Genomic DNA, 56,682 nt, shown 5'->3' with positions numbered 1-56,682 from the left:
GGCACATCGGTCGATTCGATGCCACTGCGCGTACGCCTGTGGACGTGCAGGCAGTGCGGGGTCACTCACGATCGCGACGTGAATGCAGCGAAGAACATTCTGGCCGCCGGGCTGGCGGTGTCGGCCTGTGGAGCCGGTGTAAGACCCAGACGCAGCACTGCGCGCGGGCAATCGGCGACGAAGCAGGAATCCCAATCCGCGAGGGTTGGAGTCCCGTCGAACTCGTTCGGGACGAAGTCAACTGACCATGTTGCCCGACCACGCCCGGTGGGCGGGGGTCTTGGGTCCGGCGCGCCGTCACAGGGTGCACAGTTGCTAGGCCACCGAGTCACTTGACGTGACATGGGCTTTCGCGGGGCCGTCGGCGGTAGCGGTTAGCCTGGAAGTACATCAGTGGGTTGTGTCAGGGAGTTGAGTTGGTAACCGACCACACATCGGGCTTCCCCGCACCGGGCTTCACCGTCGAGGACGTGACCGTCGGTCACTACGCGCACGGGTTCGGCATCGCCGAGGACGGGCGCCCCTTCGCCTTCCGGACCGTGCGCGGCACCATGACCGTCGAGCTCTATCGCCCTGACCTGGAGACAGCCGTGCCCACGCCGGAAGACGTGGTCGCGATCGCCGAAACCCGGCTCACCGATATCGATCTCGAGGACGAGCGCAGCATCATCGCCCTGGTCCGCGATCTCATCCCGCAGGCGATCCCGGTGCCGGCCGCCGCACCCCCCGACGCGACCACGGTGCGCGCACTGCTGGCGCGTTTCGGTGCGGTCATCGACGGCCGCTGAGGCCGCACCGGGGTCCGACACGCCGTGCGTGGCGCAGACCCCAGGCGGCGGCGCATGTGACGCGCCAGTCAGCAACTCGCCGTGCGCATGACAGACTGTGGGCAAATCACCGCAGTTCGAGCACCGAGGATGTTGATGGCTTTTCGACGACCGGCCGTAGCAGTTCTGATTCTCGCCGTCCTCGGCGCCGCGACGGCGGCGTGTGGTGGTTCCGATGACGATGCCTCGGTCGCCGCGGCGCGCTCCTCTGCCTATGCCGCGCTGAGCTCCTCCTCGGTGGCCGCCTCGGCCTCGGCCTCGAACCGGCCGCCCATTCCGACCGCGGCCGCGCTGGACGCGCAGATCAAATCGGCGCTGGATCCGAATCTGCCCGATGCCGATCGCACCGCCCTCATCGAGGACGGGGAGTCGTTCAAGGACGCCATTCCGGATATGTACAAGGCGCTGCAGGACAATCCGCGCGCGGTGTACGGGGTCCGGGATCCGGTCTTCGACAATCACGACGGCACCCTGACCGCGACGCTGAGCCTGGACAAGGACGGCACCGGGTCCAATGTGCGCACGACCGTGGTGCATTTCGTGAACAAGGACGGGCGCTGGAAGATCTCGCGCACCGATCTGTGCGGCATTCTGCGCTCGGCCGATTACCGGACCGCGGCCTGCGGCTGATGCTCGCATCGAACAAGGGCACCACACGGCCGCTGCGCTGGGGGCGTTTCGTGCACCGCAATCGGTACCTGATCTTCGGGCTTTTCGGGCTGGTGGTGCTGGCGTCCGGGTTCTACGGGCGCGATCTGGGCAAACATCTGACCCAGGAGGGCTGGTTCGACGAGAGCAGCCAATCGGTGGCGGCCTCCAAACTCGCCGATTCCACCTTCGGGCGCGATACCGACAGCGATCTGATCGTGCTCTATACCGCCCCGCCCGGCGGCACCGTCGATGACGAGCCGGTGCGCACCGCGGTCACCGCCGAGCTGAATCGGTTGCGCAGCAGCCACTCCGGGCAGATTCTCAAGATCGACTCGTACTGGGACGGCGCGCTCATGGGCCAGTTCGCCGACGCCTCCCGCACCCACGCCTTCGCCAGTATCGGACTGCGCGGCGACGGCGGCACCGACACGGTCAACAACTACATGGCCGTCAAGAACGAATTCCATTCCGGCACACCGGGTTCCGGGCCGGGCGGGACGACCGTGCAGTTGGCGGGCATGCAGCCGGTGGTGGAGGGCATCAATACCGGGATGCAGAACGACATCCACCGCGCGGAGATCATCGCGCTGCCGCTGGTGGCGATCCTGCTGTACTTCGTATTCGGCGGGGTGATCGGCGCGCTGCTGCCGGTGCTCATCGGCGGGATGACGATTCTGGGCACCCAGGGCATCATGCGGATGCTGACCGATCATCTGCAGGTCAATGTGTTCGCCTCGGCCGTGGTCACCTTGGTGAGTCTGGGGCTGGCCATCGATTACGGGTTGTTCGCGGTGACCCGGTTCCGGGAGGAACTGGCCGCCGGGCGCACCGTGGAGGAGGCCACCGCGCGCACCGTCGCCACCGCCGGGCGCACGGTGCTGTTCTCCTCGGCGATCATCGCGGTGAGCCTGGGGGCGCTGTTCATCTACCCGAACGGGGTGCTGCGCTCGGTGCCCCTGGGCGGTATCAGTTCGGTGCTGCTGGCGGCGGTGCTGTCGGTGACGGCGCTGCCGGCGACCTTGAGCATCGTGGGGCGGCGCATCGATCTGTGGGGCTGGCATCGGCTGGCGAGCATTCGCACCGCCGAGCAGATCGATGCCGGATTCTTCTCGCGGCTGGCGGTGTTCGCCATGGCCAAGCCGTGGCGGGTGATCGTGCCGGTGGTGCTGGTGCTGCTGGCGTTGATCCTGCCGTTCCGCCACATTGCCTTCGGCGGGCTCAGCGAACGGTATCTGGCCTCCGACAATGCGGCGCGGGTGGCGCAGCAGGACTTCGACCGCACGTTCCCGCAGTTCCGCACCGACCCGCTCAAACTCGTGGTGGTGGGGGCGAATCCGCAGCAGCTCAGCGATATTCGCTATGAGGCCAACCAGGTCAGCGCGCCGCTGATGACAGGCCCGTTCGATCCGGTCGCGCCGACCAAGGACGCGATCACGGTGCTCGGCAGTGGGCTGGTCGACAAGCAGGACGCCGACAAGGTGATGTCGGCGCTGCGCGCCATACCGCAGCCGCCGGGGGTGCAGGTCATGGTGGGCGGGGTGCCCGCGCTCGAGCGCGACAGCATTCTCGGGCTCCTCCACGGGCTGCCGCTGCTGGCGCTGATCCTGGTGGTGGCGGCAATCGCGTTGATGTACGCGGCATTCCGGTCGCTGATCCTGGCGGTGAAGGCGGTCGCCATGAGCGCGCTGTCGCTGGGGGCGACGCTGGGGGTGCTCACCTGGATCTTCGTGGAGGGTCACGGGTCGGGGCTGTTCGACTTCACGCCGGGACCGCTCATGTTCGCGGTGCTGGTGTTGATCGTGACGGTGCTGTTCGGGTTGTCCACCGACTACGAGGTGTTCCTGCAATCGCGGATGTCCGAGGCGCGTGCCGAGGGCAAATCCGCGGAAGAGGCCATCCGGTACGGGATTGCGCACACGGGCGGCGTAATCACCTCTGCCGCCGCTATTCTCATCGTGGTGACAGGCGCCTTCGGGTTCTCCGATCTGGTGCTGATGAAGTACATCGCCTACGGCATGATCGCGGCACTCCTGTTGGACGCCACGGTGATCCGCATGCTGCTCACTCCGGCTGTTCTGAAATTGGTGTGGCGTTAACGCTTCCCGGCCTGAAGGCCGTGGATTCCACGCTCAGACCGCATCCGAATCGGCCGCCCGAGGGAGGTGATCCGATTGTCTTACATCCTCGACACGTGTGTGGCCGCGCTCTGCCACAGCCAGAATCACTCTGGCAGCGTTCCGATCCCGGTCGTCGGCAAACCCGCAGCGGTGGCATCGGAAGGTTCGTTCGCCGAGTTCGAGCTGCTGCTTGGCTCTCGCGAAACAACTCGAACACGTCATGCTCGTATAGGCGGGCTGAACCAACACCAACCTCCGGCCGGCCCGCGTGCCGCGCTCGATGGTCAGCTGTTGCGGCCGCGGACCGGCAGCACCAATTGCGCACCCGTGTCCGGATGATCGAAGACGTCGACCGGGTGCTGGTAGACGCGGGTCAGCAGCGCCCTGGTGAGCACCTCACGGGGTGGGCCGTCGGCGGCGATGCGGCCTGATTCCAGGACGGCGACGCGGTCGGCGTAGGCGGCCGCGACACCGAGATCATGCAACACGACCACCACGGCGGCACCGGCGCTCGCACGTTCGCGGGCCAGGCGCAGCACCTGTTCCTGATGGCCGAGGTCCAGGGCGGCGGTCGGTTCGTCCAGCAGCAAGGTGGCGGTGTCCTGGGCGAGCACCCGTGCGAGCGCGACGCGGGCGCGTTCACCACCGGACAGGGCCGGGAAGGTGCGCCCCGCAAGGTGTTCCACATCGGTGGCGGCGAGCGCTTCGGCGATGCGCTGTTCATCGTCGTCCTGGCGTGCGGTGCGGGCCCAGGGGGCGCGGCCCATGGCGACGACTTCGCGGGCGGTGAAGGGGAAGCCGACGGTGTGGTTCTGCGGCAGGACCGCGCGGCGGCGTGCCATATCGACCGGGGCCCAGTCGGCGAGAGGTTTGCCGTCGAGTTCGACTGTGCCCTCGCTGGGTTGCAGTTCCCCGGCCAGGGCGTCGAGCAGCGTGGATTTGCCGGCGCCGTTGGGGCCGACGAGGGCAACGATCTGCCCGGCAATGACTTCGAAGTCGACGCCGTCCAGGACGCGGCGGCCGCCATTGCGCTCCAGGGCGACGCCGCGGGCGCACAGGGTGACAGTGCCCGGCTGCGGGGTGAGCGGCAGGGTGTGGTGGCGGGTGAAAGCGCCGGAGAGGCTTCGCAATACGGTGCTCACGCCCAGCCTCCCGAACGGGCGCGGGTGCGCCGCAGCAGCCAGAAGAAGAACGGGCCGCCCACCAGCGAGGTGAGCATTCCCAAGGGCAGATCCGCATTGTGCACCAGGGAACGCGCCCCGATATCGGCGGCGACCAGGGTCACCGCACCGAGGATCGCCGACAGCGGGATGAGCACCCGGTGCCCGGGACCCACCAGCATGCGCACCAGGTGCGGCACGATCAATCCGACGAACAAGATGATGCCGGTGAACGCCACACCCGCGGTGGCGAGGATCGCGACCACGACGATCACATTGCGCCGCAGCCGTTCCACGTCCACACCCAGATGCCGGGACGCCGATTCCCCCAGCGCCAGCAGATCCAATCGCGGCGCCATGAGCACCGCCGCCGCCACCCCGACCAGGGTCAGCGGGGCAACCACGCCCACGGCCTGCCAGGTCGCCCCGTTGAGGCTGCCCATCTGCCAGAACACCAGCTGATCACGCGCCGCCGGGGAGGCACTGAACAGCAGGAACGAAATCAGCCCGCCCGCAAAGGCATTGATGGCCACACCGGTCAGCACCAGCGTCACCACCTCGGTGCGCCCGTTGGATCGCGAGAGCACATACACCAGCAGCGTCGTCAACAATCCGGCCGCGAACGCCCCCGCCGCCACCGACCACGACGCCACGAACGCCCCGCCGACCACGATCACCGCCCCCGCACCGACCGCCGCCCCCGCCGACACCCCGATCACCCCGGGCTCGGCCAGCGGATTGGCGAACACCCCTTGCAGCAGCGCCCCCGCCGTCGCGAGGGCTGCCCCGACGAGCATGGCCAGCACCACCCGCGGAAACCGCACCTCCCACAACGTCACATCCCCCGCAGGATGCTTGGGCATCGGCCCCCAGTCGAGCCCGATCCGATGAAAGAAACTCCCCGCCACCTCCAGCGGCGTCGTCGGCACCTGCCCCACCGCCGCCGAAATCAACGCCAGCACCACCAGCAGCACCAGCGCCCCGGCAACGATCAACGCCGTCCGAGACCGCTTCCCGCCACCGCTACCTGCGGCCGGCTGCGCATCGCCACTGCTACCGGTGCGAGCGCGCTCCGACGAGGCAGCAACCGGATCGGCTGCGTCCGCACCAACCTCCGCGACAGCACCGACTATCGAGATACCCGAATTGCCATCTGGCCGAGGCTGCGAGAACCGCTGCGCGGGAGCAGACTCCGACGCCGAGGCGGACTCACCGTTCTCGCCGATTCCATCGCGCTTCGAAGAACTCGTGGCTGGAGCGGCGGTAGCCGAGCCATGCGGTGCGAACGCCGCTGAGTCGGCACCGCCGGGGCGCGTGGCGGCCGACTTCGAGACCGAGTGCGCAGGAGCAGAATTCGATGTCGAGACGCCCTCGCCGTTCGACGGGGCCGTGACGGGCGACGGGGATGCGGCGGCATCGGCGCGCTTGCCGGACGTCGCGGATGCGGATGTCGCTTCGACTGCGTCCGAGGTCGGCGCGGAGTCGAGGCGGGGAGGATTCGACTGCTCGGCTGCGGGGGAGGCGTAGTGGGGCCCGGTCGGATCCTGCGCGTCGGGGGTGGGGCGGTGGGTCATGCGATCTTGTCGCCGTAGACGGCCTTGGCGAGGGCGGAGATCACGCGGCCGGTGTTGGGGCCGAAGCTGAGCAGGACGGCGTCGGACATGTCGACGACGCGTTTATTGCGGCCGGCGGGGGTTTGGGCGATGCCGGGGATTTTGGCCAGGCCGTCGACACCGCCGACGGAGGCCAGGCCGTCGGACATGACCAGGATGACGTCGGGGGCGGCGGCGATGAGGGCTTCGCTGGTAATGGGGACGAACGGTTCCTTGACGCCGGAGGCGGTGCCGGCGTCGGTGCCGCCGATCGCGGCGACCAGGGAATCGGCACCGGAGCCGGGGCCGGCGATCATGGTGATGGCGGTGCTGCGCAGGTACAGGAACGCCATGCGCAGCTTCGGGTCCTGCTGCGGCACCGTGGCGATGGCGGCGGTGATCTCGTCGTGGGTGCGCTGGCCGAGCTTCTTGCCCGCATCCGGGACGCCGAGGGCGTTCGCGACCGCTTCGATCTGCGGCACGACCGCGTCCATGGTGCGCTGCGGGTCGAAGTAGACGACCGTGATGCCCAGCGCTTTGAGCTGATCACGCATGACCGGCGTGGCACTGGTGGAGTCGGTGAGGAATACCGAAGGGCGCTGTGCCGCAATCGCTTCCACGCTCATGCTGCCCGAGCCGCCCGCCACGTTGGGCACATCCTTCACGGCGGGGAACGCGGCGGAGGTGGAGCGGCCCACCAATTTCGAGCCCAGCCCGAGCGCGTACACCGTCTGGGTGAGGGTGCCGTACCGGTCGACGGCGATGATGCGGCTCGCATCGGTGACGGTCACATCACCGCCCTCGAAGGAGTGCACCGTCACCGGCAGCACCGGGGTGGGCTCGGGTCCGATCGGGACCGGGTTGGTATCGGGCATTGCCGCGGTGGCGGGCCCGCGCCGGCCCGCCGCCGCCGACCCGCTGCTGCTGGTGCACGCGGTGGCGCCGATGAGTACGGTCGCCCCGAGCAGCACCAGCAGTGTGCGCAGGACGACGCCGGATCGGGCACTCACGGAACACCTCATGCAGGTAAGGCTAGCCAGGGCTCATTCGGTCCGTGCACTGACGTCGCCGAGTGCGGCGGTGATGGCCCGCGGCAGCTCCAGGGTTTCCGCGGCCAGGACCCCGGTGAGCTGCCCGATATCGCGGGCCCCGACCACCATGCTCGCCACGCCCGGTTGATCGCGAATCCAGGCCAGCGCCACCGCCAGCGGTGAGGTGCCCAGGCCGTCGGCGGCGGTCACCACCGCATCGACCACCCGCACCGCGCGGTCGTCGAGGCCGGCATTGATCTCCGCGGCGGTCGCCTCGTCCGCGCCGCGCGAATCGGCGGGCACCCCGTCGCGGTACTTGCCGGTGAGGATGCCGCCGGCCAGCGGTGCGGTGGCGATGATGCCGAGCCCGTGATGCTGTGCGGCAGGCACGAATTCGTGTTCGACCCCGCGCGCCAGCAGCGAGTAGGGGGTTTGCGCGGCGGTCAGTGGCGCGGCCGCGGCGAGGGTCGCCAGCTGCCAGCCGTCGTAACCGCGCACTCCGGCGTAGCGCACGCGCCCGGTGCGCACCGCGTATTCCAGTGTGCCCGCGACCTCTTCGAGCGGGGTGTGCGGATCCCAGGCCGCGACGGTCCACAGATCCAGATGATCGGCGCCCAGCAGCGCCAGCGTCTGATCGAGCTGGCGCATCATGGTGCGCCGCGAGGCATCCACGCTCCAGCGCACCGGGGCGGGCCCGGCGGCCGGATCCGAGCGCACCGGCCGCTGCCCCGAGCACACACTCAGCACCAGATCATCGCGCCCGATCTCGCGCACCAATGGTCCGAGGATGCGTTGTGCCGCACCATCGCAATAGGCGGGTGAGGTGTCCACGAGAGTGCCGCCCGCTTCGGCGAAGGCCACCAATTGCGCGGCCGCGTCGTCGGTATCGGTCTCTCTGCCCCAGGTGTGGGTGGCCAGGCCGAGGCGGGAGACTCGAAGTCCGCTGCGCCCCACCGTCCGCTGTTCCATCACCGCGCTTGCACTTTCGTCACACGCGTCAGCCTAAGGGCACATGTCCCCGCAACCCCGCTATGCCTCGCGCGGCACGTCGGATGATCGCGGTGAGCGCGGCCCGGCCTGTAGGGTCGCGGCGAGTTTGCGTACGGGTGCGCCAATTGCGTACCGGCAGCCGATGATTCGGAACTGGAGTGTGAGTGGGCGAGTCGATGACGTGGGTGCAGGCCCTGATTCTGGGTCTGGTGCAGGGCCTGACGGAGTTTCTGCCGATTTCGTCCTCGGCGCACATGCGCATCGTGTCGGCGGTGTTCTTCGGCGATGATGCGGGCGCGTCGTTCACCGCGGTCACGCAGCTGGGCACCGAGGCGGCGGTGCTGGTGTATTTCGCCAAGGACATCTGGCGAATCCTGGTGGCGTGGTGCACGACCGTGTGGTGGCGGCTGACCGCTTACCACCCCCCACAGCTGCCGTTGCACGAGCAGCCGACCACCCATCTGCCGGTCTACACCGAGGACGGAGCGATCGAATTCATCCTCGATGAGGACGAGCAGCGCGAGCTGGACTACCGGGTGGGCTGGTATGTGATCATTGCCACCGTCCCGATCGGCGTGCTGGGTTTTCTGCTCAAGGACCAGATCCGTACCGGCGCACGCAATTTGTGGCTGATCTCCACCATGTTGATCGTGTTCGCGCTGGTGATCGCGGTCGCGGAGTACTACGGCAGCAAGCGCCGCCCGATCGAGGAACTGACCACCCGCGACGGACTGATCATGGGTTTCGCGCAGTGCCTGGCACTCATCCCGGGCGTGTCGCGTTCGGGCGCCACGTCCTCGGCGGGGTTGTTCCTGGGCCTGACGCGCGGCGCGGCCGTGCGGTTCTCGTTTCTGCTGGCGATTCCGGCGGTGGTGGCCTCGGGCCTGTTCAGCCTGCCGGATGCTTTCGAACCCGCCGGTGAGGGCCTCAACGCCTCGGGCACCCAGATTCTGGTGGCGACGATCGTCTCGTTCGTGGTCGGTTATGCCTCGGTGGCGTGGTTGTTGCGCTTCGTCACCAAGCACTCGCTGGACTGGTTCGTGGGCTACCGCATCGTGCTGGGGCTGGCGGTCATGGCGCTGCTGATGACCGGCGTCGTGTCCGCGACCTAGCAAGTAGGCTGTCCCGGTGACGGTGATCCTGTTGCGGCACGGCGTCTCCACGTCGAACACTGCCCGCACCCTGGCCGGCCGCAGCGCGGGCGTCGATCTGACCGACCGCGGCCGCGAGCAGGCCCAGATGGTCGCGGGGCGGCTCGCAGCCCTGCCGATCGAGCACATCGTGACCTCGCCGCTGCTGCGCTGTCAGCGCACCGTCGCCCCGCTCGCGGACAAGCTCGGTATCGAAGCAGAACCCGATGAGCGACTGCTCGAGGTCGATTACGGCGACTGGACCGGGCGGGCGCTGAGCGAGCTGGTCAGCGAGCCGCTGTGGAAGATCGTGCAGCAGCACGCGTCGGCGGCGGTGTTCCCCTCCGGAGAAGGTTTGGCGCAGGTGCAGTTCCGGGCCGTGTCCGCTGTGCGCGAACACGACCGCCTCCTGGCAGAGAAACACGGTACTGATGTGTTGTGGGTGGCGTGCACCCACGGAGATGTCATCAAGTCGTTGCTGGCGGATGCGTTCGGCATCCACCTGGACGGTTTCCAGCGCATCGTGGTCGAGCCGGCCTCGATCAGCGTGGTCCGCTACAGTCCGACCGCTCCGTACGTGTGGCGGTTGAACGACACCGGCACGGATCTGTCGACACTGGCGGCGATTTCGCCGCACACCGGTGGTGAATCGAGATCCGGACCGGTACCCGGCGGCGAAACGGGCACTACGGGTAGTGGCGATAATGGGGTTACGGAGCGCCCCGAGTCTTAGTGGTGAGTGAGCTTTCAGGAGGTGCCATGGGCCGAGCAATCCATATTTTCCGCACCCCCGATCGTTTCATCGCCGGCACTGTCGGCGAGCCCGGCGACCGCGCTTTCTACCTGCAGGCCGTGCAGGATCCGCGCGTGGTGAGCGTGTTGCTGGAGAAGCAGCAGGTGAAGGTGCTGGCCGATCGGATGGGTCTGCTGCTGGACGAGGTGGCGCGCCGCTTCGGCACCCCGGTGCCGCCGCAGGCGGCCGCTGTCAGCGATATCGCACCGCTGGTCACACCCATCGAATCCGAATTCCGGGTCGGCACCATGGGTTTGGGCTGGGACGCGGATGCGGGCGCGGTGGTGGTGGAGCTGCTGGCCATCACCGAAACCGAGGTCGACGAATCGGTGGTGCTCGATGACACCGAGGAGGGCCCCGACGCGGTGCGGGTTTTCCTGACCCCGATCCAGGCGCGCGAATTCGCCTTGCGTTCCACGCGGGTGATCGAGGCGGGCCGTCCGCCGTGTCCGCTGTGCGGGGAACCGCTCTCGCCCATCGGCCATATGTGTGTACGCACCAACGGGTACAAGCGTGGCGATATCTTCGGCGCCACCACCGAGCTAGAGGACTGAATCTTGACCGACCACCCGCTGCGCACCGCCGATCTGACGGTGATCGGGCAGGTCACCACCGCCAGCAATGTGACGCTGGTGTGCGAGACCGACCCGGCCGGGACCGACGGCGCGGCCGTGCGCGTGGTGTACAAACCGGTGCGCGGGGAACGGCCGCTGTGGGACTTCCCCGACGGCACCCTCGCCCAGCGTGAGGTCGCCTCGTATCTGGTGTCGGAAGCCTTGGGCTGGGGCGTGATTCCCGAGACCGTGCTGCGGGACGGGCCCTACGGGCCGGGCATGGTGCAGCGCTGGATCGACAGCATCGAGGACGGTCCGGAACTGGTGGATCTGGTGGCGGCCGGCGAGATCCCCGGCGGATACCGGGAGGTGCTGCGCGCCCTGGATCCCTCCGGGCATCCGGTGTCGCTGGTGCATGCCGATGATCCGCGACTGCTGCGCATGGCGGTGCTGGACGTGCTGATCAACAATGCCGACCGCAAGGGCGGTCATGTGCTCTCCGGGGACGACGGGCGCGTGTACGGGGTCGATCACGGCATCTGCCTCAATACCGCACCGAAGCTGCGCACGGTGCTGTGGGGGTGGGCGGGGGAGACCCTCGCCGACGAATTGCTCACCGACATCACGGTTTTGGTGAAAGCGATCCCCGGGGAGCTGGGCGGGCGGCTCTCGGAGTTGATCACCGACGCCGAAGTGGAGGCGCTCGCGGCGCGCGGGCAGGGGCTGCTCGAGCATCCGGTGCTGCCGCAACCGACCGGGCAGCGTCCGATCCCCTGGCCCGCGTTCTGACGGCCCGCGTTCTGATCCGGTGGTCTCGAATCCGGCTGCGTCGAATCCGGCGTGTTAATCCGAAAACGTTGCTTGCATTATGATTTCAACCATTGACGTGCGCTATCGCCGCATTGAGGTGCAGGTCGGCCCTATCGCCCCACGGTGGTGCGAGGTACCGGTGACCGGGGGCGGACGCCCCCGGCGCCGATCACACCGTTAACCTCGATTCATGCAGTCCTGGTCCGATACCGCAGTCCCGACCGTCCCCGGATCCGGACCCGCGTTACGTTTGTTCGACACCGCCGACCGGCAGGTGCGCCCGGTGACCCCGGGTAAGACCGCGACAATGTACGTCTGCGGCATCACCCCCTACGACGCCACCCACCTCGGGCACGCCGCCACCTACCTGACCTTCGATCTGGTCAATCGCCTGTGGCGCGATGCCGGGCACGAGGTGCACTACGTGCAGAACGTCACCGATGTCGACGATCCGCTGTTCGAGCGCGCCGACCGCGACGGCATCGACTGGCGTGATCTGGGCACCCGGGAGATCAACCTGTTCCGTGAGGATATGCAGGCGCTGCGTGTGGTGCCGCCCGCGCAGTACGTCGGCGCGATCGAATCGGTGCAGGAGGTGGTCGAACTGGTCGACAAACTCCTGGCGTCGGGGGCCGCGTATGTGGTCGACGATGCGCAGTATCCCGATGTCTACTTCCGCCACGACGCCACCGAGCAGTTCGGCTACGAGTCCGGCTACGACCGGGTGACGATGGACCGCCTGTTCTCCGAACGCGGCGGCGATCCGCAGCGCGCGGGCAAACGCGATCCCATCGACGCGCTGCTGTGGCGGGCCGAGCGCCCGGGCGAGCCGTCCTGGCCGGCCCCCTTCGGCGCGGGCCGTCCCGGCTGGCATGTCGAGTGTGCGGCGATCGCGCTGAACCGCGTGGGCACCGAATTCGATGTCCAGGGCGGCGGCAGCGATCTGATCTACCCGCACCACGAGTACTCCGCCGCCCACGCCGAAGCCCTGGTCAAGGGCCGTCGCTTCGCCCGCCACTACGTGCATGCCGGGCTGATCGGCCTCGACGGCGAGAAAATGTCCAAGTCCCGCGGCAACCTGGTGTTCGTCTCCACGTTGCGCCGCTCCGGCACCGACCCCTCCGCCATCCGGCTGGGCCTGTTCTCCGGCCACTACCGTCAGGACCGCGAATGGTCCGATGCGGTCCTGACCGAAGCCCTCTCCCGCCTGGACCGCTGGCGCACCGCCGCCGCCCTCCCCTCGGGCCCGGCCGCCGATGACACCATCGCCCGCCTGCGCCAGCACCTGGCCGACGACCTCGACACCCCCAAAGCGATTGCCGCCGTGGACAGCTGGACCCAGCACGCCCTCGAATACGGCGGCCCGGACGCTGCTGCCCCCGGCCTGATCCGCGACGGGGTCGATGCTCTGCTGGGCATCACCCTGTAGCGGAGGTCCACTGGATCCATTCGAACACAACACATCTCATCGAAGGCCACGCGACGCCGGGCGTCGATGGCGTGACGGGGCCTTCGGCTCCTCCCGTACGAGTGGCGTTGCGCAGGAACAGCGGTAGCCGGCGGCGGCTGATCGGACGGATCGGCTGCGCAACAGCCTCAGCGGCCACACCGGGCGGCCTGAGCGGTCAACGATCGGCGCGGAGCGGCAAATATTGCCGCCCCACATCGTTTTGTGACCGCTCAGGCCGGACCGCGCACACCTGCGACACTCGTGGCGAACAGGGCCAATGGCCGCCGCCGATCGACGATCCCGCATGCCCGACAACAAGATTGCGGGTCGCCAGGGCGCCGACCGGGCAGTTGTCTGCGCCCACTCCCGCTCACGGCGTGTTGACGATACGGTGAGGCTTTGATGCTCTCATCCTCAATGAGGAGGTTCGACGGTGACTGCGGTACCCGGGTTCGATAAATTCCGTGCTGTGCGCAAGCAGCTGCGTGCGGGCGGTGATCTGCTGGGGGCGGTGCGCCGGGATCCGCGGATCGTGCGTGATCTGGTCGCCGGGTTCACCGGGCGGGCCGCTGAGGACGTGCCGGTCGATCTGGGGGAGCATGTTCCGCCCGCCGGGTTGGGTGAGTTCACCCGCAGCGCGCACGCCCAGCAGGGTGTGGACAGTGATGCGGCGGCGACGCTGGCGTATCTGCTGGATTTGCAGCACATTCCGCAGTGGATCACCTTCCATGCCGGCTGGCGGGGTGAGGCGCCCGGGCAGGCCGAGGCGGGGCAGCAGTTCGCTCAGGTCGCGAAATTCATGGGCATTCCCGCTGATCTGCGGTGGACGGTCGCCGAGGTCGGCGAGAGCGGGTTGCAGTTGCGCGGTACCGGGCCACAGGGGTTGACCCTGGGTCTGTGGATCACGGTGGCGGCGCGGGGGTCCGGGGCGATGGTGTACCTGGATGCGGGGTTGGCCGGGCAGCCGATCGACGGTCCGCTCGGGGCGACGGTGGCGCGCAGTCTCGGTGATTCGCTGCGTGATTCGCTCACCGCGCTGCCCGCGCATATCGCCGATTCCCCCGCCACCTCGCGGTCGTCGCGGAAGGCGGTGCGGCACAAGGCTTCCGGTGTGGTGCTCGCGCCGACCACGCCGGTGCTGGTGGGTGTGGGCCAGGTGGTGAACCGGGTGCCGGATACGGGGTCTGTGGATCCGTCGGTGCTGGCGGTGCGCGCACTGCGGCAGGCCGCGATCGATACCGGCGCCGGCAACGGTCTGCTGGCCCGCGCGGATGCGGTGTTCACCGTGTCTCCGACGTCCTGGCAGTACCGGGATCTGGGCGCACTGGTTGCTACCGCTGTCGGTGCGGGACAGGTCGATACCGTGCAGTCGAGTCCGTTCGGTGGCGACGGCGGGCAACTGGTGATCAATGAGGCGGCGGCCGCGATCGCGGCCGGCGACTACGACATCGTGCTGGTGACCGGCGCCGAAGCGGGTGCGACGCAGGCCGCGGCGCAGCGTGCGGGCATCGAATTGCAGTGGCCGGTCCAGGATTCGGCGGTGCATCCCACGCGCACCGTCGGTATCGACAAGCCTGCCAACAATGCCGCCGAGACCGCCGCGGGCCTGCTGGCCCCCATCAATATGTATGCCCTGCTCGAGTCGGCGAACCGGCACCGCCTGGGCCGCACCCCGGCCGAGCACGCGCAGGACGTCGCGGAGCTGTGGTCGCGCCTGTCGGCGGTGGCGGCGGCGAATCCGAATGCGTGGCAGCCGCACGAGGCCGACGCCGCCGAGATCGCGACCGTGTCCGAGTCCAATCGCATGATCTCCACGCCCTATACGAAACTCGAATGCGCGAATCTGACCGTCGATATGGCCAGCGGCATCATCATGTGCAGTGCCGCTGCCGCCGAAGCGGCCGGGATTCCGCAGGACAAGTGGGTGTTCCTGCATGCGGGCGCCTCGGGTGCGGATGAATGGTTCGTGACCGAGCGCACCGAACTGGCGGCCTCCCCGGCGGTGCGCGCCCTGGGTGCGGCGGTGCTCGAGCACAGCGGCCTGAGCGCCGGGGACTTGACTCATATCGACCTGTACGCGTGTTTCCCGGTGGCGGTGCAGATCGCCGCGCGCGAGCTGGGTCTGCCGATCGATGATCCCAAGCGGCCGCTGTCGGTGACCGGCGGGCTGACCTTCGGCGGCGGGCCGGGCAACAATTACGGCGGGCATGCGGTCGCGACCCTGGTGCAGCGGTTGCGCGAGGATCCGGCGGCATTCGGCCTGGCCACCTCGCTGGGCTGGTATCTGACCAAGCACGCCCTGGGCATCTATTCGGCCACCCCGCCCAAGAGCGCCTACCGCCATCTGACCCCGGTGATCGAGCATCCCCCGGCCCGCAAGGCCCGCACCGGCTACGACGGCCCCGCCGTGGTCGAGGCCTACACCCTGCCCTACGGCCGCGACGGGCTGCCCGAGGCGGCGATCCTGAGCCTGCTCACCGACTCCGGTGAGCGAATTCTGGTGCGCACCACCGAATCCGCCACCTTGAGCGCGCTCACCTCCGACGAGGACTGGCTGGGCCTGCCGGTGAGTGTCACCGGCGATCAGGTCAGCGTGAGCGGTACGCAGCGCCTGCCATTGCCCGCGCCGCCTCCGGCTCCGGTGCTGATCGAGCGCCGCGGCCACATCATGATCATTACGATCAATCGGCCCCGCGCCCGCAATGCCATCGACCTGGCGACCGCGCTGGGCCTGGAACGCGCCATCGACGCCTACGAGGCGGACCCGAACGCCCGCATCGCCATCCTCACCGGGGCGGGCGGATATTTCAGTGCCGGAATGGATCTCAAGGCCGCCGCGCGCGGTGAGGTGCCGATCACCGAGAAGCGCGGCATCCTGGGCATCGTCTCCCAACCCCCGCGCAAACCCCTCATCGCCGCGGTCGAGGGCCCGGCGCTGGCGGGTGGTTGCGAACTCGCCCTGGCCGCCGATCTCATTGTGGCCGCGGAGGATTCGACCTTCGGCCTTCCCGAGGTCAAACGCGGCCTGGTCGCGGTCGGCGGCGGCGTCCTGCGCCTGTCGCAGCGCCTGCCGCGCGCCATCGCCATGGAGCTGACGGTTACCGGTGACCCCATCACCGCCGCCCGCGCCGCCGCCCTGGGCCTGATCAATCAGGTCGCAGCCCCGGGCAAGGCTCTCGCCGCCGCCCTGGAACTGGCCGAACGCATTGCCGTGAACGCCCCCCTGAGCATCGATGCGGGCAAGCAGATCATCGACCAGTGCCCCGATTGGACCACCGCCGAAGCCTTCTCCCGTCAGGGCCAGGTCGCCGCGGCCGCCCTGTCCTCGGAGGATGCCGGCGAGGGCATGCGCGCCTTCGTCGAAAAACGCCCCCCGGTCTGGCGCGGCCGCTGACGACCCGCGCACACCGCCCCAGATGCGCTCGACAGCCCGCACAGTGCTCCACCGCTACCCTTCGACCGGGTCAGCTCGCCGCGTCCCTACCCTCGGGCCGGGTAGATCCTGTCCGGGCGCGATGGCACTGCCGGGTCGGTGTCTGCGGGTGGAGTCCGACGAAGTCGCACGCCTCGAATTCCTCACGGCCTGCGCCGAGTGTGACGCCCGAGGCGGCGGACGGGAATCGGATCAGCTCCGTGCCCGGTCGCCCGCAATTGCCTGTGTACGGGACAAGGGCAGTGCTCCCACCGAGCGGATGCGATGGCGGGCGATCGTGTGCATCGGCCGGTGAGCAAATATGGTGTCGCACAGCTGTTCTCGGCCGGTGACGCGGCCGGGCGGGCTGGTTTGCGACTCGACGAGGGATTGAGCATGCAGTTGCACGGGCTGGTCGCGGACACACGTGCCCTCGGCGATGTTGTAGACGACCTGCTGCTGGCTGCGTCCGCGCGGCACGAACGTGGATGGGCGAGCTTTCGTGGTCCCCTTGGGGCCCAGCTCGGCGGCCAGTCCCTCGCAGAGAGCACGGATCGCGCGGCGTGAAAGCGCCACGGCCACTGATCGGCGGCCGCTCCTGCGCGCGGGGGCGGCCGAGTTCGAAGAGAGGTACCTATGGCATCGGCTGATTCCGGTGAGTCCGCACTCGAACTGCGCCGTGACGGGATGGTGTTGCCGGCCCGGCATTTCGGCGCCGACGACGGGCCGCTGGTGCTGCTGTTGCACGGGTTCCCCGATACCCCGCACGGTTGGGACGCGCTGATTCCGGCGCTGGTGGGCGCCGGATTTCAGGTGCTGACGCCGTGGCTGCGCGGGTATACCCCCGATTCGGCGGTGCGGGGCGCGCGCTATGACCTGATGGCGGTGGCCGAGGACATCGCCGCCTGGCATCGGGCGCTGGGCGGGCCGCCGACACATCTGGTCGGCCATGACTGGGGTGCGTTCGCTGCCACGATTCTGGCGAAACAGCATCCGAGGCAATGGCTTTCACTGACCCTGCTGGCGATACCCCCGTTCGGCGGCGGCCTCGCACCGGGGGCGGCGCGGCATCTGCCACGCCAGATGATGATGTCCTCCTACATCCCGGTCATGCAATCAGCGGCCTCACCGCGGCTGCTCACGCGCGACGATGCGGCATTCGTGCGACGGCTGTGGCAGCGATGGTCCCCGGGCTGGGAGTTCACCGACGCCGACTTCGCCCCCACCGCACAGGTTTTCACCCACCGCGAAACAGCCTGGGCGGCAACTCGCTACTACCGCTCCCTGTTCACGGTCCATCGCGCCCCGACCCGGGAATTCCACCGCCTGCTCCTGGCCGACCCCGCCCCCCTCCCGACCTTGGCACTGTCGGGCTGCCGCGACGGGTGCATGTCACCGGATCTGCAGCGGGCCTTGGCCGAAGCCGCCGGTGCGACCACCGCACAGCTCCCCGGCAGCGGCCATTTCCTGCACGCCGAACAGCCCGCAGCCGTCGCCGAACACCTCCTGCCCCACCTGCAGGCACATTCCCGCTAGCCACAGGCCCCGACTTCACGCCCGCATATCGCGCCCGAGCCCGCTGCGCACGTTCGGCTCGGCGCGTTCGATGACCACGCCGGCGCGCCGAACCAGCGAGTATGACTGCCGCCCACCGACGACAGTCCGATTGCGCCGGTCGCAGGCGTGCAAGCGCTTTCGCACGAACCCCGCCCGGCGGATCGCGTCGTGTGGGTCCGGACCGAACTGCGCATCGATGGCGCCCGCGCCCGATTCTGCTGTGACGGTGACCGTTTGGAGTCGATCTGCATCACCCTCAGCGACAGCATCGAATCGCAGCTGTACGAGGAGGGCCCCCGGTCAGTGTGCTGCGTACGCGCCCGCGTCGATGTCCTCGAGCAGGGTCGGGCCGGTGGGTGTCCAGCCCAGTAGTTCTCGGGTTCGGGTGCTGGTCGCCGCGAGGTCCATGGCGAAGAAATTGCCGATCCAGCCGAAGTGGTCCAGGACGTCTTCGGGGGCGATCGAGGCGACGGGCAGGTCGAAGCACCGGCCGATGGCTTCTGCGATGTCACGGGCGAGGACGCCCTGTTCGGCGACGGCGTGCAGCCGGGCGCCTGCGGGTGCTTTCCCGAGGCCGAGGGCCACGAGCCGGGCGGCGTCGGAGCGGTGGACGGCGGCCCAGCGGTGGGTGCCGTCAGCGGGGTAGCCGGAGACGCCCTTGGCGCGGGCGATCGCGGCGATGACCGCGATGAATCCGTGGTCGCCGGTGCCGTGCACGGTGGGCGCGAAGCGCAGGCTGACGCTGTGCACGCCGCGGTCGGCGAATTCCAGGGCCAGGTTCTCGCTGCCGCCGCGCGGGGAGTTCGGTCCGTGGGCGGCGGAGGGGTCGTCCTCGGTGCCGGGGCGGCCCTGGGTGAGGCCGGCGACGCCCGAGGCGAGCAGGAACGGGCGGCCGGTATCGGCGAGGGTGTCGCCGATGGTCTGCACGGCGGCCCGTTCGGCCGCGTTCGAGACGGCCGGGTGGGAGAAGTCGTGTTTGTTCGCGAGATGGATGACCGCGTCGGCCTTCTCGGCACCGGCACGAATGCTGCCGAGGTCGTCCAGGTCCCCGCGGCGAACCTGGACACCCTTGGCGTGCAGGGCTGCGGCGGAGGCGTCGGATCTGGCCAGCCCGGTAACCGTGTGGCCGCCGGCGAGCAGTTCATCGACCGTGGCGGAGCCGATCCATCCGGAGGCTCCCGTGACGAAAACGTGCATGATGTGATCTTCCTTCGACTGGTGGCAGCGATTGATGTCAGTCGCTGACATCAGCCTACGCTTCTATGTCAGTCACTGTCATCGCTAGACTCGAGCGCATGGCACGTTGGGAACCGGGCGCTCCGGAGCGGCTGCAGAAGGCAGCCCTCGAACTGTTCGCCACCCGCGGCTACGAGCAGACCACCGCCACCGAGATCGCTCAATCCGTCGGCCTCACCGAGCGCACCTTCTTCCGCTACTTCAGCGATAAGCGCGAGGTGCTGTTCCACGGACAGGATGCCTTCGTGCAGGCGTTCCTCACCGGCGTGGACACCGCGCCGCAGGGCGCCTCCGCACTCGAGATCATCGCCTGCGCCCTGCAATCGGCGGCATCCTTCTTCCCGGACGAGCGCCGCCCGCACTCGCGCACCCGGCAATCGGTGATCGAGCTGAATCCCGCACTGCGAGAACGCGAATCACACAAACTCTCCGGCCTGGCCGCGACCCTCGCCGGTGCCCTGCGCGCCCGCGGCATCGACGACCTGCCCGCCACCCTGGCCGCGGAATCGGGCGCCACCGTCTTCGGGATCGCCTTCACCCAGTGGATCCGCGAGGGCGAACAGCGCTCACTCGCCGACCTGTCCGCAAACGTACTGCGCGAACTGCTCGCCCTGTCCGAAAAGGCAACGGCCGCAGGACATTCGACCCCCGAATAAGGCGAAGTCACAGCGGCCGGGAGGGGACCTTTTTCGGAGAGCCGGGGCGGCCTGCGGTGAGGATGCCGGCGAGCATGGCACGGAAGGTGGGGCATTCCATGTGACTGGGCGCGGGGCAGGCGGCAGCGTGGCGCAGGCTTTCGCTCATAGCGGTGAGCTGGGCGATGGTGTGGTCGAGTTCGTCGGCCCGGGTGGTGAGCATGGCGCGGTCGATCTCGGGGCGACCGTCCGGGGCGAACATTCCGGCGATGTCGTCGAGGGAGAATCCGGCGGCGCGTCCCAGGCCGATCAGGGCCAGCTGGTCCAGGACCGCGGGGGCGAAGAGACGGCGCTGGCCGCGTCTGCCGGTGGAGGCGATGAGTTTCCTCTCCTCGTAGTAGCGCAGCGTCGAGGCGGGTACTCCCGAGCGGGCGACCACGTCACCGATGTCCAGATCCACGGCAATCCCTTGACTTCAAGTCGACTTGAACTGACAGAGTGAAGTTTCCCCCTCCGGTGACAGCAAGTAAAGGAGACTCCGATGAGTTCCGAGCCGCAGCCCGCCGAGCAGATCACGCAGTGGAACGGCCGTTCCGGGCAGGCCTGGTCGCAATCGGCGGGCCTGATGGATCAGGTGCTGCAGCCGTTCGAGGGCCTGCTGGTGGATTCGATCGCCGCCGGGTCGGGTGCGCGGATCCTGGATGTGGGGTGCGGTGCGGGCGCCACGACGCTGGCCGCGGCCCGCCGGGTGGGGCCTGCCGGTGCGGTGGTGGGCGTCGATATCTCCGAGGCGATGATCACCGCCGCCCGCGCCCGTGTGCAGGACACCGACGCCCCGGTGAGTTTCGTGATCGATGATGCGCAGACCGCCGTGTTCGCTCCGGCGAGCTTCGATCTGATCATGTCCCGCTTCGGTGTCATGTTCTTCCCCGATTCGGTGGCCGCCTTCACGAACCTGCGCCGCGCCGCCCGCGATAGCGCCGCGCTGCGGTTCCTGTGCTGGCGCGGTATCGACCAGAACCCGTTCATGACGACCGCCGAGCGCGCCGCGGCCCCGCTGCTGCCGAATCTTCCTGTGCGCCAACCGGATCAGCCCGGCCAGTTCGCCTTCGCCGACGAGCACCGGGTGCGGGCGATTCTCGACAAGAGCGGCTGGGGCGATATCACCATTCGCCCCGCCGATGTGGAATGCACTCTGCCCGAAGAGCATCTGGTGCGCTACTTCAGCCGGTTCGGTGTTGTCGGCCTGGCCTTGCCCGATGTGGACGAGGCGACGCGCACCGGGGTCGTAGAGACCGTGCGCGCCGCCTTCGAACCGTTCGTGCACGCCGGTACCGTCCGCTTCACCGCAGCGTGCTGGTCGGTCGAGGCGACCGCGGCGCACTGAGAACCGCCGCACTGAGGACCGCGGCGCACTGAGCCCGGGCTGCGACCGCCGCGCAACAGTGCGGGCGGTCGCCGCGACAGGTCAGCCCTGCCGTATGGACTCCTTCCGTGTGGATCTCTCCCGCGGCAGCCGTACCCGTGGTCGGCGAAAGCGACAGCCCCCGGTCGTTTACAGCGTGGTGAGTGCCGCGACGGCCTCGGCGAACATGACGTGCTTGATAGCGCCGAGCGTGCTCGGATCCTTCACCCCGAGCGGGGTCAGCAGCCCCAGCGCGCTCTCGGTGACCTCGGCCTCGGGTACGGCGGCGTCGATGAGGTCGTACACCAGGGCCTCGGGCGCCGGGAATCGGTGCCCGGTGGTCATGGACGCGATCGCCGCCTTGGGGGTGAGCTTGGACTGGATGAGCGCGGCCATGCCCTTGGTGAAGGGAATACGAATATCGGCTTCGGGGAAGCAGAAGTACCCGCGGTCGGCGCGCATGACCCGGAAGTCGTGGGCGATGGCGAGCATGGCGCCGGCGCCGAAGGCGTGCCCGGGCAGGGCGGCGGCGGTCGGCAGCGGGAAGGCCAGCACCCGCGCCAGCAGCGCCTGCACCTGGCCCACATACCAGTCGGCGCGGTCGCCATTGGCGCTGAGCCATTCCAGATCCAGGCCGTTGGAGTAGAACTTGCCGCTCGCGGTGGTGAGCAGCGCATGCGACCCGTCGGCGACGACCGTGTCCAGGGCGGTGTTCACCTCGTCGAGAAAGGCTGGGGAGAAACGGTTTTCGTCCCCGCCGAGGTCGAGGACGGCGATCTTGTCGTGGTGGGTGAGGGTGAGAGTCATCGGTTGTCCTTCGCGGGGTGTGGTGTACGGGGTGGTGGTCCGACCGCGAGCACCGCGCGCACGGCGGCACGCAATTGTTCGCGGGCAAGCGGTGAGGTGAAGCGATCGCGGTCGATGAGGATCGCGGTGGGCAGATCGACCAGGCAGATGGTCAGGACATCGACGGCCCCGCCGTCGCCGCGCCCCCACAGCTGCCGGGCCAACTGCTGCATGAGCGCGATCAGCGCCCGCTGGGGTGCCTCGAGCGCCGCGCGCACCGGGTCGGGCAGGTCCTGGTCATCGAGCAGGTCCTCGCGGCGCACGGTGAAGAACATCTTGGTCGAGAGCGGGAATCGGCGGGCGAAGTCGGCGGGCGCTTCGGCCGCCGCGAGCACCGCATCCTCGCCGGTCTGCCCGGCCACCAGATCGGCCTGCAGCGCGAGGAATCGTTCGGCGGCGCGAATCCAGGTGCGGGCCAGCAGTTCCGCCCGGGAGGCGAAGGTGTGGTAGATCGCGCCGTTGGAGATGCCGGTGGCGGCCGCGACCGCGCGAATGGTCACCGCGGCGGGCCCGGCTCCGGCGGCGAGCGCCTCTGCGGCATCGAGCACCGTGCCGGGGTCGTGCATGCGCGGTCTGGGCATGGTTCGAACATAACAGAGCAGTCGCTCTGTTATTACGGTGGTGTGCGCCACCCGGCGCGAGCATTCGCCGCACGCGGGTGGGCGAGCTTGCGGTCCGCGGCCCCACCCAGCGCAGGGTGTCCACGCGCATGGACGAACGCGTGTGGGGCCGACGATCGCTATCGACCACCGCCCCACACGCTTTCGTGGGCCGCTACTCCGATGCGGGTTCGTGCACGCCGTCGGTCAGGACCGGCGCGTACATGGTCTCGATCTCGGCGGCGTACTTCTCGGCGATCGGATTGCGCCGCAGCTTCATCGTCAAGGTCACTTCGTCCCCGCCCGGCTCCCAGAAGGCCGGCAGGATGGTGAACCGTTTGATCTGCTCCACGCGCGAGAGATGCGCATTGCCGGCGGCGACCCCGCGCGCGATCTCGTCGATCAGCCCTTTGTCGGCGGCCAGCGCGGCCGCCGACGCATCGGTCAAACCGTGTTGTGCCGCATAGGGTTCCGCGGATTCGGCGTCGAGCACGATGAGCGCGGTGTTGTAGGAGCGCCGGTCCCCGATGGTGGCCAGGGCACCGATCAGCGGGGTGGCGGCTTTGATGGTGTTCTCGATATTGGCCGGGGACATGTTCTTGCCACCGGAGTTGATGATGATCTCCTTCTTGCGGTCGATGACCCGCAGGTACCCGTCGGCGTCCTCGGTGATGATGTCACCGGTGGCGAGCCAGCCGTCGGTGAGCGCCTCGGCGGTCTTCTGCGGTTCCTGCCGGTATTCACGCATAACCAGTGGTCCGCGCACCAGGAATTCCCCGTCCTCGGCGATCTTCGATTCCAGCCCGGGCAGCAGTTTGCCGACGGTGCCCAGCCGCGCCTGCCCCGGCGGGCTGACACTGGCCACACACGTGAGCTCCGACATGCCCCACACCTCGGAAATGGGAATGCCGAGCCCGAAGAAGAATCCGAGCGTCTCGGCCGGAATCGGCGCGGCCCCCGACAGCGCCCATTTGAGTTGATCCAGGCCGAGTTGGGCGCGCAGCTTGGACAACACGAGCTCATCGGCGTGCGCCCACTCCGCGGCCTGCACGTCATCGAGTGGCGCACCCGCCAATTGCGCGGCCGCCTTGCGCCCCGCCACCTCCAGCGCCCACTCCAACCCCGCGCGCCGCTGCGCATCGGCCTCGTTCGCGACCGAGAACTCCACTGCCGCTTTGAGTTTCTCCCACACCCGCGGCACCGCACCCCAGATGGTGGGCCGGGCATCGATGAGCGCGGCGGGCAATTGTGTGCGATCGGGCACCGTGGTGATCTGACTGCCGTAGTACTCGTGCAGATACAGATTGGTCACCCGGTCGGCCATATGCGCGGTCGGCAGGTACGAGGTGATGCGATCACCGAACTGCACCGGCATCACCGAGGCGTACGCCTGACATTCGAAGGCCAGATTGGCGTGGCTGATCTCCACACCCTTCGGATTGCCGGTGGTCCCGGAGGTGTAGCAGAGCGTGACAATGTCCTCAGGGGTCACCGCCTGCCAGGTGGCCTCGAAATCGAAGTCCTGTCGCACCAGCGAGGTCAGCTGCGCCACCGACAGCGTGCCCGGCACCGCCCGGTCCACGCACACGATCGTTTCGATGGGCACCCCGCTGGCGCGAATGCGATCCACATACTGCGCCTCGCACAGCACGATCCGGTTCCCGGCATTGGTGAACACATAGTTCAGCTGTTGCGCCGAGAGCGTGTTGTACACCGAGAACGAGGTCGCTCCGCTGTGCTGCGCGCCCACCTCCAGGGGATAGAACTCGACCCGGTTGGCCATCATCAGGGCCACGGTGTCCCCGCGCCCGACCCCCAGCGCCTGCAATCCGCCCGCCACCGCCCGCACCTGCCGGGCATACTCGCGCCAGGTCAGCGATTGCTCCCCGCCGACCGAGCGCACCGCCACCGCCTCCGGGTCGATCGCGGCGGTCTGCTGGAATGCCGCAGGGGACGTATTCGGTTTTGTCATAACAGTTCTCGATCCACTCACCGACACCTTCTCAGACGGTAGATCGTGCCGGGTCCGGGTGTGAGCCGTTTAGGCACATCGGCGCGCCGGAGGCCGGGTCGGCGGCAGGGCGCGGCAAGCACCCTATAGCGGAGGACCGCCGCATACGTCACTGTGACGTTTCGACGACGGTGCAGTGCGAGAAACAGCGGGGGAGTGCACCACTTCCGGCGAGCAGGCCGACGGTCTCGCCCCTCAACTCCCGGAATGTCGTCCCGTCGTCGGCCAGGCGACGCCGCAGGGTGCGCCCGCTGAGGCCCAGATCGGCTGCGAGATCGGACTTGCCAGGGCTTCCGGGCGATACCGCCGCCCCTCAACCAAGTCGACGTCACCCGGATGCGCGGGCGAGGTTCGGATTGCTACCCGATTTCAGGAAGGGGCCTCGGACTGCCGGAGTGCGGCGCGGTCGCGGGCGCCGACGATGCCGTAGAGCAGCAGATCTTCCAGCGACGCCGCGAATCCGTCCAGATCGTCGATATCGCGAATGCACATGGCGAACAGTGCCGCCCCGGCCACGGTGTCCAGCACGGTATTCGGATCCAGCCCCGGCCGGCCCGGCGCGGCGTTCTCGCCCAGATACCCGGTCAGCTCTTCACGGGTCGGGGTGTCGAGCCGGGCTGACAATTTCCGGTACAGGCTCGGATCTTCGCGCATCTCGGCCATCAGCCCCGGCATGGCCGCGCGCGTCTCGGCCGAGCCGAAGAGCTGAATGGTCCCGCGAATCACCTTGCGGACCTCCGAGAGCAGATCGGGCGCCACCTTTTCCGAGCCGACGTCCGGGAACACGGCCTGGGCGATGAGGTGGGCCTTGGAGGGCCAGCGCCGGTAGATCGAGGGCCGGCTCACCCCGGCGCGGGCGGCGATCGCATCGATCGAGGTTGCGGCATACCCCTGTTCGACGAGCAGCGCGCGGGCGGCGTCGAGCACGGCGCGGTCCACCGCGGGGTCGCGGTGCGGGCCCAGCCGGTGGCGTGCGGTCACGAAATCGGTCCTTGTCGGTCGGGTCGGGAGTCGTTACAGTCTGTCACATCTAAGTCGTTACAATGTGTAACTGCTGTGGACTCGAGGAGGAGTCGTGTCAGCTGCCCCGCACGCCGCACCCGCCGATACCTATCGGCCGGTACCGCTACTGCAGGACAAGGTCATCGTGGTCTCGGGCGTCGGCCCCGGCCTGGGCCACGCGTTGACCATCGAAGCCGCCCGCATGGGCGCGCACCTGGTGCTGGCCAGCCGCACCGCCAAGCGCCTGGAAAAGGTCGCCGAGCAGGTCCGCGCCCTGGGCCGCACCGCCCTGGTCGCGCCCACCGACATCACCGACGAAACCCAGCGCCAAGCCCTCGTCGCGCGCACCCTCGAAGAATTCGGGCAGGTCGACTGCCTGATCAACAATGCCTTCGCCATCCCGCCCATGAACCCGATCACCCAGATCGAACTGGACGCGCTGCGCACCGTCAATGAAACCAATGTCTTTGCCCCGCTGCGACTCTCGGCCCTGTTCGCCGACGCTCTGGAACGCTCGCGCGGCTCGGTCATCATGCTCAACTCGTGCGTGTCCTACAGTTCGCAGCCCGAATTCTCCGGCTACAAACTCTCCAAAGGCACACTGCAGCACCTGGCGTCCTCACTGGCCACCGAACTGGGCCCACGCGGCATCCGCGTCAACAGCGTCGCCCCCTCGTATGTGTACGAGGACATCAACAAGGCCTACTTCGACTGGCTCGCCAGCCAGGCCGGGGTCACCCACGAGGACATCTACCGGCAGAAAGCCGAACCCACCGACCTCAAACGCCTCGCCGGGCCCGACGAGGTCGCCCGCGCCACCCTGTTCCTGGCCAGCGACCTCGCCAGCGCGGTCACCGGCCAGATGCTCACCGTCGACTGCGGTGAATTCCACCGATGAGCACAGGAGAACCCATGAAGAAGCGAATCGTACTGTGGGGGACCGGCGTCGTCGGCTCGATGGTGCTGACGGAAATCCTCGCCCACCCGCACTTCGAGCTCGTCGGCGTCGGCGTCAGCAATCCGGACAAGGTCGGCAAGGATGCCGGTGACCTGTGCGGCGGCGCGAAAACCGGTGTGCTGGCCACCAATTCGGTGGACGAGCTGATCGCGCTGCGCCCGGACGCCGTCGTGCACTACGGGCCCACGGCCGCTCTGGCCGATGAGAACATCCGCGTCATCGGCAGTTTCCTGCGTGCCGGTATCGACGTGTGCTCGACGTCCATGACGCCGTGGGTGTGGCCGGCCATGGACAAGCTGCCCGATGTGTGGCGTGATCCGATCACGGCGGCCTGCGCCGAGGGCGGCGCGTCCTGCTTCACCACCGGTATCGACCCCGGCTTCGCCAACGACCTGTTCCCGCTGACGCTCATGGGCCTGTGCGGTGAGGTGCAGTCGGTGCGCGCCTCGGAGTTGCTCGATTACACCGACTACGAGGGCGATTACGAGCTCGAGATGGGCATCGGGCATCCGCCGGAGTTCACGGCCATGCTCGAGCATCCCGACATTCTGATCATGGCGTGGGGTGCGACCGTGCCGATGATCGCGTCGGCCGCCGGGATCGAACTCGAGGACATCACCACCACCTGGGAGAAGTGGGTGACGCCCGAGGATCGCGAGTCGGCCAAGGGAATCGTCAAGGCGGGCACGGTCGCTGCCATCCGCTTCAGCATCAACGGCATCTACCAGGGCCGCGAGGTGATCACCCTCGAACATGTCAATCGCATCGGCCTGGACGCGGCGCCGGACTGGCCCGCCGGTACCCGCGACGATGTCTATCGGGTTGACATAATCGGTTCGCCGTCGATTTCCCAGGAGACCTCGTTCCGGTTCACCGATGGTTCCGGCCGCACGCCGGCGGTGGCGGGCTGCCTGTCCACGGGATTGCGGGCGCTCAATGCGGTGCCTGCCGTCAACGATCTGCCGCCGGGCTGGGTGACCGCTCTGGATCTGCCATTGATCCCGGGCAAGGGCACCATTCGGTAAGTGCCGCAACCAGTTTGCCCGCCTCAATACGTCACAGTGACGTATTGAGGCGGGGTGCCGGGACCTAGGGGAGTGGGACCCGAGAGGCCCCGAGTGAGGTTGAACGATCCCGAAGGAGCTCAGATCGCACCTTTTGGCTTATTTCGGAAATTTTACGGCGAATCATGATTTGGCCGAAAAATAAATTACGGCAACGGATTTCGCCTCAGCACACCGGCGCAGTGCACGACATCAAGCGAAGGAGCCCCGTACATCGGGAGCAGCCGGAAAGTGCCCGAAAACGCCGAAAACACATGTCGCACAAGATCATTCCCAGCTCCAGGCAACCCCATAAAAGTACCGATAATCTACATTATGTCAAGTGGCAGCTCGGGCGCTCTTCCGTTGGGTTGGTCTCGACCCTCACACCATTGCACCCGTCTCCCGCCTCGAACCCGCCACCCCTTGCCGATCGGCACCGACAGCGACCGTATTCCTGTGCACAGCCCCGAATTCGCCGCCGCGCCATCGCCGCCCGCTGGCCCGATCGCCTCACCGTTGTCACCGCCAAAGCAGCTCAACCCCCCGCGAACTCTCGGCCCTGCTCATCCGCCCCGACGGCATAGTCGCCGATCCGCACGCCGTATATACCGCGCGTCAGCGCCGACGCGTGGCAGCGCTCACCGGTCGGGCATGGCCAGTGGCAGTCCGAGCCGTGGGAAGCACTCGGCCGGTGGAAAGTGAGTGAGTGCCCCGATTCGGTTGCCTGCCGCGGTGAGCACCAGCAACCCGGTGGCGCGGAACTCCGGCTCGCCTGCGTGTTGCGCATAGATCGCGAAGGCTGGGCCGCCGTTTGCGCGAGTTGTATTGATCAGCATCGGATTCCGATCGCGAAAAGCCGGGACGCAGTGCACGAATGCGGCGATCGCGGTCGGTCCCTGGTACTCGTGTGGCCAGGGCGGCATGGTGAGCCACGCGTCGTCAGTGAGCAGTGCCACGACACCGTCCACATCGCGGGCGGTGTACGCGGCAGCGAAGCGCCGAGTCAGTTCACGCTCGATATCCGAGCCGGGATCGGGCGGATCGGTCCGGGCGTGACCGAGATCGAGGGTTTCGCGAGCACGTTGCAGGGCGGCCTTCACCGCGGTAGTGCTGGTACCGAGCATCTCGGCGACCTCGGATCCGCCGAAGTCCAGGACATCTCGCAGCACCAGTACTGCGGTCTGGCGCGGCGGCAACTGCTGCAGGGCCGTGATGAACGCCAGCTCTACCGATTCTCGTGACTGATACCGCTGCTCGGGATCGAGTAGCGAGTCCGGGTATGGCTCGAGCCAACTCACCCCACCCGTACGGGTGGGATCGGGCACGTCGAACGGCAGCGGCTGCACCGGTCGGCGCCGCGCGTCGCGCTGTGCGTTGAGGCAGCGGTTGGTGGCTATCCGATACAGCCAGGTGCGGACCGAGGAACGCTGCTGGAAATCTGCCAACCCGCGCCAGGCAGCGACCAACGTCTCCTGTAGCACGTCCTCGGCGTCGTGCATTGAGCCGAGCAGGCGGTAGCAGTGCAGTTGCAGCTCACGGTGATACGGCTCGGTGAGCTCACCGAACGCCCGCTCGTCACCGGCCCGGGCTGCCGCCAATGCCTTTGTCATTTCGCCATCGTGGCACCCGGGGTCGACATCGGTGGCATCGGGGGACCGAATCTTCGGTCCGTTCGCGTGTGCGCCGGTGTCTATATCTGTGAACCTTTTCTATCGAATGAATCGAGACCGACATGATCAGCAACGACAGCCCCGCCGTCCGGTTGGCGCTGAACTATTTCCACGCCTGGACCGGTAAGGACATTGACAAGGCCATGACCTACGTGGCCGATGACATCGTCTGCCAGGCACCTGCGGGCCGCATCGAGGGCGCCGCTGCCTACCGCGCCTTTTTGGAACCGTTCAGCCAGATCGTCACCGGCGCCACGATGCTGGCGGCCTTCGGCGATGAGGGCACCGCCCTCGTCATGTACGACACGTCATCCGTTCCGGTCGCCGACGCCCCCGGCGCGGAACTGGTCACCATCGTCGACGGCCGAATCACACAGAGCCGCTTCATCTTCGACCGGGCGCCGTTCGAAGCCGCCCGGGCGGCTGCCGACTGACCGGCTGGCCCTCGTTCATGGGCCATCGATGAACGAGGGCACGGGCCTCGTCCAGCGTGCGCAGCTGGACGGGGGTGAGCCGCGCGGTGATGGCGCGGTCCACGGCCGCGGCCGCGCGCTCGCGGCTTCCCGGCCGTTCTGGGCCGTCGATGACCACACAGCACAGCGCGGAGGAACTGTGCTCATCTCCCCTGTCCCGGCAGACCGTGAGGGTCAATTCTTCCAGTAGTTCGCCGGACCCGCCTGCTTGTCCAGCGCCGAGGCGGCAGCATCGAGCCAGTCGGTGATGCTCTTGTCCCGGGTGAGGTTGATGTACATGGCGGTCGACTCGTACAGGTACCGGTGATTCTGCAGACCCCAGGCGCGATAGGTGCCCCACCCGGCATTGTTGTCGCAGACCGAGGCGCCGGCACCGGTTTTCGGGCACCAGACCGTCCAATCCTGGTCCTGATCCTTGATGGCGTTGTACAGGCCGCTCGCCTCGCCGGCGGTGGCGAAGGCGAACACGTCGATGGACACCAGGATCTGGTCGGAGGTGTCCACATACGAGCCGCTGACCAGCTGATTGCACTGGTGGCTGGTGAGGATCGACTTCACATTCCTGGACATCCCCGAGGTGATGCAGTCATGCACTCCCCCTCCGCGCAGCGTGTATTCGACCTGCTTGGCGTCGGTGAACGATTGCGGCAGTAGCGCATCGGTGGTGAACGGCGTCTTGTCGCCGGCGGCTGAGTCGAGAGTGTTCCAGTCGAACGGCGGGGTGGTCGCCGGCGGGGTGTAGCTGCTGGACGAGCTCGAGTAGCTGGTGAAGGCGTCGGTGCTGTCGTTGGGGTCGTTCGTTCTGAGGGCGGCGTAGCCGATGAGGGCGATCACTCCGAGGCAGGCGACGATCGCGGCGAGGATTCCCGCGACTTTGGTGCCGGAGGCAGGCGGGTGCGCGGGCCGACCGGCGGCGAACGGGGTGGCGAGCAGCGGTTCGGCGGGTTGCCCGCCCTGGTTCGTATGCCAGGCGGGAGGTGTTCGCGCAGGAACGGTTTCGAGGACGGGACTACCGGCGGTTTCCTTCGTGAGGGATATCGACGCCACTACGGTCGCCTCGTCATCCACAGGCGGCCCGGGACGGTCGATGAGCGCGAGCGCATCGGGGCGGTAGGCCGCGCGATCGGGAGTCAGGAATGCCGCCTGCAGTCCGGCCAGCCACTCCCCGGCGGACGGACGCCCGTGCGGGGCAGGCGAACCGGCGAAGGCCCGCACGAACAGCGCACGCAGCGCGGGGTCCAGCTCGACCGGGATACCGGGCAGTTGCCGTTCCCCGGTGGCGACCTTCGGTGCGGCCGGGGACAGGAACAGTCCCCGATAGATCAGACCCGCGAGAGCGAGGCGGTCACCGTCTCCCTGCGCGGGCCGGAGCCCGTCACAGTCGACGAGGTGCGCATGTGGCTGGGACCGGTTCCACGCCAGATTGTGTTCGGTCAGCCCGCCGTGCGCCAGGCCTCGTTCGTCGAGCACCACGAAGATGTCGCAGATCCGGATCAGCACGCCCACCCGGAAATACGGAGCAGGTCTCTCGATCACCAGCTGGTCGAAGGTGAGCGGCGTCCCGTCCGGCCGCAGGAATTCCGCCGGGAGTACGGGCGTGATCACCCCGGCCAGAGCCTGTTCTCGCAGTACCAGATCGATGGGCCAGTTGATCGAGGCCGCCGCCCATTCCTCCGATCCGGCCTGCTGTTCGGCGGCGAGCACGATCTCCCGCCCGAAAAGTACTGTCCGAGCAGCACTTCCGATCAAGTCCCGGCCGTTCGGGGGCGCCCCGTACTGCTTGTAAACCCGCTCCCGCCCCGCCCTGTCCCGGCATCGGCGGCTACTCCCCTGCCCGTCCCCACCCGATTCCCGCGCAACCTCGTACACCTCACCGGATTCCCCGGTCACCGATACCTGCGGCACGCCCCGTCCCCTCCTCCGCGGCGCCCCTGCACCGCCCTGCTACGGCGGATCGACTGTGCCACAACCGACAACAGGGCACAAAACGGACGACTAGGTCAGGCGGAGCACTATGCGGCCGAGGGTTTCTGGGGCCAGTGGACGTCGACTACCAGCCCGAAGTGGTCGCTGGCATGGATGCCGGTCAGCGGCTCGTGGAAAGCCAGGTCCGCGCGCAGGATTCGGCCCGCACCACCGGGACGCAGGAACGGGTCGCCGACGAAGACGTAGTCGATGCGCTGGGGCGGGACATTCGGGGCGCGGGCCTGCGGGTTGGTCAGGGGGTCGTAGGTGTTGCCGGGTTCGGTGGGGCGCAGGGTGGACCAGGCGTCGACGTAGGAGGTGCTGCGGCCCTCGATGACGGCGTTCGCGTTCAGGAAGCGCATTTCGTCGGAGGGCGGTTTGGCATTGAAGTCACCGCAGAGGATCGCGGGCAGCGGGGTGTCCGGGTCGCGGCGGGCTCGAATGGCGTCGTCGATTGCCAGTACCTGCTGCACCCGCTGATAGGCCTGCGCGGGTGGCGGGGCCAGATGGGTGCTGAAGGCGTCGATTCCGGCGGTGTGGGCGTACAGCAGTTCGGCCTGGATCCGCCAGGAGGGATGCGGATCACGCGGGGCGGGATCGGCGGGCAGCGGCAGCACCTCGTGGCGGTCGATGGGCCAGCGGCTGAGAACGGCCGAGCCGAAGCGCAGGGTGCGGTCGGCCCAGGCATCCTCGGGAAACGGGTACCCGCCGAAGCACCAGTGCCAGCGCCCGGCCGGGGACTGCTCGACGAGCCAGCCGGCGGTATTGGTGCCGGGCCCGGTCTCCCACACCTCCTGCAGGCAGACCAGATCCGGGTCGAGGCGGTCGAACCAGGCCAGGATCTCCTGGCGCCGCCGCTCCCAGTGCGGTTCCAGCAGGGAGCCGATATTGAGCTGCACAATCCGCAGGACGTCGGATTCGGGCATGTCCACCTCGTATTCCATACCGGCTCAACACTATCGGCGAGCCTGCCCACTGTAACGTGTTCTACTCTGGGTCCGGTGGATGTCACATACGAGAGCACCAAGCGCGAAGTCCGCACCGATCAGGGTGTGATCCGCTACCACGAGGCCGGTGACGGCCCGCCCCTGCTCCTGCTGCACGGATCCGGCATCGGCGTGACCGGATGGCGCAATTATCGCGGAAACCTCGCCGTCTTCGCCGAACACTTCCATTGCTACGTCCTGGAATTCCCCGGCTTCGGCGTCAGCGATCCCGTCGAGCGCGGCGGACACCCGGTTATGACCGCCGGTGATGCCGTCATCCGGTTCATGAATGCGCTCGGCATCGACTCCGCACCCATGATCGGCAATTCCATGGGCGGCGTGGTGGCGGTCAACCTCGCCATCACACATCCCGAACGCGTGCAGAAGGTCATCTCCATCGGCGGCGTCGGCGCGAGCATCTTCAGCGCCAACCCCAGCGAAGGCACCCGGCTGCTACAGGAATTCGCCGACGGCCCCAGCCGGGAAGGGTTGCTGCGCTGGCTCAACTGCATGGTCTACGACCCCAAGACCATTACCGACGATATCGTCGAAGAACGCTGGGCGGTCGCCGGCCGGCCCGATTCGCACCAGACCCTCGAGGCCATGTACGGCTCGGAATCCTTTGCGCGGCAACAGCAATTCCTCGCCGACTCCGCCATCCCGCCCTACTGGTCCATGATGCACAAGATCCAGTGCCCCACCCTGCTGACCTGGGGCGGCGACGACCGGCAGTGCCCGCCCGATATGGCCATGATTCCCCTGCGGCTCATCCCGGACGGCGAGCTGCACATCTTCCCCAAGTGCGGTCACTGGGTGATGGTCGAAGCCAAGCAGGCCTTCGAACGCGTGAGCCTCGAATTCCTGCAGCGCTGAATCGGTTCGGGAGGTAACCCGGTGCCCGCAGACCTGCGGGACACCGGTCTCTCGCCCCCTGCCCGCAGATAGCCGGTGTGCCAAGCTGTTGCGCATGTCCGAGCGTGCGGTGACCTCACCGAATATGACTGATCAGGGCCGCATTCCGTCCGTGCTGCGGTTCAGCACCGAGCTCATCGCCTGGATCGCCGCACCGTGGGCGGTAGCGGATCGCTCGTCCGTCGTACTCGCGCTGGTGGTATTCGTGGTGCTCATCGGACTCCCGACGGTGTTCGGCACAGTCGGGGACAAGAAACAGGTGATGGTGGCCGCACCCGGCTGGGTGACCATCGCACTGGTGGTCCTACTCGTGGCCGCGGCCGTGTGGGGCGCCTGGCTGGTGTGGCCCGTATGGGCAGCCATCCTGGTTTCCGTACTGGCGGCAGCCACCGTCATCGCCGAGATTCCGCGCTGGCGTTGGCTGCTGGGGACGTAGGACTACCAGACCAGCGAGACGTCACGCACCCGGACCCGGCCGAAGAAGCGCTTACCGATGGCCGGGCCGTCGTGGTTGTCACTGTTCATGATGTCCGCCAGCTCCTCGGCCAGGCCCTGTAGCGCGGGACTGACAAATCCCGCGCTGTCCCAGCCCCAGTCCTGCGGCACATCCTCGACAGTGATGACAATGCTGCTCTCCCCCGGCAACGCGGTCACCGCGTAGCCGATCGCGGCAGGAGCATCCCGGATCGGATCACTCACCGCCACCTCACCCGCCTGACCGGGTCCGGTGAAAACGACTCGCGCGAAAGCGATATCGGCACGGATCAGATCCGCGACCTCCGCCAGATCCGCATGCCTGGCGGCACGGTTGTACCGCGCGCCGTAGCTGCGGTCATCCAGATCCGCATGCCTGGCGGCACGGTTGTACCGCGCGCCGTAGCTGCGGTCATCGACCGGCACCTGCACCGACTTGGCGAGGATGCGATCGAGCATCCGGTGCGCGGCAGCCCGTTCCCCGGCACCCGTCGCGGGATGATCGATCAGCGCGCGCAGCCGCGTGATTCGAGGCGGCATCGTCAACTCCGTTCAGCGCCGGGCGAACACCGTCGCCTGACAGGCGGTCAGCAGTTCGATCAGCTCCTGCGCCGCACTCGCGTCCAGCACCGCGAACGACGGTCCGATCAGATCCTCGGTGATCGTCTCGGCCTGCATCCAGCGGCCCTTCAATTCCGCGGTGATCTCCTCGAACGGTTCCGGCCAGCCGAAGGCCCGCGCCTGCTCCGGACCGGTCGTGCGCGGCGAACCGGCGATGAGCACCGCCTGCTGCGGCGTCAGACCGCTGGCGCGCACCCCGATCAGATGCAGACCGCCACGCAGCTCACGCAGCACATGGATCAGCTGCAGCACCCGGCCGGGTGCGTCATCAGCGCGCGGCAGCGCACGCCAACCGGCGAACAGCGGCGCCCCGGCCGGATCAGCGGCATCCACCACCGGCTGCAGCAGCTCGGCCAGGCGCTCGGCCTGCGCGAAGTCCGCCAGCTTGCGACGCCCGAAGTCCTGGCAGGCGGCCAGATAACCGGCCGCACCCTTGGCGGCGGGCACCGCGGCCGTGGACTCCCACGCCGCGCGAATCGCCTCCGCCCGGAAGAAGCCGAAGGCGGCCGTCACCACATCGGCGTCCACATCGCCCAGCACACCTCCGCGGCCACGCGTATAACCGGGCATGAATCCCTCCACACCGGTGGAGGCGGAGAACTCCTTCGCCTCCCGGGAGAACATGAACCCCCCACCGATCTGCTGGACCTGATCCTTCACCGCGGACGCAACCGACATGTCCGTTCCTCTCTGAGCGGAAAGCGCAATCCACCCGAGACTATTTCACCGTTGATCGGCGCGGTCCAGGGGCCTGCTCCCCCGGCCTCCGGAGCCGAATTATTCGCAGTCGCAGTATCTTTCGACACCAGGTCCGAGATCGACCGGCCCTCAACGCACCTCGGCGCACGTCACCCTGAACGAAAGCCCAGTTCCATCCGCTAACCTTCGATCGGTGCTAGGACATTCACATGCAACTAGTGGCGCGCTCGCCTGGTCAGCAGCCGCCGCAGCATTACCACTCACCGTTTTGACCTATCCCGCAATAGAATCCGGGCAGATCCGGCCCGTCGACCTCGTGATGGGTACCTTCCTCACCGCCGGCGCGGCCCTGCTGCCCGACGCCGACCACCCCAACGGCACCATCTCCCATGTGCTGGGCCCGGTTTCACACGCCGCCTGCAAAGTGATCTCGAAAGTGTCCGGCGGACACCGGCATGCGACGCACTCCTTCGCCTTCGTCGCCGCCGTCACCTACGGCACCTGGGCCGGTGAACACTGGCTCGGCCGCTACTTCACGCTGGGGCTGGTCTTCTTCCTGCTCGCGCTCGCCATCCGGGCGCTCAATCTCGCACCCACCGGCGACGGCGCCAAGGCCTGGGTCACCGTCGTAATCCTCGCCACCTGCGGCACATTCGCCATCGACCACTGGATCAGCGACAAACCCCTCTGGCTGCCCTTCTCCGTCGGCCTGGGCTCCTTCGCACACCTGGTCGGCGACTGCCTCACCGATCGCGGCTGCCGGCTGCTGTGGCCGCTGCGCATCCGCACCCGGATCCCCATCATCGAGCGCACCGGCAACTGGATGGAGACGTTCGTCCTGGTACCGATCTTCGCGCTCGGCACCATGGCCCTGCTCTGGTACACCATCACCCATCAACCGTGATCACTCACCAAGGGTGACAAGGGAATTCCGGGGCCACGTCCCCGGAAACCCGGACTGTTCCGCAGTGCGCCGGGCCCGCATCCACACCTCGGCCTGCCCTCCCCGAGCCTGCGGCGGCCCACATTCCCGGACGTTCCGCCCACCCTCGGCGGATACCAACCGCACAGTCCTGACGTGCTCGTATGATCCGTTGGTCAGGTGTATGAAACGGATGGAGGCGGAATGAGCGATCGCGAAGAACTCGACTGGGAACTGTTCGGCGACGCCAGCCGGGAGCTGGCACAGCAGATCGCCGACGACGGCTTCGAACCCGACCTGATCCTGTCCATCGCGCGCGGCGGACTCTTCGTCGCCGGCTCGCTCGGCTACGCCCTCGACGTGAAAAACCTGCACGTCATGAATGTCGAGTTCTACACCGGCGTCGACCAGCGGCTCGACCTGCCGGTCATGCTGCCGCCGGTACCCAATGCCGTGGACCTCACCGGCGCGACCGTACTCGTCGCCGACGATGTCGCCGATACCGGCGCGACGCTCAAACTGGTGCGCGACTTCTGCAAAGACCATGTCGCGGAGGTGCGTTGCGCGGTCATCTACGAGAAGCCGCGCTCGGAGGTGAACTGCGAATACGTGTGGAAGCACACCGACCGCTGGATCAACTTCCCGTGGTCCGTGCAGCCGCCCGTCGTCAAGCGCGCGGTCCGCGTCCTCGACGCCTGACCCCGGGCTGCCGCCTGTAGAGAGACAGCAACGCGCCGGGTTCGAATCATCGAACCCGGCGCGTTCTCGTTCTACTGGGAAAAAGCGTCAGACCAGTTCGGCGGACAGAATGGTGACGGCGTCCACCGGCACATCCTGGTGGCCGGACTTGGAGCCGGTCCGCACACCCTCGATCGCGTCGACGACGGCAATGCCGTCGACAACCTTGCCGAACACGGTGTAGCCGAAGCCATCCTGGCCCGGGTAGTTCAGGAAGTCGTTATTGCTGGAGTTGATGAAGAACTGCGCGCTGGCCGAATGCGGGTCGCTGGTGCGAGCCATCGCAACGGTGTACTTGTCGTTGCGCAGGCCGTTGCTCGCCTCGTTCTCCACCTTGTTCGGGGCCGGCTTCTGCTTCATATCGGCGGTCATTCCGCCGCCCTGCACCATGAAACCGCGGATCACCCGGTGGAACACGGTATCGGTGTAGTGGCCCGCCTTGACGTAGTCGACGAAGTTCGCGACGGTCTTCGGCGCCTTGGCCTCGTCGAGTTCCAGGGTGATATCCCCGGCGGAGGTCTTCAGGAGCACTGTGGTCATGTCGCCCATCGTATGGGAGCCCGAAACCGGGCGACCGCCCGGCATCCACCGGCCCTTCCTTCTCGATGCGGAAAGGGTGATTGATGTGGGACAAGACGTTTCGCGGTAGGTGACTTCACGGAGCTACTTCACAAGTGAGCACATGCATAGATGCGCATATTTCCATTAACTAATCGCAAGGCTTTCGGTGGGAGTCACCGCCGGCCTCACGCCTCGTACAGCTCGAGCGGCAGATCGTCCGGATCGGCGAAGAATCCGAACCGCTTCCCCGTGTACTCGTCAACCCGCACCTCCTCCACCCGAACGCCCTGGGCTGCCAATTCCGCCAGCGCCTCCCCCACATCCGCCACCACGAAGGCCAGATGCCGCAGGCCGGCCGCCTCCGGCCGCGAAGGCCGCGGCGGCGAATCCGGGAACGAGAACAACTCCAGCCGTCCACCATCCGGAAGCGCGAGATCCAGCTTGTACGAACGTCTTTCGGCTCGATAGTTCTCGGCCAGCACGCGCAGCCCGAGCACCTCGGTATAGAACGCCTTCGACTTCTCGTAATCCGACGCGATCACCGCGACATGATGGATTCGCTTCAGCTCCACGCGCCAGACGTTAGCCGACCGCACCGACATGCAGCCGCAACCAGGCGGCACCCCCTCTCCCCCAGGCTGCCTTTCTGACGCCTAGCCTCGCTGGCGACTTCTCCCGACACACTGGGGCATCACATGCGTAGATGCGCATATTTCCATGTTCACATGATATATATCCGACTGCTTGGTCCTGGCCGAAAGGCATCGATGGTTACCGACCGCTCAGGTAGCGAGGTTGTAGTGTCGGAACGGATGCGTTCAGGGATGTAAATGAACCTGCGGACCGAGGGATACGACATGTCTTATGCCGTGGATTTCACCGATGTCTCGACCGTCGGACTGGAATCGTCGCCGGTCGCGGATGCGCTCGCCGGCCTGCGGGCGAACGAGGCCCGGTACTTCAAGAACAAGTACGACCATGTCTTCACAGTGGAGCCCGCCGACAAGGCGAAATCGACCATCGAGTGGATCCGCAACATCCTCGAGAAGGAACGCGGCATCGTGATCGCCTCTCCCCCGCTCGAGGCGGCGGCCTTCCAGGTGGAGAACATCAAGTTGGCCTACGTCTTCTACGAGAGCGGCCTGTCGATCAACGTGATGTACACGGTCGACGACGACGGCAAGCGCGCGGTGGGGTTCAAGCTCTCCGATGGGATGGAAATCCCCGAGGAACTCTCGAAGTTCAAATTCGCGCGGCAGAAGTCGAAGCTGGCCGGAACGATTCGCGGCTCCTACTTCGTGATCAAGAACGAATACTGATCCCGGCCCGCGGCTAAGCAGCGAGCGCCGAGGCCGCGGCCGCCAGCAACATCCCGCGATACGAACCGCCGAACAGCACCACATGTACCAGCAGCGGATGTAGTTGATGCAGCGGAATGCGTTGCCGCCAGCCCGAAGCCAGGGGTGCGGACTCCCGGTAGGCGGCGAGGATCAGGTCGAGGTGCGGGGCGCCGAAGAGTGCGAGCATGGCCAGATCGGTCTCCCGATGCCCGCCGTGCCCGGCCGGATCGATGAGCAGCGCACGCTGACCGGACCAGTGCACATTGCCCGACCACAGGTCCCCGTGAATACGACTCGGCGGCTCCGGCGGACCGGACAGGTGACCGATGCGCTGTATGACCCGTTCGATCAGCCGAATACCGTCGCGGCCGAGGTGTTGCGCGGCGGCCGGGAGGTACGGAGCCAGTCGCCGTTCGGCATACCAGCTCCCCCACTCCCCCGCGGTCGGTGAATTGTCCAGCGGCAGTGTGGCAATGAAGCCGGGCCAGGGTGCGCCGTAGGTGGCCGGCGAGCTGCCGTGCAATTCCGCCAGCGCGCGGCCGAACTGTGCGGCGGCGGCCGGTGACGCGGATTCCGGCGCCAGCCACGGCAATACGAGCATGCGATCGTCATCGGCGATCACCGGCGGGACGATCGCCGCATCGGCTTCGGCCAGCCAGCGCAGGCCGGCCGCCTCTGCCGCGAACACTCCCCCGGTCGTGAACAACTCAACGTCCGAATCGGGTTGATCGGAAGATTCGGCATCATCCGGAGCTGCCTTCACGAATACCGAGCGGCCGTCAGCCAGTTCGCCGCGGTACAGGGTCCAGGCATGGTGTCGTCCGAGGCTGGTCAATCGGCCCACCGGCACACCGGTGAGTTCGCATAGGCGCGCGGCGACATCCATGAATACACATTGTGTCGGACTTCGACTCAGCTGACTCCGGTCTGAGCTGCCCGGTATGAATCCGGGCGCGTCGAGACCCGCGATCGGCCTGAGCGGTCAAAGATCGAAGGACGGCGGCAATTTTTACCGCCCCACCCGGGATTTTGACCGCTCAGGCCGGATCTCGCCACAACTGTGGTGCGCTCAGCCCCTGTCGAATCAATGACGCCGGAATCACCACACCGCATCGGCCCGCCGGGGCGAACAGCACCTCGGGGTGGCGCATGACCCTCGGGGTGGCGCATGACGCTGCTAGGAGTCGGCGCGGATGGCGATGCGCTCGCGCAGCAGTGCCGCGGTGACCGCATCGGCGGGGAAGAAGGCTTCGATCGCCAGTTCGGCGACGGTGACGTTCATGGGTGTGCCGAATACCGTGGTGACGCTGATGAAGGCGAGGTCGTGGCCGTCGTAGCGGTAGCGCATGGGGACGACGGCCTGGTCCGGGTCCGGCAGGCCCGGGGATTCTTCGCCGCCGGGGTAGCCGCGCAATTCCTGTAGTAGCGCGATCAATTCGGGGGCGCCGCTGACGTCGATCTGCCGTTGCAGTCGCTCGAAAAGGTGCCCGCGCCATTCGGCGAGGTTGATGATGCGGCCGGCCAGTCCGTCCGGGTGCAGGCTCAGGCGCAGCGCGTTGACGGGTGCTTCCAGCAGTCGCGGGTCGGCGCCTTCCAGGAACAGCGCGATGCCCGCATTGGCGTCGACCATGTTCCAGCCGGCGTCGACGGCCAGCGCCGGATGTGGTTCGTGCCCGGCGAGAATCTGCCGGATGGCGCTGCGCACCGGTTCCATGGCGGGGGTATCCAGTTCCGGTTCGGCGTAGACGGGTGCGTATCCGGCGGCGAGCAGCATCCGATTGCGTTCCCGCAGTGGGATTTCCAGCTCGTCGGACAGGTGCAGCACCATCTGCCGGCTGGGTGTGGCCCGCCCGGTCTCGATGAAGCTGAGGTGCCGAGTCGAGGTCTCGGCCCGCCCCGCGAGTTCGAGCTGGCTGAGTCGCCGCGTGACTCGCCAGTGCCGCAGGAGATCGCCGGCAGTCTGTGTACGCATGCGTTGATCGTACGAATCCGCGGCACCGCAAACCATTACCCGTCAGGTAATGCGCGGAGTACCTCGGGATCTGCTGTGGAATCTGTGCGAATCGAATCCGCTGTTCAGTGGCCCGGGCGGTGGGTGGCGAAGTCCGCCAGGGTGATCGGCGGGTGTCCGCCGTACTGCTGGATGGCAGGGGTCACCTGATAGAGCCCGGTGCCTTCGCCGAGGAGCCGGAAGATCTCCCAGAGTTTGGTGAGGTGTTCGGCCGCATGCGGGCTGCCGTAGACGTCGAGGGCCCAGCGGCGCCAGGTTTCGGGGTCGGTATCGCGGTACGTGCGGCCGAGGGTGTGGGCTGCGGCGCCGATGGATTGGACGTCGCCGGTGAGCAGCAGGACCGGCTCGGATGTGCTGTCGAGGTCGCTGAGCAGGCCCGCCGCCACGCGGGCCACATCGCTCGCGGCGACGAGCGGGAGTTCGGTGTGCGTGGAGCCCATGGGCAGGGTGAGGGTGGCCGGGTCCCCGGTATCGGCGATGCGGGCGAGATTTTCGTAGAAGACGGCCGCGCGCAGGTGGATTGCGCCGACCTCCGCCCAATCGAGCAGTTGTTCGGCCACCCAGTGCTGGCGCATGCGCGGGGTGAGCGCCTGCGGTCCGGCGGCGAGCTGGGAGACGGCGACCACCCGCTCGATCCGGGCTTCGCGGGCACAGACGGCGAAAGCGCCTGCGGCATCGAGCAGTCCGTCGATGACCGGGTAGGTGAAGTAGGCGGCACGCACCCCGTCCATGGCCGCGCGGGTGAACGCGATATCGCGAAGGTCTCCGACCAGGACGTTCGCGCCGAGGGCGCGCAGCACCATGGCCCGTTCGTCATCGGTGTGCACGAGGGCGCGCACGGGGATGCCGCGCCCGAGGAGTTGCGCTGTGAGGTGCCGCCCGGTCGAGCCCTGCCGTCCCCCGGCGGCACCGGTGACGAGTACCGGTTCCATCATCCAACGGTACGGCCCGCACCGTTGCGCCACAGGCCCTTTCACCGCCGCCGCACAATCGGTCGGCATGCCGCCCCACCGCGCGTGGCGACCTCGCCTCGGCCGAAGTCACCTCAGATGTGTGCGGGTGATCGTCGCGCGGAACCTCGCGACCGCATCACTCTGTCCTTCCGCAGGAACGGCGGGACCTCGGCCGAGGCCACATCACCGAGGAACAGGCACGCACATCAGCGAGGGCCGATCCGGCTTCATCGAGAGGGCTCTGACGGTGGCGTGGTGCGGGGTGGGGTGGGTCGCCTCCACCAGAGCCCTCTCGGCGATGAAGTCGGTGGGTGGGTGCACTTCGGGGGTGCTTGTTATGCCGAGGCGGGTGGTTCCTCGAGGGTGGCGGGGGCGGCGAGGAAGGTCAGGAGGCTGGGGTGGCGGGGGTCCAGGACTATGGCCTGGTCTTTGATGTGGCGGGAGACGACCGGGGTGAGGAAGTAGCGGGGCCAGCTGGTGCGGGCTATGGCTACTCGCAGGCGGTGGCCCTCGTGCAGAACGGCTTCGGTGGGGGTGATGTCTATGTCGAGGTTGTGAGGGGTGCCGGGCTGGACGGGAAGGACGGTGGCGGCGGTCAGCGGGTGGTCCGCGGTCAGGAGTTGGCCGTCGACGTAATGGCTTGTGCCCTCGTCCACGGCGCGGCGGCTGGAGCGCAGGGCGCCGCGGGCGATGACCGCGGAGGAACCGTCCGGGGAGACATCGCAGATGGTGACCGCCCAGAAGGCGTCGGTGCCGCTGGCGATCACCCGCAGGCGCAGGTTGAGGGGGCCGGACAGCAGCAGGTCTTCGGGTAGGGGCGCGCTGGTGAAGGTGACGGCCGCGGCCTCGTGTGCGCGGTCGTCGACGGCCCAGTCGCGGCCGAGCAGGGTGGGCAGCCCCATCAGGATCCAGCTGCTGGTCTGGGAGGTGATGCCGGGTCGCTTGCGCGGCATGCGAATTCGGCCCGGATAGCGGTCGGGTGTGTCGGTCAGGGAGCCGTCGGTGGCGGCGTGTGCGGCCGCGCCGCTGGGCGCGGCGGACAGGTACCACTGGTGTACGCGGGCGTCGGGGTGCGGGAAGGTGTCGCGGCTGACCCAGCCGCCGCCGAGCTGGCGGACGGTGACGGGCCCGTATTCGTCTATCCCGTTGTCGATGCCTTTGACCCAGCGGTCGAAGAAGGCGCACTGCAGTTCGTCGAGGCGCTGCGGGTGGCCGGCGGAGCCGAATCCGGTGCCGGGTCCGACGTGATAGCTGTCCTCGACCACGAGTTGTGCGGCGCCGGCGGGCAGTCGGAGTCGCTGGTGCAGGCCGGGTGCGGAGCGCACGAAGACGTCGTGCCAACCGGCGTGGATCCAGGTGGCGGCGGTGACATTCTCCAGCTGCGGTCGCCGGTCGGTGGCTTCGTCATCGTAGAAGTGCTGATGGTGCTGATCGGACAGCAGTGCTCCGGCGACGTCGGGCAGCCGGGTGAAGGGGCTGGCGAGGCGATCGCGCAGAAACTGGCCGACGGCACCGGTTTTCACCAGTCCGGGCACCGAGGGCAGCCATTTGGTGCCGTTGACGGCGGCGATCCAGGCCAGATTGAAGGTGGACTGGGTGCCGCCGGTGAGCATGAGGTCGCGGGTCGGGTCCTCCGAACCGACCAGCGCGAAGACCGCTTTCAGCCCTTCGGGGCGGTGTCCGGCGGTTTGCAGGGCGGTGATGGCGAGGTAGGAGATGCCGGTCATGGCGAGGTCGCCATTGCACCAGGACTGAGTGCGCACCCACTCCAGGACTTCCAGGTGATCGCGCTGTTCCCGCGCGGACATGAGTTCCAGTCGGCCGGTGGAGGTTCCGGTGCCGCGCACATCCACCGCGACGTGGACGTAGCCGCGGGAGATGAGGGTGCGGTTGGCGCGGATCGATTCCAGCGCGCCGCCGCCGAGTGCGCGCAGCATCTCCCGGCCGCCGGCACGCCCGTGTGCGGAGGGCGGGACCGCGCGGTAGACCAGCGGGCCCAGCGCTGACACCAGGTTGATCAGCGGGTTGGCGCGCGTCATCAAGGTCTTGTTGTACGGGCTCAGGGTGATGACCGCGGGCAGTCCCTCGGTGACGGCCCTGCCGTGCCGATCGGCGGGCCGGGTGATGTCGGCGGAAAGAATTGTGCCGTCGCTCAAGCGGATTCCGATCCCCCGATCCACCTGAATCCGGGGGTAGCGGGCCGGTCCGAGTGTGAAGCGCGCATTGGGCGGCAGTGCGGCGCCGGGTGCGCCCAGTGCGGCCGAAGCGGAGGCGGATTCCTGCGAAGGCGACATGTTCGGCTCCTTTGCCGAGGTGGCTCACCAGCATGCGAGCCCATTGTCTCAGACGGTAAGGGATTTCTGCGGCGCTGTCACTACGGCAGCGCGTCCGAATTCCTGCTGCCCGATTGTGCAATCGACCAATACACAAGGCGTTGCGGGACAGAGATTCTCGCAACCCCCAGCTCACGGTCAGAGCGCGCGAATCACCCGCGCCGGATTGCCCGCGGCGAACACCCGTTCCGGCAGATCACGAGTCACCACACTGCCCGCACCGACCACCGTATTCGACCCGATGCCCACTCCCGGGCAGACGATCACCCCGCCGCCGAGCCACACATTGTCACCGATCACGATGGGCGCGGCGCTCTCCCAGCGTTGCCTGCGCAGTTCGTGGTCCGCCATCGGATGCAGTGCGGTGAGCAGTTGCGCACGCGGGCCGATGGACACGTCATCGCCGATGGTCACCGGCGCGCAATCGAGCACGATGGCGTCGTAGTTGAGGAAGCTGTTGTCCCCCAGCCGGATCAGATGCCCGTAATCGCATTGGAAGCGCGGCATGATCCAGGAGCCCTCCCCGATCGCCCCCAGCAGATCGGTGAGCAGGGCGTGCCGCTGCTGCTCCTGCCCTGCGCCGGTGGCATTGAATGCGTCCAGCAACTCCTGGCAGTGGCGGCGTTCGGCGACGAGTTCGGGGTCGTTGTCGCGGTAGAGCTCGCCGCGCAGCATGCGGTCCTTGTGTTCTCCCACGCCTCCATCCTGCCGAATGCCGGACTGTGCGAGGGCAGCCCGGCGTCTGGTATCAACAGTGAAGTGAAGATCGGATTCTCGCTCCCCCAGTTCGGCACTCAGGCCTCCCAGGGCGATCAGGTGATGCGCTACGCGGCGGCGGTGGAACAGGCCGGGGCGCACAGCCTGTGGGTCGGGGATCGGCTCATAGCCGCGACGAACCCGACGGTCGGATACGGCGGCGAGGACACCATTCCGGACCAATTCAATGCGATTCTCGATCCGTTCCTGGTGCTCGCGCTCGCGGCCGCGGTCACCGAGCGGGTGCGGCTGGGCACGAATGTGCTTATCGCACCGCTGTATCGGCCCGCCCTGCTGGCGCGCTCGCTGACCACCCTGGATGTGGTGAGCGGCGGGCGGTTGGTGCCCGGCTTCGGGATCGGGTGGTCGCCGGAGGAATACGAGGCGGCCGGGGTGCCCTTCACCCATCGCGGGGCGCGGCTGGATGAGACTCTCGATGCCCTGGAAGCCATCTGGACCACTGATCCGGCCGGGCACGAGGGGCGTTTCGTCTCGGTGCGCGAGCATCGCAGTGAATTGCAGACCGTGCAGCGGCCCCGGCCGCCGATCTATCTGGGCGCGTTCAGTGCGGCAGGGCTGGCGCGAATCGGGCAGCGGGCCGAGGGCTGGCTGCCGGTGGTTCCGGTGCCCGGGCCGCCGGGGTGGGGTGCGCGGCTGCTGCGGATGCGCGCGATCATCGACAAGGCCGCGGTGGCCGCCGGGCGCGACCCGGAGGGCATTCACACGATTCTGCGGGTGAATGTCGCGCCCGGCAGCTCGGTATCGCAGGTGGCCGACACCATCGAACAGGTCGTCGCCGAAACCGGATTCGACGATGTGTTCGTCGACCTGATGTACCTCACCGATTCGGTGGACGGCATGCTCGCTGCCGCCATCGAACTGCTCGGGCGATTGCGCGGGTGAACTGCGGGCGGTCACCCGGGCAATCGACCCCAGCGCCCGTCACTGAGCGAAGTGCTCAGTGACGGGCAAATCGATGCTGCGGCAGCAGGTTTCGTTCCGGGAGCGAGCCTCGGCCGCCGGGTGATCGGACGCGTTCGGCGACGGTCAACGGCCGAATGAACCGGGATTGCCCGGCGAGCCTCAGCGACCGGAGGATCGGGACAGGTTCCAGCCCTGCCAGGTATCGCGGTCGAGCCCGGCGCGGACGTCCTTTGTGATCTCGTCGCGCTGCGGTGCGGGCAGGCGGTCGAGGGCGGGCAGGATATCGGTCGAGAGCCTGCCGAGGTAGCCGGAGTCGAGGGTCTTGCCCGCCTGCCAGCGATCGATATTGCGGTCGGCGACCAGGCGCTCGGGATTCACCACCGCCAGTACCAGCAGGGTGGCCAGTGCCGCGCCCGCTGCCGCCCGAGGCACCCATTCCCGGCGCAATCGCACCAGGCTGGCCAGCACCAGCAGGTAGACCAGGCCGATCCACAGTTCGAACACCTCCACCAGCAGTCGCAGCACCGTGAATCCGTACGCCTGCTGGTAGGTCCACATGCGATGCAGCGCGGACGCCACGATCACCAGCGTCAGCACGCTGACCGAGGTCACTCCCACCCGAAGCCACAGCCGATCCCCCGCCGAGTGCTGCGCCGCCCACCGCTGCACCACCGCGATCACGGCGAGCGTCAGCATGCTGACCATCGACAGCTCCCAGAACCCACTGCGCGCGTACTCCGCATAGGTCAGGTCGGCCGTCCGCTGCACATACCCGTCGCCGCCGAACAGGACCGCCAGCTGCGTGCCCACGAACACCATGAACAAGACGGTCAGCGCACCCATCGGCAAACCCCATTCGGTCCGCGACAGTCGCCGAATACGCGGCGCCGCAACCGATTCCGCGCCTCGCTCCTGCACAGCCGCCGCACCGCCGGCAATCACCAGATCCATCCAGCCGGTCACCCGCGACGGCCCGTCCGCCGCCGGAGGCGGACCCGCCAGCACGTACAGCGCCCCCGCAACCCCCAAGCCCGCGATCGTGAATACGAATCCCCACTGCACCAGCAGCGCGGTATCCAGCGCCGGTACCACGGCATCGACCAATCGCGCGAACACCGGATCCGCCCCCACCAGCAGCGGCACGAACACCAGCAGCAGCGCCAAGGTCGCCGCGACCGACCACCACACCCGAGCCCCCACCCGACGACTCCCCGTCCCGCGACCCACTCCCCGATACAGCCACGGCACCGACATCACCGCAGCCCAGGGCACCGCCACCATGTCGAAGAACACCCCGAACACCGACCGCCGCCCCACCGCGGCAAACGATCCGGCCACCCCCGCCCCGAGCACACACAGCACGAACAACCAAGGCGCAGCCCGAAACACACCGACCCCCAGCAACCCCAGCGCCAGCGCACCCCACCACATCCGCGACGAGGGCACATCCACCAGGCGCGCACGCAATCCGTGCGACACATCCGCAAGGAAATCGTCCGACCTATCGGCATGCGACCCATCAGCATCAGCATCAGCAATGAATTCGCCACGCCGCTGCTCGAGTGAAGGCAAACCTTCCGACCCCGCCCGCTGCGCCTGCCTCGCGCCCCGATACCGCCGCCTTCGGGACCACCCAGCGTCTTCCCACGACCCACCGCCGGATTCAGACATCCCAGCGGCGGCACGCCCCGAGGCCGCCGCTGACCCCTCACCCGACTGCACTGAGGGGGTGCCACCAGCATTTTCCCGAGCCTCAGACGCCACGACCGGCGGATCTCCGCGATCAGCCGCCCCCGAGGCAGTCCCCGAGCCCCCCGAAGCCGCATCCGCCGTCGTCGCAGTGATGCCACCTGCGGTTTCTCGAGCCTCAGCAGCCGCATCCCGCCGCCCGACCCGATCGACCACCCACACCGCACCCGCAGTCACACACCCCGCAAGCACCCACCCGATCCCCGGACGATCCAGCGGCACCAGCACCGCCGCGGCCACCCCCGCCCCACCGACCGCGAGCAACGTCCCCCGCGGCATCGGAACAATCGCCGACCTCGGCGGAATACGCAGCGGCACAGTCCTTCTCGGATATTCTGGGACAGTGGACCCAGGCCCTCCCACCGGCGAAAGGGCATCGCCTCTGATCGTTACCTCAGCCACCCGCTCCGGCGCGGGGCTCGCCGACCACACCGACGCAGACCCCGATCCGGGAGCCGGGACTGCCTCCGACACCGGAACGGACCCGCTAGCCGGTGCCGCACCACCACTCTCGGAAATGTCTACACCCCTCGAACCCGGCATCGCGGCAACCTCGAATTCAACGCTCGCAGAGCCGGATTCATCGGGCTGCTGCACCTCGACCGGACCAGACTGCGCTCCGCCGAGCAGTTGAGTTCCGGAGGCCAAGAGCCCCGGCGACGCAAGTACGTCCGACGCTGTTCGGCCAGTTCTCGATTCGCCGGGTGGGAGTGTCTCGGGCGGGGCTGGGAGAACCTCGGGCGAGGTTTCGGCGAACGGCGCAGCGCCGGAGCCCTCACTGTCGCCGGCGTGGAATGGGGTGGGTGGTCCGGGCTGGTCGAGTGTGGGGGCGAGACTGGCGTCCACAGGGGTCTGGTCATCGGGGAGTTGATAGTCGGAGGCGTGCTGACCGGGTAGTTGTTGGGCGGGTGGGGTTTCGGGGTCGGGTGCGGGGATGGGGTTCTCGGGCATGGCTGATCCTTCTGTAGGCGTGCGCGAATGGCCCGGGGGCCGAAGGCGACCGGGGGTGTGGGATGGGGTGGGGTGTTGCCGGGCGGAAGGGCTCGGTGCCGGGGCGAACGGGTTAGGCGCTGGGGAGGGTGACGCGGATTCGGGAGCCGGGGGCGGTGACGGCGATGGTGCCGCCGTGGAGTTCGACTATCCAGCGGGCAATGGCCAGGCCCAGGCCGGTGCCGCCGCCGCTGCTGCCGCCTCGGGTGAAGCGTTCGAAGATGCGGGCGCGTTCGGGGATGGGGATGCCGGGGCCGTCGTCGTGGACTTCGAGGACGGTGTGGGAGCGCAGGGTGTGGGCGGTGAGGCGGACTTCGCCGTGGGCGGGGCCGTGGCGGGTGGCATTGTCGAGGAGGTTGAGCAGGACCTGGTGCAGGCGGGCGCGGTCGGCGCGGACGGTCAGGCCGGGGGTGGCGGCGATAATGAAGCGGACGGGGCGGTCGATGGCGGCGGCCATGACTTCGGCTTCGGCGACAACCTCTTTCAGCAGCAGGTCCACCGGCAGGTGCTCCAGGTACAGGCGCACGGCGCCGGCTTCGATGCTGGACAGGGCCAGCAGTTCCGAGATCAGCAGGCTCAGACGTTCGGTTTGCGCGAGCGCGGTGCGCAGGGTGGCCGGGTCCGGTTCCGCGACACCGTCCACCAGGTTCTCCAGCACCGCACCCAACGCCGTGATGGGCGTGCGCAATTCGTGCGACACATTGGCGATGAAATCGCGGCGCTGCTGATCTGCGGCCCCCAGATCGGCGGCCATCTGATTGAACGCCTCCGCCAGCTGTCCCACTTCGTCATGGGAGGTGGCCCGCACCCGCCGCGAATAATCGCCCTGCGCCATACGTTTGGCCGCCGCGGTCATCTCCCGCAGCGGCAGCGTCATACCGTGTGCGAGCACCTGCGAAGTCACCAGGGCGATCAGCATCGCAGCCACGGTGGTGCGCGGTGGCAGCCACCCGATGCGCGAGGCGAAGAACCCGAACGCCACCGCCCCCGACCCCAGCATGAGAATGGCCAGCTTCATCTTGATCGACCGCACCCGGTCCAGCGGCCGTGGCAACCGCGCGGCGAGGCGATTGCCCGCCGCGCGCACCAGCTCCAGCCGGCGCACCGCAGGCTCCCTCGCCGAACCGGACACCGTTGCCGACGCCCCACCATCGGTTGCGCGCGGCCCACTGCCGGTTGCGGGCACCTCACGATCGGGCGCACCCAGCGCACCGTCAGGCGCGGGCACCCCGGTATCGGTTGAGCGCGCCGCACAATCGGCAGCCCAGGCACCGGGTGGAGCCGCCGGGGCTTCCGGTCGGTCAGCGGCGTCGGCTCCGGGAGACGGCGTGTCCTCGGCTCCGGGAGCCGGCGTGCCCTCAGCGGCAGGTAGCTCGCCGTCCGGCGCAGGCGACTCCTGTACGGAGGGTTGCGGGCTCATCTCGCCTCCAGGGCGTAACCGACGCCGTGCACGGTGCGGATGAGGTCGGCGCCGAGTTTGCGGCGCAGCGCCTTGATGTGACTGTCGACTGCTCGGGTTCCGGAGGCGTCTGCCCATCCCCAGACCTCCGAGAGCAGCCGGTCGCGGGCCAGCACGGCGCGCGGGCGGCGGGCCAGATGCACAAGGAGCTCGAATTCCAGTGGGGTGAGCTGGGTTTCGGCGTCGGCGCGCCAGACTCGGCGCTGATCGACATCGATGCGCAGATCGCCCACGATGATGGTCGCGCCGGGAGCGGCGGTGCGTTCGACACGGCGCAGCAGGGCGTGAATGCGTGCGGTGAGCACCCGCATGGAGAACGGCTTGGTCAGATAGTCGTCGGCGCCGACACCCAAACCGATCAGCATGTCGGTCTCATCGGTGCGCGCGGTGAGCATGAGCACCGGCACGGGACGGCGGGCCTGGATACGGCGGCACACCTCGAGGCCGTCGAAACCCGGCAGCATGATGTCCAGGACCACCAGATCCGGGTGCAGCTTCTCGGCGGCCGCGACACCGGCGGGACCGTCATGAGCCAGATCGACGGTGAAGCCCTCGGCGCGCAGGCGGGCGGCAATGGATTCGGCGATGGTCGGTTCGTCCTCCACCACCAGAATCCGCCGCGCACTGCCCTGCTGGCTGATTTCCATGCTGGTGACACTAGGCAGTGCGCGTGGAGATGGTTCGCACCGCTTGTGAAGATCTTGTGGAGACCGGGCTGAACGCCGGCGCGCACCGGCCGCGCACTAGCATGACCGGGTGCCATCACCGACGGATCACACCGCGCGCCTGCGTGGTGCCGCCGTCGGCGCAGCCTCCGGAGCCGTGGCCCTCGGAGCGCACGGACTCGGTGGCGGGAATGCCGCGCCCGAGGGATCGTCGCTGGCGCTGCTGTTCGCGGCGTGCGGGTTGATCGGCGTGGTTGTCGCCTCGCTGCGGCCGCGCTACGGGCTGATCTGGCTCATGGGCATGCTGGCCGCGGGACAGGCCATCGGGCATATCGCGCTGTCCACGTCGCCCGAGCATCATCATCACGCGGCCTCGCCGATCATGCTGATCGCGCATCTGGTGGCGATTCCGTTCGGCGCCATGGTCATTCGGGCCGCCGAGGCCGGAATGCGGCGGGCCGTGACGAGTGTGCGGCGATTCATCGTGGCGCTGGGCATCGCGCCGGAACCACCCGCGCACCAGGCGCGGACGACGACTCCCGATGATCGGGCGGTACTGCGGCGACTGCTGGTCAGCCCTGGAATCGGGCGGCGCGGGCCACCCGCGTTCGCACTCCCGTTCCTTCACCCCGTACCGGCGTAACAGCTCCGCGCTGCCGGTAGGCACGCCATACGGTCGCGAGATCGGCACATTTCGCCTGCGCATCCACCGGTGTTCACATTCGGCCCGGTGTGCGCGTTCGGCGCGAATCGCCTTGTCCGCGATCACGACCGACTGATTCGCTGTCGAACTGATTCGCCAGGTCGACCAGTGCGTCTCACGTCGCGTGTGCGCTGCCACTGTGCGGTTGCACTGCCGCTGTGTCGCTGTGCTGTCCCTGTGTGTCGCACTGACGTCGCGCTGACGTCGAATCCGGCACACCGGATTCGCGGCCGCCGACACCACGGTCCGGGGTTCTGCTGCCTCCCCCTCATCGATCGGAGATTCTTCGTGTCCGCATCAGTTCTGCGCCCCCTGCGCGCTCCCCGCGTGCTGCGCCGCCTCACGGCCGTCGCCGCCGTCTCGGCGCTCGCCGTCCTCCCCGTCGCCTGTTCCTCCGATTCCGGCTCCACCTCTACCGCCCAGGCCGCGGACAAGGTGACCATGAGCGACCAGTGGATCAAGGCCGCCGACAGCGGTATGTCCGCCGCGTTCGGCACGCTCAGCAATGCCGGTGACAACCCGGTGCAATTGGTCGCCGCCTCCAGCCCGGCCTCGGCGCGGGTGGAGATCCACGAGGTCGTCACCGATGGCGTCGGCGGCGATAAGACCATGCGCCCCAAGGAGGGTGGGCTCACCATTCCCGCGCACGGATCGGCCACGCTCGAGCCCGGCGCCGAGCACCTGATGTTCATGGATCTGAAGCAGCCGCTGCGCACCGGCTCCGACACCCGGATCACGCTGGTGTTCTCGGACGGTTCCACCACGACCGTCACCGCACAGGTGCGTGACTTCGCGGGCGGTCAGGAGAACTACGCCGCCCCTGCCAGCGGCGCCGAGAGCCCCGCGCACGGTGGCTGAGCCGACCACACCGCATCCCTCCCGGCTCAGCAGGCGGCGTCTGCTGGGCGGGGGCGCCGCCGTGGCCGGAGCCGCGGGGGCGGGGGGAATCGGCTGGGGTGCGGCCACTCTCACCCATCGCGAACAGCACACCGATCCCGCACTGGAGACCGTCCCGTTCTACGGGCAGCACCAGGCGGGCATCGATACCGAACCTCCGGGTGCGGCGGCCTTCGTCGGCTTCGATCTGAAGCCGGGTGTCGGGCGCGAGGACATCATCGGCGTGCTGAAGATCTGGACCGACGATGCCGCGCGCCTGACCCAGGGCAAGCCCGCACTCGCCGATACCGAACCGGAGCTGGCCCAACGCCCCGCCCGGCTCACGGTGACGGTCGGGTTCGGGCCGGAGCTGTTCACGGTCGCCGGACTCGAGGACCGGCGCCCGAGCTGGCTCAAACAATTGCCGCCCTTCACCATCGATCGCCTCGACCCGGCCTACACCGGTGCGGACCTGCTGCTGCAGATCTGCGCCGAGGAGACCACCACGGTGTCGCATGCGGTGCGGGTGCTGTCCAAGCATGTGAAATCGCTGGTGCAGGTGCGGTGGGTGCAGCGCGGTTTCCGCAATGCGGCCAAGGGCCGGACCATGCGCAATCTGCTCGGGCAGATCGACGGGACGGTCAATATCGCCCCGCGCACAGTCGATTTCGATCACCTGGTCTGGGATGACGGCGCCCGGCAGCAGTGGCTGGCGGGCGGTACCTCACTGGTGCTGCGGCGCATTGCCATGAAGCTGGACACCTGGGACGAGCTCGATGCCGACGGCCGGGCCATCACCCTGGGCCGCCGCGATGCGAACGGCGCACCGCTCTCGGGCACACAGGAATTCGACGAACCCGATTTCGCCGCCGTCGACAAGTACGGCATTCCGGTCATCCCGCCGTCCTCGCATATCGCGCGTGCCCACCACACGCACGAAGGTGAGCGGTTCCTGCGTCGTGGTTACAACTACGACGAAGCGCCCGCGCCCGGCCAGGTGTCGAATTCGGGTCTGCTGTTCGTGTCCTGTCAACGCGATGTCGATGCGCAATACCTGCCGGTGCAGCAGCGACTCGCGGAGTTCGACGCGCTCAATCAATGGACCACACCGGTCGGTTCGGCTGTCTTCGTCATCCCGCCCGGCGTGCCGGCGCCCGGCGGATATCTGGGACAGCAAGTGTTCGACCGGTAACCCCGGCCCGGCCGGACCTTCCATGAGGGGCGGCCCGGCCGGGTTCTAGGGTGACCAGCATGACCGTGCTGCGTTCGATCGTGCTGTTCGCACTGGCCGCCGTCGCGGAGATCGGCGGGGCCTGGCTCATCTGGCAGGGCGTCCGCGAACATCGCGGCTGGGAATGGATGGGCGCCGGAGTCATCGCGCTGGGGTTGTACGGGTTCGTGGCAACCCTGCAGCCCGACGCGAGCTTCGGCCGCATCCTCGCCGCCTACGGTGGCGTATTCGTGGCGGGATCGCTGCTGTGGGGCATGGCATTCGACGGCTTCCGGCCCGATCGCTGGGATGTGTCCGGTGCGCTGGTGTGCCTGGCCGGTGTCGCGCTCATCATGTACGGGCCCCGTTCAACGTGAAACCGGCTGTGGCCTCGGTGCATTCGCGCATCCGATGCGCAACGGGGTGCGGCACAGCCTGAGGCAGTGCGTGCAGAATTGCACGCGCAGAGGCGATTACCCATTCGCCCCGATCAGCGCGTCGACGAGAGTCCGCGGGGTCGAGATGGCGCTCTCGTCGCCGAGCCTGGCGGCGGCATGACCTCATGCGCCGCGAGGCCGATCTCGGTGCCGTGGAACAGGATCTGGACCGGCTGTGTACGGAGGCGACCGCCACCGGCGCGCGCCTGGCCCTGTTCACCCTCGCCGATGCCTTCACCGGTCCGCTGCAACCGCTGCGCCACCGCTTCGCCGCCTTCGCCGAGGCCGTGCGCCGGACCGCGGCCCGTCACGACGGCATTCTCGTCGAATTCCGGGGGCACCCCGCCCGCCTGCGCCCGGACTGGCTCAGCGCCGACCGCATTCACCTGACCATGGCGGGTCAGGCCGTTGTCGCCGCCGAGCTCGCGAAATCGCTGGCCCGCCAAGCGGACTCGGGACCGGGCGGCGAGTAGGCCCGGCCCCGCTCAGACAGAACCGCACGGGGTGCAATGAGGCACCCTGTGCGGCAATCGTTTCGGCGAGTTGCTCAGTGCCGGTCGCTCAGTGCCAGTTTTTCAGTGCCAGTTTTTCAGTGCCAGAGCGTGGCGATGAAAACGTTCAGAATCGCCAGGCCACCGGCCGCATGTGTCATCCACGGCAACGCCTTGCCGCGCTTGGCATCGGCGCGGCCCACTTCGGCGAAGCCCGCGACCAGCACCGCCACCACCAGTTTGGTGATGACCTTCGGCATATTCAGGTCCTTGTCGAGCGAGCCGATCGACTCGGCCATGCCGACCAGAATGATGCCGGTGACGAGCTGGGCGCGCGCGCCCCACACCATCAGTTCCGAGACGCGCGGCTGGGCGGCGATATATCCGCCGACCACTGCCGCCATACCCAGCAGATGCGCTACGACGACCAGGTTGTAGACGAAGTCCATGACTGCACACCGTAGTTGATCGGCACTCGTCAACGACAGGCGGTAGTACCGGAAAAGGCAGCTGATGGGCGGTACGAATGTGTCTCACGACCTACCCACGAAGGAGTTTCACGCCCCCACGGGCCGGGTAGTCCACCTCCAGTGACTCTCTGCGCCGAAGGGAGAGTTTCCCGTTGCGGGCAGTAACCGGGCAGGAGAAGCAGGTGGCGGTTGTACTCGTGCTGCGGGCACGCGGACTGGGTGATCTCCTCACCGCGGTCCCCGCGCTACGCGCACTGCGCCGGGCCCGGCCCGGGGACCATATCGCGCTCGCCGCACCGCACCGGCTCAAACCCATTGTGGACCTGATCGCCTCGGTCGACGAGATGGTGCCGACCACCGACCCGGCCGCGATCCGCTGGGACGGTGCGCCGCCCGCACTCGTGGTCAATCTGCACAGCGCCACCGCCGAGAGCATTGTGGAACTCAATCGCACACGGCCCGAACAGATTCTGACCTATCGCAATCCCGCCTTCCCGGATCTGGACGGACCGGACTGGCCCGCCGAGATGCACGACGTGGACCGCTGGTGCCATCTGCTGGAAACCGCGGGCATCAGCGCCGACCGCCGCAATCTGGGCCTGGTGCCGCCGGTCGCGAGCACCAGCCATCGCGACTGCGTGGTCGTGCACATCGGCGCGGGGGCACCCGCGCGCCGCTGGCCGCCGGATCGGTTCGCGGCGGTGGTACGGCATCTGCTGGTGCAGGGTCGCGATGTCGTCCTCACCGGGGATGAGACCGAACGCGATATCGCCCTCGGCGTCGCGGCCCGTGCCGGATTGGCCCCGGCCCGGGTGCTCGCGGGTCAGCAGAACCTCATCGAATTGGCCGCCACCGTCGCCGAGGCCGCCCTCGTGGTGTGCGGGGATACCGGGGTAGCCCATCTCGCAACGGCTTTCGGCACGCGCACGGTGCTGCTGTTCGGTCCCACCCCGCCCAGCCGCAGTGGTCCGCCGGCCCACCTATTGGGTCGCCATGCCGTGCTCTGGGCCGGGCAGATCGGCGATCCGCAGGGAGACACGCCGGACCCGGGTCTGCTGAAGATCGGTGTGCCCGAGGTTGTCAATGCCATCGACAAACAGTTGCGCAAACGCCCCTGGCCCGGCACGGGCATGGATCGCCGTGGGCAGCAGGCCTATCGGCGCGTGGGCTGAATCGCTCCGCCCTAGGTCTCCGCGATATCGGCGCGCGCATTCGACAGGGCCGCGGAATACGCCGCGATCGCACTCGGCCAGAACTGCTCCAGATAGTCCCGCGCATCGGCCAGACCGCGCGGGTCCAGACAGTAGAGCCGCCGATTGCCTTCGGGCTGGACCATCACCAGGCGAGCCTCGCGCAGCACCTTCAGATGCTGCGATGCCGCCGAACTGGTGACCGCGACGGCCGCGGCCAGCTCACCGACCGATCGCGGACCTGGTGGCAGCGCTTCGAAGATGGCCCGCCGAGTGGGATCGGCAAGCGCGC

General features: G+C 68.1%; 58 protein-coding genes (2 of these 58 running past the window's edge). 28 read left to right on the top strand and 30 right to left on the bottom strand.

What is annotated here, in order from left to right:
- The 4 genes from OG716_RS09595 to OG716_RS09580 form a co-directional block, all read left to right on the top strand.
- Positions 1-336, top strand: the 3' portion of a protein-coding gene (locus tag OG716_RS09595; protein WP_405137294.1) for an RNA-guided endonuclease InsQ/TnpB family protein. The gene continues 987 nt to the left of window position 1, outside the view; 336 of the gene's 1,323 nt are visible here — the last part of the coding sequence; the start codon falls outside the window, past its left edge; the stop codon is at positions 334-336.
- Positions 337-416: 80 nt separating this feature from the next.
- Complete coding sequence (locus OG716_RS09590) at positions 417-788, top strand: hypothetical protein (protein ID WP_405137293.1); 372 nt, start codon at positions 417-419, stop codon at positions 786-788.
- A 135-nt stretch (positions 789-923) separates the two neighbouring features.
- On the top strand, positions 924-1,457 hold the full coding sequence (locus tag OG716_RS09585; protein WP_405137292.1) for a hypothetical protein: 534 nt from the start codon (positions 924-926) through the stop codon (positions 1,455-1,457).
- Complete coding sequence (locus OG716_RS09580; protein WP_405137291.1) at positions 1,457-3,574, top strand: MMPL family transporter; 2,118 nt, start codon at positions 1,457-1,459, stop codon at positions 3,572-3,574. The genes OG716_RS09585 and OG716_RS09580 overlap by 1 nt, the downstream gene beginning before the upstream one ends.
- A 33-nt stretch (positions 3,575-3,607) precedes the next feature.
- On the opposite strand, the gene OG716_RS09575 is transcribed toward OG716_RS09580, so the two are convergent.
- The 5 genes from OG716_RS09575 to OG716_RS09555 all read right to left on the bottom strand — a co-directional run bounded on the left by OG716_RS09575 (position 3,608) and on the right by OG716_RS09555 (position 8,347).
- The gene (locus OG716_RS09575) at positions 3,608-3,877 is read right to left on the bottom strand and encodes a zinc ribbon domain-containing protein (protein ID WP_405139609.1); all 270 of its coding nucleotides are present in this window, start codon (positions 3,875-3,877) and stop codon (positions 3,608-3,610) included.
- Between the two features lie 2 nt (positions 3,878-3,879).
- Complete coding sequence (locus OG716_RS09570; RefSeq protein ID WP_405137290.1) at positions 3,880-4,737, bottom strand: heme ABC transporter ATP-binding protein; 858 nt, start codon at positions 4,735-4,737, stop codon at positions 3,880-3,882.
- A complete protein-coding gene (locus OG716_RS09565) occupies positions 4,734-5,750 on the bottom strand; it encodes a FecCD family ABC transporter permease (protein WP_405137289.1) in 1,017 nt (338 codons plus the stop codon). The genes OG716_RS09570 and OG716_RS09565 overlap by 4 nt, the downstream gene beginning before the upstream one ends.
- A gap of 575 nt (positions 5,751-6,325) precedes the next feature.
- Positions 6,326-7,369 (bottom strand): hemin ABC transporter substrate-binding protein, encoded by a 1,044-nt coding sequence (locus OG716_RS09560; protein WP_405137288.1) that lies wholly within the window; start codon positions 7,367-7,369, stop codon positions 6,326-6,328.
- Positions 7,370-7,390: 21 nt separating this feature from the next.
- The gene (locus tag OG716_RS09555) at positions 7,391-8,347 is read right to left on the bottom strand and encodes an aldo/keto reductase (RefSeq protein WP_327139616.1); all 957 of its coding nucleotides are present in this window, start codon (positions 8,345-8,347) and stop codon (positions 7,391-7,393) included.
- Between the two features lie 197 nt (positions 8,348-8,544).
- Here OG716_RS09555 and OG716_RS09550 point away from each other — a divergent pair, with 197 nt between their 5' ends.
- The 6 genes from OG716_RS09550 to OG716_RS09525 all read left to right on the top strand — a co-directional run bounded on the left by OG716_RS09550 (position 8,545) and on the right by OG716_RS09525 (position 16,499).
- A complete protein-coding gene (locus OG716_RS09550; RefSeq protein WP_405137287.1) occupies positions 8,545-9,480 on the top strand; it encodes an undecaprenyl-diphosphate phosphatase in 936 nt (311 codons plus the stop codon).
- A gap of 16 nt (positions 9,481-9,496) precedes the next feature.
- Entirely contained in the window at positions 9,497-10,231 is a 735-nt protein-coding gene (locus OG716_RS09545) for a histidine phosphatase family protein (RefSeq protein WP_405137286.1), read from the top strand.
- Positions 10,232-10,257: 26 nt separating this feature from the next.
- Positions 10,258-10,845, top strand: a complete 588-nt coding sequence (locus tag OG716_RS09540) for a DUF3090 domain-containing protein (RefSeq protein WP_355121468.1) — start codon at positions 10,258-10,260, stop codon at positions 10,843-10,845.
- 3 nt (positions 10,846-10,848) lie between these two features.
- Positions 10,849-11,634, top strand: coding sequence for an SCO1664 family protein (locus OG716_RS09535; protein ID WP_405137285.1), 786 nt, complete (start codon positions 10,849-10,851; stop codon positions 11,632-11,634).
- 211 nt (positions 11,635-11,845) lie between these two features.
- Positions 11,846-13,084 (top strand): cysteine--1-D-myo-inosityl 2-amino-2-deoxy-alpha-D-glucopyranoside ligase, encoded by a 1,239-nt coding sequence (gene mshC, locus OG716_RS09530; protein ID WP_405137284.1) that lies wholly within the window; start codon positions 11,846-11,848, stop codon positions 13,082-13,084.
- A gap of 454 nt (positions 13,085-13,538) precedes the next feature.
- Positions 13,539-16,499, top strand: a complete 2,961-nt coding sequence (locus OG716_RS09525) for a crotonase/enoyl-CoA hydratase family protein (protein WP_405137283.1) — start codon at positions 13,539-13,541, stop codon at positions 16,497-16,499.
- 231 nt (positions 16,500-16,730) lie between these two features.
- Here OG716_RS09525 and OG716_RS09520 read toward each other — a convergent pair whose 3' ends face one another.
- A complete protein-coding gene (locus OG716_RS09520; RefSeq protein WP_405137282.1) occupies positions 16,731-17,099 on the bottom strand; it encodes a hypothetical protein in 369 nt (122 codons plus the stop codon).
- Between the two features lie 54 nt (positions 17,100-17,153).
- On the opposite strand from OG716_RS09520, the gene OG716_RS09515 reads away from it, so the two are divergent.
- Positions 17,154-18,053: an alpha/beta fold hydrolase gene (locus tag OG716_RS09515; RefSeq protein WP_405137281.1), complete on the top strand. Its 900-nt coding sequence runs from the start codon at positions 17,154-17,156 to the stop codon at positions 18,051-18,053.
- Positions 18,054-18,068: 15 nt separating this feature from the next.
- Here the strand turns inward: OG716_RS09515 and OG716_RS09510 are convergent, their stop codons facing one another.
- Together OG716_RS09510 and OG716_RS09505 are read right to left on the bottom strand one after the other, a co-directional pair.
- Positions 18,069-18,218, bottom strand: coding sequence for a hypothetical protein (locus OG716_RS09510; RefSeq protein WP_405137280.1), 150 nt, complete (start codon positions 18,216-18,218; stop codon positions 18,069-18,071).
- Between the two features lie 156 nt (positions 18,219-18,374).
- Positions 18,375-19,271: an SDR family oxidoreductase gene (locus OG716_RS09505; RefSeq protein ID WP_405139607.1), complete on the bottom strand. Its 897-nt coding sequence runs from the start codon at positions 19,269-19,271 to the stop codon at positions 18,375-18,377.
- Between the two features lie 98 nt (positions 19,272-19,369).
- On the opposite strand from OG716_RS09505, the gene OG716_RS09500 reads away from it, so the two are divergent.
- A complete protein-coding gene (locus tag OG716_RS09500; RefSeq protein WP_405137279.1) occupies positions 19,370-19,966 on the top strand; it encodes a TetR family transcriptional regulator in 597 nt (198 codons plus the stop codon).
- A gap of 7 nt (positions 19,967-19,973) precedes the next feature.
- Here the strand turns inward: OG716_RS09500 and OG716_RS09495 are convergent, their stop codons facing one another.
- Positions 19,974-20,405 carry a helix-turn-helix domain-containing protein gene (locus OG716_RS09495; RefSeq protein ID WP_405137278.1) on the bottom strand — a complete coding sequence of 144 codons (432 nt, stop codon included), beginning with the start codon at positions 20,403-20,405 and terminating at the stop codon, positions 19,974-19,976.
- An 81-nt stretch (positions 20,406-20,486) separates the two neighbouring features.
- Between OG716_RS09495 and OG716_RS09490 the strand changes: the two genes are divergently transcribed.
- The gene (locus OG716_RS09490; RefSeq protein WP_405137277.1) at positions 20,487-21,332 is read left to right on the top strand and encodes a class I SAM-dependent methyltransferase; all 846 of its coding nucleotides are present in this window, start codon (positions 20,487-20,489) and stop codon (positions 21,330-21,332) included.
- A 168-nt stretch (positions 21,333-21,500) separates the two neighbouring features.
- Here OG716_RS09490 and OG716_RS09485 read toward each other — a convergent pair whose 3' ends face one another.
- The 4 genes from OG716_RS09485 to OG716_RS09470 form a co-directional block, all read right to left on the bottom strand.
- Positions 21,501-22,157 (bottom strand): enoyl-CoA hydratase-related protein, encoded by a 657-nt coding sequence (locus OG716_RS09485; RefSeq protein WP_405137276.1) that lies wholly within the window; start codon positions 22,155-22,157, stop codon positions 21,501-21,503.
- Entirely contained in the window at positions 22,154-22,777 is a 624-nt protein-coding gene (locus OG716_RS09480) for a TetR/AcrR family transcriptional regulator (protein ID WP_405137275.1), read from the bottom strand. The genes OG716_RS09485 and OG716_RS09480 overlap by 4 nt, the downstream gene beginning before the upstream one ends.
- Positions 22,778-22,970: 193 nt before the next feature.
- On the bottom strand, positions 22,971-24,767 hold the full coding sequence (gene fadD11, locus OG716_RS09475; RefSeq protein WP_405137274.1) for a fatty acid--CoA ligase FadD11: 1,797 nt from the start codon (positions 24,765-24,767) through the stop codon (positions 22,971-22,973).
- A 408-nt stretch (positions 24,768-25,175) separates the two neighbouring features.
- The gene (locus OG716_RS09470; RefSeq protein WP_405137273.1) at positions 25,176-25,787 is read right to left on the bottom strand and encodes a TetR/AcrR family transcriptional regulator; all 612 of its coding nucleotides are present in this window, start codon (positions 25,785-25,787) and stop codon (positions 25,176-25,178) included.
- Between the two features lie 94 nt (positions 25,788-25,881).
- Here OG716_RS09470 and OG716_RS09465 point away from each other — a divergent pair, with 94 nt between their 5' ends.
- Both OG716_RS09465 and OG716_RS09460 read left to right on the top strand, forming a co-directional pair.
- The gene (locus tag OG716_RS09465; protein WP_405137272.1) at positions 25,882-26,706 is read left to right on the top strand and encodes an SDR family oxidoreductase; all 825 of its coding nucleotides are present in this window, start codon (positions 25,882-25,884) and stop codon (positions 26,704-26,706) included.
- 14 nt (positions 26,707-26,720) lie between these two features.
- The gene (locus OG716_RS09460; protein WP_405137271.1) at positions 26,721-27,791 is read left to right on the top strand and encodes a dihydrodipicolinate reductase; all 1,071 of its coding nucleotides are present in this window, start codon (positions 26,721-26,723) and stop codon (positions 27,789-27,791) included.
- 659 nt (positions 27,792-28,450) lie between these two features.
- Here the strand turns inward: OG716_RS09460 and OG716_RS09455 are convergent.
- Positions 28,451-29,422, bottom strand: a complete 972-nt coding sequence (locus OG716_RS09455; protein WP_405137270.1) for an RNA polymerase subunit sigma-70 — start codon at positions 29,420-29,422, stop codon at positions 28,451-28,453.
- A gap of 122 nt (positions 29,423-29,544) precedes the next feature.
- Between OG716_RS09455 and OG716_RS09450 the strand changes: the two genes are divergently transcribed.
- Positions 29,545-29,916, top strand: coding sequence for a nuclear transport factor 2 family protein (locus tag OG716_RS09450; RefSeq protein WP_405137269.1), 372 nt, complete (start codon positions 29,545-29,547; stop codon positions 29,914-29,916).
- 213 nt (positions 29,917-30,129) lie between these two features.
- Here the strand turns inward: OG716_RS09450 and OG716_RS09445 are convergent, their stop codons facing one another.
- Positions 30,130-31,860 (bottom strand): hypothetical protein, encoded by a 1,731-nt coding sequence (locus tag OG716_RS09445; protein WP_405137268.1) that lies wholly within the window; start codon positions 31,858-31,860, stop codon positions 30,130-30,132.
- Between the two features lie 107 nt (positions 31,861-31,967).
- A complete protein-coding gene (locus OG716_RS09440) occupies positions 31,968-32,864 on the bottom strand; it encodes an endonuclease/exonuclease/phosphatase family protein (protein WP_405137267.1) in 897 nt (298 codons plus the stop codon).
- Positions 32,865-32,921: 57 nt separating this feature from the next.
- Here OG716_RS09440 and OG716_RS09435 point away from each other — a divergent pair, with 57 nt between their 5' ends.
- Both OG716_RS09435 and OG716_RS09430 read left to right on the top strand, forming a co-directional pair.
- A complete protein-coding gene (locus OG716_RS09435) occupies positions 32,922-33,779 on the top strand; it encodes an alpha/beta fold hydrolase (protein WP_405137266.1) in 858 nt (285 codons plus the stop codon).
- 94 nt (positions 33,780-33,873) lie between these two features.
- Positions 33,874-34,254, top strand: a complete 381-nt coding sequence (locus OG716_RS09430) for a hypothetical protein (protein ID WP_405137265.1) — start codon at positions 33,874-33,876, stop codon at positions 34,252-34,254.
- A 2-nt stretch (positions 34,255-34,256) separates the two neighbouring features.
- Here the strand turns inward: OG716_RS09430 and OG716_RS09425 are convergent, their stop codons facing one another.
- Together OG716_RS09425 and OG716_RS09420 are read right to left on the bottom strand one after the other, a co-directional pair.
- A complete protein-coding gene (locus tag OG716_RS09425) occupies positions 34,257-34,832 on the bottom strand; it encodes a hypothetical protein (RefSeq protein WP_405137264.1) in 576 nt (191 codons plus the stop codon).
- Between the two features lie 12 nt (positions 34,833-34,844).
- Complete coding sequence (locus OG716_RS09420) at positions 34,845-35,591, bottom strand: SCO6745 family protein (RefSeq protein ID WP_405137263.1); 747 nt, start codon at positions 35,589-35,591, stop codon at positions 34,845-34,847.
- A gap of 214 nt (positions 35,592-35,805) precedes the next feature.
- Between OG716_RS09420 and OG716_RS09415 the strand changes: the two genes are divergently transcribed.
- Together OG716_RS09415 and OG716_RS09410 are read left to right on the top strand one after the other, a co-directional pair.
- Positions 35,806-36,516, top strand: coding sequence for a metal-dependent hydrolase (locus OG716_RS09415; RefSeq protein WP_355121512.1), 711 nt, complete (start codon positions 35,806-35,808; stop codon positions 36,514-36,516).
- A 222-nt stretch (positions 36,517-36,738) separates the two neighbouring features.
- Positions 36,739-37,233: a phosphoribosyltransferase gene (locus tag OG716_RS09410; RefSeq protein ID WP_297617319.1), complete on the top strand. Its 495-nt coding sequence runs from the start codon at positions 36,739-36,741 to the stop codon at positions 37,231-37,233.
- Between the two features lie 87 nt (positions 37,234-37,320).
- Here OG716_RS09410 and OG716_RS09405 read toward each other — a convergent pair whose 3' ends face one another.
- Both OG716_RS09405 and OG716_RS09400 read right to left on the bottom strand, forming a co-directional pair.
- A complete protein-coding gene (locus OG716_RS09405; RefSeq protein ID WP_405137262.1) occupies positions 37,321-37,812 on the bottom strand; it encodes a peptidylprolyl isomerase in 492 nt (163 codons plus the stop codon).
- Between the two features lie 206 nt (positions 37,813-38,018).
- The gene (locus OG716_RS09400; protein ID WP_405137261.1) at positions 38,019-38,405 is read right to left on the bottom strand and encodes a VOC family protein; all 387 of its coding nucleotides are present in this window, start codon (positions 38,403-38,405) and stop codon (positions 38,019-38,021) included.
- A gap of 285 nt (positions 38,406-38,690) precedes the next feature.
- On the opposite strand from OG716_RS09400, the gene OG716_RS09395 reads away from it, so the two are divergent.
- Positions 38,691-39,152 (top strand): phage tail protein, encoded by a 462-nt coding sequence (locus tag OG716_RS09395; RefSeq protein WP_405139605.1) that lies wholly within the window; start codon positions 38,691-38,693, stop codon positions 39,150-39,152.
- Between the two features lie 13 nt (positions 39,153-39,165).
- Here OG716_RS09395 and OG716_RS09390 read toward each other — a convergent pair whose 3' ends face one another.
- From OG716_RS09390 to OG716_RS09370, 5 genes are all read right to left on the bottom strand, one after another.
- Positions 39,166-40,059 (bottom strand): fructosamine kinase family protein, encoded by an 894-nt coding sequence (locus OG716_RS09390; RefSeq protein WP_405137260.1) that lies wholly within the window; start codon positions 40,057-40,059, stop codon positions 39,166-39,168.
- A gap of 291 nt (positions 40,060-40,350) precedes the next feature.
- Entirely contained in the window at positions 40,351-41,145 is a 795-nt protein-coding gene (locus tag OG716_RS09385) for a helix-turn-helix transcriptional regulator (protein WP_355121520.1), read from the bottom strand.
- 104 nt (positions 41,146-41,249) lie between these two features.
- Positions 41,250-42,116 (bottom strand): NAD(P)H-binding protein, encoded by an 867-nt coding sequence (locus tag OG716_RS09380; RefSeq protein ID WP_405137259.1) that lies wholly within the window; start codon positions 42,114-42,116, stop codon positions 41,250-41,252.
- Positions 42,117-42,472: 356 nt separating this feature from the next.
- On the bottom strand, positions 42,473-44,431 hold the full coding sequence (locus tag OG716_RS09375; protein ID WP_405137258.1) for a CocE/NonD family hydrolase: 1,959 nt from the start codon (positions 44,429-44,431) through the stop codon (positions 42,473-42,475).
- 177 nt (positions 44,432-44,608) lie between these two features.
- Positions 44,609-45,145 (bottom strand): sugar O-acetyltransferase, encoded by a 537-nt coding sequence (locus OG716_RS09370; protein WP_405139603.1) that lies wholly within the window; start codon positions 45,143-45,145, stop codon positions 44,609-44,611.
- A gap of 84 nt (positions 45,146-45,229) precedes the next feature.
- Here OG716_RS09370 and OG716_RS09365 point away from each other — a divergent pair, with 84 nt between their 5' ends.
- Positions 45,230-46,129, top strand: coding sequence for a TIGR03619 family F420-dependent LLM class oxidoreductase (locus tag OG716_RS09365; protein WP_405137257.1), 900 nt, complete (start codon positions 45,230-45,232; stop codon positions 46,127-46,129).
- 180 nt (positions 46,130-46,309) lie between these two features.
- Here the strand turns inward: OG716_RS09365 and OG716_RS09360 are convergent, their stop codons facing one another.
- From OG716_RS09360 to OG716_RS09350, 3 genes are all read right to left on the bottom strand, one after another.
- Positions 46,310-47,629, bottom strand: coding sequence for a DUF4153 domain-containing protein (locus OG716_RS09360; RefSeq protein WP_405137256.1), 1,320 nt, complete (start codon positions 47,627-47,629; stop codon positions 46,310-46,312).
- Between the two features lie 1,333 nt (positions 47,630-48,962).
- On the bottom strand, positions 48,963-49,907 hold the full coding sequence (locus tag OG716_RS09355) for an ATP-binding protein (protein WP_405139601.1): 945 nt from the start codon (positions 49,905-49,907) through the stop codon (positions 48,963-48,965).
- A gap of 398 nt (positions 49,908-50,305) precedes the next feature.
- A complete protein-coding gene (locus OG716_RS09350) occupies positions 50,306-50,995 on the bottom strand; it encodes a response regulator transcription factor (RefSeq protein WP_355121534.1) in 690 nt (229 codons plus the stop codon).
- A 109-nt stretch (positions 50,996-51,104) separates the two neighbouring features.
- Between OG716_RS09350 and OG716_RS09345 the strand changes: the two genes are divergently transcribed.
- The 5 genes from OG716_RS09345 to OG716_RS09325 all read left to right on the top strand — a co-directional run bounded on the left by OG716_RS09345 (position 51,105) and on the right by OG716_RS09325 (position 54,712).
- Entirely contained in the window at positions 51,105-51,656 is a 552-nt protein-coding gene (locus OG716_RS09345; protein ID WP_405137255.1) for a hypothetical protein, read from the top strand.
- A gap of 348 nt (positions 51,657-52,004) precedes the next feature.
- Positions 52,005-52,574, top strand: a complete 570-nt coding sequence (locus tag OG716_RS09340) for a copper chaperone PCu(A)C (RefSeq protein WP_405137254.1) — start codon at positions 52,005-52,007, stop codon at positions 52,572-52,574.
- Entirely contained in the window at positions 52,567-53,784 is a 1,218-nt protein-coding gene (locus OG716_RS09335; protein ID WP_405137253.1) for a Dyp-type peroxidase, read from the top strand. Before OG716_RS09340 ends, OG716_RS09335 begins: the two co-directional genes overlap by 8 nt.
- A gap of 59 nt (positions 53,785-53,843) precedes the next feature.
- Positions 53,844-54,179, top strand: coding sequence for a YnfA family protein (locus tag OG716_RS09330; RefSeq protein ID WP_327139656.1), 336 nt, complete (start codon positions 53,844-53,846; stop codon positions 54,177-54,179).
- 185 nt (positions 54,180-54,364) lie between these two features.
- The gene (locus tag OG716_RS09325; protein WP_405137252.1) at positions 54,365-54,712 is read left to right on the top strand and encodes a hypothetical protein; all 348 of its coding nucleotides are present in this window, start codon (positions 54,365-54,367) and stop codon (positions 54,710-54,712) included.
- 116 nt (positions 54,713-54,828) lie between these two features.
- Here the strand turns inward: OG716_RS09325 and OG716_RS09320 are convergent, their stop codons facing one another.
- Complete coding sequence (locus OG716_RS09320) at positions 54,829-55,179, bottom strand: hypothetical protein (RefSeq protein WP_405137251.1); 351 nt, start codon at positions 55,177-55,179, stop codon at positions 54,829-54,831.
- A 203-nt stretch (positions 55,180-55,382) separates the two neighbouring features.
- On the opposite strand from OG716_RS09320, the gene OG716_RS09315 reads away from it, so the two are divergent.
- Positions 55,383-56,372 (top strand): glycosyltransferase family 9 protein, encoded by a 990-nt coding sequence (locus OG716_RS09315; RefSeq protein ID WP_405137250.1) that lies wholly within the window; start codon positions 55,383-55,385, stop codon positions 56,370-56,372.
- An 11-nt stretch (positions 56,373-56,383) separates the two neighbouring features.
- On the opposite strand, the gene OG716_RS09310 is transcribed toward OG716_RS09315, so the two are convergent.
- Positions 56,384-56,682, bottom strand: the 3' portion of a protein-coding gene (locus OG716_RS09310) for an ArsR/SmtB family transcription factor (RefSeq protein ID WP_405137249.1). Its footprint extends 58 nt past the window's final position; 299 of the gene's 357 nt are visible here — the last part of the coding sequence; its start codon lies beyond the right edge, outside the window; the stop codon is at positions 56,384-56,386.

It is taken from the genome of Nocardia sp. NBC_01388, assembly GCF_045040085.1.
Taxonomy (GTDB): Bacteria; Actinomycetota; Actinomycetes; order Mycobacteriales; family Mycobacteriaceae; genus Nocardia.
Note: the sequence above shows the minus strand (reverse complement) of the source record. Positions and strands in the feature narration are given on the sequence as shown.

Coding starts and splice junctions, on each gene's coding strand:
- OG716_RS09375 (WP_405137258.1), bottom strand. CDS start 44,431: ATGTCGCCTTCGCAGGAATCCGCCTCCGCTTCGGCCGCACTGGGCGCA.
- OG716_RS09410 (WP_297617319.1), top strand. CDS start 36,739: ATGAGCGATCGCGAAGAACTCGACTGGGAACTGTTCGGCGACGCCAGC.
- fadD11 (WP_405137274.1), bottom strand. CDS start 24,767: ATGACAAAACCGAATACGTCCCCTGCGGCATTCCAGCAGACCGCCGCG.
- OG716_RS09405 (WP_405137262.1), bottom strand. CDS start 37,812: ATGACCACAGTGCTCCTGAAGACCTCCGCCGGGGATATCACCCTGGAA.
- OG716_RS09355 (WP_405139601.1), bottom strand. CDS start 49,907: ATGAAGCTGGCCATTCTCATGCTGGGGTCGGGGGCGGTGGCGTTCGGG.
- OG716_RS09550 (WP_405137287.1), top strand. CDS start 8,545: ATGACGTGGGTGCAGGCCCTGATTCTGGGTCTGGTGCAGGGCCTGACG.
- OG716_RS09490 (WP_405137277.1), top strand. CDS start 20,487: ATGAGTTCCGAGCCGCAGCCCGCCGAGCAGATCACGCAGTGGAACGGC.
- OG716_RS09430 (WP_405137265.1), top strand. CDS start 33,874: ATGTCCGAGCGTGCGGTGACCTCACCGAATATGACTGATCAGGGCCGC.
- OG716_RS09580 (WP_405137291.1), top strand. CDS start 1,457: ATGCTCGCATCGAACAAGGGCACCACACGGCCGCTGCGCTGGGGGCGT.
- OG716_RS09555 (WP_327139616.1), bottom strand. CDS start 8,347: ATGGAACAGCGGACGGTGGGGCGCAGCGGACTTCGAGTCTCCCGCCTC.
- OG716_RS09385 (WP_355121520.1), bottom strand. CDS start 41,145: ATGCGTACACAGACTGCCGGCGATCTCCTGCGGCACTGGCGAGTCACG.
- OG716_RS09325 (WP_405137252.1), top strand. CDS start 54,365: ATGCGCCGCGAGGCCGATCTCGGTGCCGTGGAACAGGATCTGGACCGG.
- OG716_RS09585 (WP_405137292.1), top strand. CDS start 924: ATGGCTTTTCGACGACCGGCCGTAGCAGTTCTGATTCTCGCCGTCCTC.
- OG716_RS09540 (WP_355121468.1), top strand. CDS start 10,258: ATGGGCCGAGCAATCCATATTTTCCGCACCCCCGATCGTTTCATCGCC.
- OG716_RS09460 (WP_405137271.1), top strand. CDS start 26,721: ATGAAGAAGCGAATCGTACTGTGGGGGACCGGCGTCGTCGGCTCGATG.
- OG716_RS09380 (WP_405137259.1), bottom strand. CDS start 42,116: ATGGAACCGGTACTCGTCACCGGTGCCGCCGGGGGACGGCAGGGCTCG.
- OG716_RS09560 (WP_405137288.1), bottom strand. CDS start 7,369: ATGAGGTGTTCCGTGAGTGCCCGATCCGGCGTCGTCCTGCGCACACTG.
- OG716_RS09320 (WP_405137251.1), bottom strand. CDS start 55,179: ATGGACTTCGTCTACAACCTGGTCGTCGTAGCGCATCTGCTGGGTATG.
- OG716_RS09420 (WP_405137263.1), bottom strand. CDS start 35,591: ATGTCGGTTGCGTCCGCGGTGAAGGATCAGGTCCAGCAGATCGGTGGG.
- OG716_RS09485 (WP_405137276.1), bottom strand. CDS start 22,157: ATGACTCTCACCCTCACCCACCACGACAAGATCGCCGTCCTCGACCTC.
- OG716_RS09440 (WP_405137267.1), bottom strand. CDS start 32,864: ATGGAATACGAGGTGGACATGCCCGAATCCGACGTCCTGCGGATTGTG.
- OG716_RS09500 (WP_405137279.1), top strand. CDS start 19,370: ATGGCACGTTGGGAACCGGGCGCTCCGGAGCGGCTGCAGAAGGCAGCC.
- OG716_RS09330 (WP_327139656.1), top strand. CDS start 53,844: ATGACCGTGCTGCGTTCGATCGTGCTGTTCGCACTGGCCGCCGTCGCG.
- OG716_RS09505 (WP_405139607.1), bottom strand. CDS start 19,271: ATGCACGTTTTCGTCACGGGAGCCTCCGGATGGATCGGCTCCGCCACG.
- OG716_RS09350 (WP_355121534.1), bottom strand. CDS start 50,995: ATGGAAATCAGCCAGCAGGGCAGTGCGCGGCGGATTCTGGTGGTGGAG.
- OG716_RS09425 (WP_405137264.1), bottom strand. CDS start 34,832: ATGCCGCCTCGAATCACGCGGCTGCGCGCGCTGATCGATCATCCCGCG.
- OG716_RS09390 (WP_405137260.1), bottom strand. CDS start 40,059: ATGGATGTCGCCGCGCGCCTATGCGAACTCACCGGTGTGCCGGTGGGC.
- OG716_RS09370 (WP_405139603.1), bottom strand. CDS start 45,145: ATGCTGCGCGGCGAGCTCTACCGCGACAACGACCCCGAACTCGTCGCC.
- OG716_RS09455 (WP_405137270.1), bottom strand. CDS start 29,422: ATGACAAAGGCATTGGCGGCAGCCCGGGCCGGTGACGAGCGGGCGTTC.
- mshC (WP_405137284.1), top strand. CDS start 11,846: ATGCAGTCCTGGTCCGATACCGCAGTCCCGACCGTCCCCGGATCCGGA.
- OG716_RS09515 (WP_405137281.1), top strand. CDS start 17,154: ATGGCATCGGCTGATTCCGGTGAGTCCGCACTCGAACTGCGCCGTGAC.
- OG716_RS09450 (WP_405137269.1), top strand. CDS start 29,545: ATGATCAGCAACGACAGCCCCGCCGTCCGGTTGGCGCTGAACTATTTC.
- OG716_RS09395 (WP_405139605.1), top strand. CDS start 38,691: ATGTCTTATGCCGTGGATTTCACCGATGTCTCGACCGTCGGACTGGAA.
- OG716_RS09480 (WP_405137275.1), bottom strand. CDS start 22,777: ATGCCCAGACCGCGCATGCACGACCCCGGCACGGTGCTCGATGCCGCA.